We start from the raw sequence: 55941 nt of genomic DNA on the forward strand, positions 1-55941 counted from the left end.
CGGGTGCCGGCCCAGTGCGCCGCCTCCGCCTCGGCGGGGGAGTCGAACACCCTCACCCCGACCGTGGCGCCCTCGTCGACCAGCGCCGGGTACGCGGTGACCGCGTAACCCGCGCGGACCTGCTCGATGGTCCGGGGCAGTGTGCCGATGCTCCACTCGCGCAGCCCGGTGCGGGCCACCTCCGGCGCGGCGGCCGCCACCACCTGGCGTACCTCCTGGCGAAGTTGGCGTTGCAGGGCCGGCAGGTCCTTGCCCTCGGCGACCGGCTTCTCGTCGTCGCCGAGGACCCGGAACGTCACCCGCAGGTGCGCCGGGAGCTTGCCCGGCTCCCACGCGTCGCGGGGCACTGTCACTCCGGTCATCCGGCGCAGTTGCCGGGTGAGCGCGTCCAGCAGCGACTCCTCGCCGGGAGTGATCGCCGCCAGGGCCGCCCGTGCGTAGTCCGGCACCGGGACGAAGTTGCGGCGGATCGCCTTGGGCAGCGACCGCATCAGCGCGATCACCGTCTCCTCGCGCAGCCCCGGCACCTGCCAGTCGAAGGTCTCCGCCGGCACCTGGTTGAGCAGCGGCAGCGGGATGTCCACTGTGACGCCGTCGTCCGGCGTGCCGGGCTCGAACCGGTAGGTCAGTGGCAGGCTCACCCCGTCGGCCTGCCACTCGTCCGGGTAGTCGTCCTCGTCCACCCCCGGTCGGCCGTCGTTGATCAGCAGGTCGCGGGTGAAGGTGAGCAGGTCGGGTTGCTCGCGGCGGGTCTTCTTCCACCAGCTGTCGAAGTGCCGGCCGGAGGACACGTCGGCCGGGATCCGCTGGTCGTAGAAGCCGAAGATGGTCTCGTCGTCGACCAGGATGTCCCGGCGTCGGGCCCGGCTCTCCAACTCCTCGATCTCGGCGAGCAGCCGCTTGTTGTCCGCCCAGAACTGGTGGTGGGTCTGCCAGTCGCCCTCGACGAGGGCGTGCCTGATGAACAGTTCCCGGCTCAGCGTCGGGTCGATCCGCCCAAAGTTGACAGTGCGGGAGCTGACCAGCGGGACGCCGTACAGGGTGACCTTCTCGTAGGCCATCACCGCGGCCTGCTTCTTCTCCCAGTGCGGTTCGCTGTAGCTGCGCTTGACCAGGTGTTGCGCCAGCGGCTCGACCCACTCCGGCTCGACCCGGCCGGCGATGCGCCCCCACAGCCGGGAGGTTTCCACCAACTCCGCGGCCATCACCCAGCGCGGCGGCTTCTTGAACAACGCCGACCCGGGGAAGATCCCGAACTTCGCGCCTCGCGCCCCCAGGTACTCGTGTTTCTGGGCGTCCTTCAGGCCGATGTGCGACAACAGGCCGGGCAGCAGCGACTGGTGCACCTTCGGGGTGTCGATCTCCTCCGGCAGGTCCGCGCCGCCCCGGCGGCCCCGGCCGGCGTCCGCGTCGTCCGAGCTGTCGCGCGCCGGCCGCCCACCACGCCGGTCGCCGTCGGACGGGGTACGCAGCACCTGGCGCAGTTGGCTGACGATGTCCTGCCACTCGCGGATGCGCAGGTAGTTCAGGTACTCCGCCTTGCACATCCGGCGGAAGGCGCTGGAGGACAGCTCCCGCTGCTGCTCACGCAGGTAGCGCCACAGGTTGAGGTACGCGACGAAGTCCGACTCCTTGTCGGCGAACCGGGCGTGCGCCTGGTCCGCCTGGGCCTGCTTCTCCGCCGGCCGCTCCCGCGGGTCCTGGATGGAGAGCGCCGCGGCGATCACCAGCACCTCGGTGGCGCAGCCGTTGCGTTCGCCCTCGACCACCATCCGGGCCAGGCGCGGGTCGACAGGCAACTGGGCCAGCCGCCGGCCGAGCGCGGTGAGCCGCTTCTCCGGGTCGGCCTCGGTCGGGTTCAACGCGCCCAGCTCGTGCAGCAGGTTGACGCCGTCGGTGATGTTGCGCTTGTCCGGTGGGTCGATGAACGGGAACGCGGCGAGGTCGCCGAGCCCGATCGCGGTCATCTGGAGGATGACCGACGCCAGATTGGTCCGCAGGATCTCCGGGTCGGTGAACTCGGGCCGGGAGAGGAAGTCCTGCTCGTCGTAGAGGCGGATGCAGATGCCGTCCGAGGTACGGCCGCACCGGCCCTTGCGCTGGTTGGCCGACGCCTGGGAGACCGGCTCGATCGGCAGCCGCTGCACCTTGAGCCGACTGGAGTAGCGGGAGATGCGGGCGGTGCCCGGGTCCACCACGTACTTGATGCCGGGCACTGTCAGCGAGGTCTCCGCGACGTTGGTGGCGAGCACCACCCGGCGTGAGGAGTGCGCGGCGAAGACCCGGTGCTGCTCGGCGCTGGACAGCCGCGCGTACAACGGCAGGATCTCGGTGCCGAGGAGCGAGCGCTTCGTCTGCACCAGCTTGCCCAGCGCGTCGGCGGTGTCCCGGATCTCCCGCTCACCGCTGAGGAAGACCAGGATGTCGCCGGGGCCCTCGGCGGCCAACTCCTCGACGGCATCGCCGATCGCCTGAATCTGGTCGCGGACGGTCTCCTCGTCGCCGTCGCCGTCCTCCTCGCCCTCGGCGAGCTCGACGAGGGGCCGGTAGCGCACCTCCACCGGGTAGGTACGCCCCGAGACCTCGACCACCGGGGCGGGCACGCCGTCGGGCTCGTCGGCAGTGGGTGGCCCGGCGAAGTGCCGGGCGAACCGGTCGGTCTCGATGGTCGCCGAGGTGATGATCACCTTGAGGTCGGGTCGTCGGGGCAACAGCTCCCGCAGGTACCCGAGGATGAAGTCGATGTTGAGGCTGCGCTCGTGTGCCTCGTCGATGATCAGCGTGTCGTACTGGCGCAGCATCCGGTCGGTCTGCAACTCGGCCAGCAGGATGCCGTCTGTCATCAGCTTCACCAGGCTGCGCTCGCTGACCTGGTCGGTGAAGCGCACCTTGTAGCCGACCACGTCACCCAACTCGGTGCCCAGCTCGTCGGCGATCCGGTCGGCCACCGTCCGGGCGGCCAACCGCCGGGGCTGGGTGTGCCCGATCAGGCCGTGCACCCCGCGCCCCAACTCCAGGCAGATCTTCGGAATCTGGGTGGTCTTGCCGGAGCCGGTCTCGCCCGCCACGATCACCACCTGGTGATCGCGGATCGCAGCGGCGATGTCGTCCTTGCGCTCACTGACCGGCAGACCCACCGGGTACGTGATCACGGGCACCGCCGCCTGCCGGGCGGCGAGCCGCTGCTCGGCCCGGACCAGGTCGGCGGTGATCTCGGTCAGCGCCGCCTCCCGACGCTGCGGGTCGCGCAGCTTGCGGGCACCGTCCAGTCGCCGCTGGAGCCGGCGCTGGTCGCGGAACATCAGAGGTGTGAGGCGGCGGTGCAGCTCGCGAACGGGGTCGGACGCGACGGAGGCGGTTGGATTCTGCATGTCGTGCCCAAGGATAGGCAGCCCGGCGGCGCAGCGCCCGTGGGTTACCGAGCGGCCGGCTCTCCGACGGCCACCTCCGGTCCCTTGACGGTCACGAGCGGGCCCTAGAGTTGGCGGCCGACGTCGAGCGCTGGGGGAGCCGGATGGAGATGCGCGACACCGACCGCGCGTTGGTGCAGGCCGCCACTGCGGTCTCCAAGCTGCGCTGCCGCAGCCCGCACCACACTGTCGCGTCGGCGGCCCGGACCGCGGACGGGCGGGTCTTCACCGGCGTGAACGTGCAGCACGCCACCGGAGGGGTCTGCGCCGAACTCGTCGTGATCGGCACGGCCGCCACGCAGGGCGTCACCGCGCTGGAGACGATGGTCACTGTCGCCGACCGTGGCCGCGAGGTCGTCGCGCCCTGTGACCGGTGTCGGCAGGTGCTGCGGGACCACTTCCCGGACCTGCGGGTGGTCGTCGGCCCGCTGGACGCCCCGCGGGTGGTCCCGATCGGGGAGTTGCCCGCGGAGGCCGGCAGCGGCTCGGCCGGCTGACCGGGCCCGGGTCAGTCCCCGGAGGCCGCCTCCAGCATCGACTGCGGCACCGGCACGCTCTCGAACCGCAGGGTGCCCTCCGGAAGCAGCCACGACGTGACCCGCGCGACCAGGCGACCGGCCCGCACGGCGGGGTCGTTGGCGAACAGCGCGCGTGCCTCGTCCGGGGCGATGGACAGCACCACGAAGCCCCGCAGCTGTTCGTCGTCGGGATGCAGGAACGGCCCGGCCGCGAGGACGAGGCCCTGCTGCACGAGGCCCGCCTGGTGGGCCAGGTGGGCGTCCCGCAACCTGTCGATCGCGTCCTGCGGCAGCTCCGGCGGATCCGACGGTCGGGTCAGCAGGACGACCGTGTGCTGGTCGAATCGCATGTCCACACCCTATGACGTGAATGTCCCTCTTATGGGTGTCATCTGCCATCTGTCCGCCCTGTGGTCGTCCGCGAATCTCATTCTCATATCGAGGTTCGAAGCGACTGGGAGGTGCGGCATGGTCACCAGACGTCGGCTGCTCGCGGCCGGTGCCACCGGCGGCGCGGCGGCGCTGATCCCAGCGGGCTGGGCGGCCTCGGGCCGGGCCCTCGCCGCGGTCGCGCCGCTGGACGTCCGGGACATCCCGAAGTACGTCACGCCGCTGCGGATCCCCCCGGCCATGCCGACGGTGGTCACCGATCCGGAGCGCGACACGTACGAGATCGCGGTGCGACAGTTCCGCCAGCAGATCCTGCCGCCGTCCTGGCCGCGCACCACGGTGTGGGGTTACGGCTCCACCGCCCACCCCGGCAGCTTCGGCTACCCGGCGCCCACCATCATGGCGCGGGTCGGCCGCCCGGTACGGGTGACCTGGGTCAACCAACTCGTCGACGACCGGGGCGACTACCTGCCGCACCTGCTGCCGGTGGACCCCACCCTGCACTGGGCGAACCCGGCCGGTGGCATCGAGCACCGGGACCACCACGGGCAGTGGGACGGCAGCCCGCGGGGCTATCGCGGCCCGGTGCCCCAGGTGGTGCATCTGCACGGCGGGCACAGCACGCAGGAGAGCGACGGACACTCCGAGGCGTGGTACCTGCCGGTGGCCCGTGACCTGCCGCCCGACTTCGCCGTGTCCGGCAGCGCGTACCGGGAGTTCCGGTCCCGGTTCGCCGAGCGGTCCGGCCTGCGCTGGGCGCCGGGCTCGGCCACCTTCGAGTACGCGAACGACCAGCGGTCGTGCACCCTCTGGTACCACGATCACGCGCTCGGGCTCACCCGGGAGAACGTCTACGCCGGGCCGGCCGGGTTCTACCTGCTCGGTGGTGGGGACGAGTTGCCGGAGGGAGTGCTGCCCGGCCCGGCGCCGACCCGCGACGATGCGCCGAACGCCTCCTACCACGACATTCCGCTGATGATCCAGGACCGCAGCTTCACCGCCGACGGTGAGCTGCGCTATCCGTCGAGGTACTCCGGCGGCGGCGACGGGCCACCGACCTGGGTGCCCGGGTTCTCCGGCTCCACGATCGTCGTCAACGGCCGCACCTGGCCCTCGTTGACGGTCCAGCGTCGGCGCTACCGTTTCCGGCTGCTCAACGGCTGCAACAGCCGGTTCCTGCTGCTCAGCGTTGCCGCCCACGCCACGGCGCGGCCGGCCCGGCCGGTGTTGCCGGTCTGGCAGATCGGCAGCGACGGCGGTCTCCTGCCCGAGCCGGTGCCGCACGAGCGGGTGATCCTCGGCCCGGCCCAGCGTGTCGACGCGATCGTCGACTTCACCGACGTGCCGGCCGGCACCGAGCTGTACCTGGTCAACGAGGGGCCGGACGGGATGTACGGCGGCGGTCGGCCCGGGGTGGACTTCGACCCCGCCGACCCGCACACCACCGGGCAGGTGCTGCGCTTCGTGGTCACCGAGGCGGCCGGCGCGGATTCGAGCGTGCCACCGGAGCAGTTACGGCTGCCGTCACACCCGCGCCTCGGCCAGGCCCAGCGGGTACGCCGACTGTCGCTCAACGAGCGGATGTCCGGCGGGTCGATGATCATGCTGCTCGGCGTCCTCGACGAGCGCGGCCGAGGGCTGCCGTTGCGCTGGAGCGACCCGGTGACCGAGCAGCCGTCGCTCGGCGACACCGAGGTGTGGGAGGTGCGCAACTTCACCCGGCACGTGCACCCGGTCCACCTGCACCAGGTCCAGTTCGAGCTGCTCGGCCGGGGACACTCGGGGCGGTCGCTGCCGGGCCCGGGGGACCGGGGGTGGTTGGACACGGTGCTCGCGTACCCGTGGGAGGTGACCCGCATCAAGGCGCGCTTCGACCTGCCGGGTCGCTTCGCCTGGCACTGCCACCTGCTGGAGCACGAGGACAACGAGATGATGCGGCCACTCAACGTCCTGCCGCGCGGCGGCGCGGCGACCGGGGACGGCGGCTCGCCTGACGTGCCGGAGTCGCCACGGGGCGTGCCGGAGGTGCCGGTTACGGCATCGACCGACGCCGGTTAGGCGCGTTTTCGCAGGTCGGCTAAGGTTAGGCGAACCTAAGCCCGATCGTGCAGGAGATTCGTGACCGCCCTCGCCAGCCGGCCGACCCGTAGTCGGGCCAGCACCCGCACCGGGCGTCGGGTGACAGTCACCGTCGGGGCCGCGCTGGTGCTGCTGCTCACCGTGCTGGCCAGCTTCGCGCTCGGCAGCCGACAACTCGGCGTCGACCAGGTCTGGCACGCGCTCGTCGCTCCGGACGGCAGCGATGCCAGCACCATCGTCCGGGAGCTGCGGATGCCCCGGACCGCGCTCGGTCTCGCTGTCGGGCTCGCGCTCGCCGTGGCCGGGGTGCTGTTCCAGGCGCTCACCCGCAACCCCCTCGCGGAGCCGCGCATCCTCGGCATCAGCGCGGGCGCGTCGTTCGGGGTGGTGCTCGCGATCTCCGTCTTCGGCGTCGGCACGCTCGCCGGGTACGTCTGGTTCGGTATCGCCGGGGCCCTGATCGCCGGGCTGCTGGTCTTCGCCATCGCCACCCGCGCCCGCGAGGGCGCCAGCCCGGTCACCCTCGCGCTGGTCGGCGCGGCGCTCGACGCCAGCCTGGCCTCCGGGGTGTACGCGCTGCTCAGCATCGACGCCCGCACCTTCGAGGAGTACCGCTTCTGGGTGGTCGGCGGGCTGGCCGGACGGGACCTGTCGGTCGCCGCGCAGGTGCTGCCGTTCGTCCTCGTCGGGTTGGTGCTCGCCGCCCTGGTGGCGCGGGGCCTGGACGCGCTGGCCCTCGGCGACGACGTGGCCCGTGGCCTCGGCCACCGGATCGGCCTGGTCCGCCTCGGTGGTGGCCTCGCCGCCGTGCTGCTGACCGGTGCCGCGGTGGCCGCCGCCGGACCTGTCGCGTTCGTCGGGCTGGCCGTGCCGCACCTGGCCCGCGCCCTGGTCGGCGCCGACCACCGCTGGACCCTCGCCGTCTCCGCCCTGCTCGGCCCGGCGCTGCTGCTCGCCGCCGACATCGCCGGTCGGCTCGTCGCTCCGCCCGGCGAAATCCCGGCCGGGATCGTCACCGCGCTGATCGGCGCGCCACTGCTGGCCGTGCTGGTCCGCCGCGCCCGGGTGGTGACAGCGTGACCACCACCCAGCGCCCCCCGGACCCCACCGACCCGCCCCGCCCGTCAAGCCCGGTCGGGCTCGCCGAGCCGGCCGGGCAGGCCCGGCTTGCGGGGCGGTCGCTGCTGCGGATCGGCCCGGTCAGCCTGCTGATCCGCCGACGCGCGGTGCTGGTGGCCGCCGTGCTGACCGTGCTGCTCCTGCTGGCCGTCGTGCTCAGTCTCTCGCTGGGCACCCCGTACGTCGCCCCGGCCGACGTGCTGCGTGCCCTCTCCGGAGCCGGCACCCCGTACGACCTCGTGGTCTTTGACCTGCGGCTGCCTCGGGTCGTGCTGGCGGCCGTGGCCGGCGCCGCCTTCGGCGTGGCCGGCACGCTGATCCAGAGCGTGGCCCGCAACCCGCTCGCCAGCCCGGACGTCATCGGCATCACCCAGGGCGCCGGCCTCGCCGCGACAGTGGCCCTGACCACCGGAATGGCCGCGGTGCTGGTGGCGCCCACCGCGCTGGTGGGCGGGCTGCTCGCGGCGGTGCTGCTGTTCGCCCTCGGTGCCCGGCACGGGCTGGCCGCGCAGCGTTTCGTGCTCGCCGGGGTGGCTGTCGCGTTCGGCTTCCGGGCGCTCACCGAGGTGGTCATGCTCACCGCCGACCCGATCGACGGGCTGCGCGCCCAGATCTGGCTGATCGGTACCCTGGCCGGCAAGGGCTGGACCGAGGCCGCCTGGATCGCCGGCACACTGCTGGTGCTGCTGCCGGTGCTGGCCTGGGCCGGCTGGGCGCTGAACAGCACCGCCCTGGACGACGACACCGCCCGGGGAGTCGGGCTGCGTCCGGTGGCCCGCCGGGTCGGCCTCGCCGGCACCGGCGTGGTCGTCGCCGCGATGGTCACCGCCCAGGTCGGCGCCGTCGACTTCGTTGCGCTGGTCGCCCCGCAGGTGGCCCGTCGCCTGGTACGCGCCGAACGACCACCGCTGGTCTGCGCGGCGCTGCTCGGCGCCCTTCTGCTGGTGCTGGCCGACCTGGCCGGCCGGCGCCTGTTCGCACCCACCCAGCTACCCGCCGGTGTGCTGACCGCCGCGATCGGCGGCCCGTACCTGATCTTCCTGCTGCTGCGCGGCCGGCGGCGGTCGTCGTGACGCCTCAAGGAGTCGTGTGATGCTCTCCACCCGCGACCTGGTCGCCGGCTACGACGAGCGGACCGTGCTCGACGGGCTCGACCTCGACCTGCCCACCGACGCCTTCACGGTGATCGTCGGACCCAACGCGTGCGGCAAGTCCACCCTGCTGCGCACGATGGCCCGGCTGCTCACCCCCCGCCGAGGCACCGTGCTGCTGGACGGCACCGCCATCCGCGAACTGCCGACCCGGGAGGTCGCCCGCCGCCTCGGCGTCCTGCCGCAGAGCCCGCTGGTGCCCGAGGGCGTCACTGTGGCGGACCTGGTCGGGCGCGGCCGACAGCCCTACCAGCGGTGGTGGCGGCAGTGGTCGTCGGAGGACGGTGCCGCGGTGGACCAGGCGATGGCCCTCGCCGACGTCACCGACCTGGCCGACCGACCGGTGGACAGCCTCTCCGGCGGTCAGCGGCAACGGGTGTGGATCGCCATGACACTGGCCCAGGACACCGACGCCCTGCTGCTGGACGAGCCGACCACCTTCCTCGACCTGGCTCACCAGGTGGAGGTGCTGGATCTCCTGCACCGGCTGCGCTCCGAGCGTGGCCGCACCGTGGTGGCCGTGCTGCACGACCTGAACCAGGCCGCCCGCTACGCCGACCACCTGGTCGCCATGCGCGCCGGCGCAGTGGTCGCCGCCGGCCCGCCCCGGGAGATCCTCACCGCCGACCTGGTCCGCGACGTCTTCGGGCTGGCCTGCGTGGTCGTGCCCTGCCCGGTGACGGGCGCACCCCTGGTGGTGCCCGCCTACACCGGAGGCAACGCTCCGGCCCCCGCTGTCGCGGGTGACCCGGTCGACGCGTCCGCCGGCGCGAAGGACCCCGATCCGTCGACGGCATCCGTACCGGACGCCCGACCCTCCACCGGCGACGCGGCCAACCCGCTCGCCGGCTCGCACCCCTCGAAAGGACTCTGATGCGTCGTCTCGTCGCAGCTCTCGCCGCGGCCGTCGCCCTCGGCGCCGGCCTCACCGCCTGCGGTGAGAGCGACCCGGTCGCCGGCTCCACCACCGGGGAGACCCGGGAGATCACCCACGCCATGGGCACCACCAAGGTCCCGGCCGAGCCCAAGCGCGTCGTCGTGCTCGACACCGACAAGATCGATACGGCGCTCTCGCTGGGCATCACGCCCGTCGGCGCGGCCACCGCCGGTGAGGCGAAGAGCTGGCCCACGTACTTCGGCGCGGACAAGCTCGCCGGCATCAAGGAGGTCGGGGTGCTCACCGAGCCCGACCTGGAGGCGATCAACGCGCTGAAGCCGGACCTCATCCTCGGCAGCAAGTTCCGCCAGGAGAAGTTCTACGACGAGCTGGCCGCCATCGCGCCGACCGTGTTCACCGACAAGGTGGGCATCACCTGGAAGGACAACCTCCTCCTGGACGGCAGGGCGCTCGGCCGCGAGCAGCAGGCAAAGGATCTGCTCGCCACCTACGAGAAGCGGGCCAAGGACTTCGGCGCGACGCTCGGCGACGCCGCTGCGCGCAAGGTCTCCATCGTGCGGTTCCTGCCCGGCAACATCCGGGTGTACGGGCCGGACTCGTTCTCCGGCATCGTCATCGGCGACACCGGCCTGGGCCGCCCCGAGCGGCAGCTGCTCGCCAACAAGGCGGACAAGCGCTTCGACCTGGTCAGCCCCGAGCGGATCAACGAGGTCGACGGTGACGTCATCTTCGTGACCGCGTACGGCGACAAGGCCGCCGCCGAGCAGACCAAGGTCTCCGGCGGGACGCTGTGGAAGGGCCTCGGCGCGGTCAAGGCCGGCAAGGCGTACCCGGTCTCCGACGAGGTCTGGATGACCGGCATCGGCGTCGGCGCCGCCAACAAGATCCTCGACGACCTGACCAAGTACCTCCCCGCCGCCTGACCCTCAGCGCACCCGCACACCCGCGCGAGGCGTGCGCTCGCGGGCGCTGGCTCATGATCGTGCTCGATCCAGGATGTAGTGGCCTCCCCGTCTAGGGAGGCCACTACATCCATGTTCGAGGGCGATCATCGTCACCGGGGGGAGTTCGAGCGTGCCCGTAGGGCGGCCCGGACCTCGGCGAGGAACCCGTCAAAGTCGTCTCGGAGGCGCTTGGCGGTCAGGTGCAGCACGATCCAGTCGCCGCCGAGCAGTCGGTTGAGGCGTTGGCGGTCCCGGTGGAACTGCTCAGGATCGTCGTGCCAGAGTCCGTCGTACTCCACCGCGACCTTGAACTGCGGCCAGGCCAGGTCCAGACGGGCCACGAATCGGCCCTGCTCGGCCACGACCCACTGCGTCTCCGGCCTCGGCAGGCCGGCGAGCACCAACCCGACCCGGGTGCGGGACTCCTGAGGGGACTCCGCGCCCGCGTCGGCTAGGTCGACCGCGCGTAGCAGCGATCGCCAGCCGCGTCGACCGGCCCGGCTCAGCGCGTACTCGCGCAGGGCTGGCGTGGTCGTCAGCCGGTTGGCCAGCATGGCGTCGATGACGACCACCGCCTCGATCACATCGAGCCAACGGGCCAGGTCCCAGCAGGTACGCGCTGGGCTGGTCACCCTGACCCCGGCCCGGTCCACGGTGTCGCCGGAGTCGATCTCTCCGTGGTGGACCCGGATGCCGGCGGTCGGGCCGATCCGGGTGGCGGTGGGAACGAGGACGTCGACCGGCTCGCTCGCGCTCGTCTTCGCGCATCCGTAAAGGCCGGCCGCAGCGCGCCCTGCAATGGCCGCACCGGGCGGGACCAGCCAACGTCCGACGGCGGTGCATCTGATCGTGTGGGTGACTGCGATCTGGGCATCGGCGTAGACGTCGCGGAAGAGCGGTCGCCACGCCGAGCTGCGTAGCTCGTTGCGGGTCAGGAGGCCTCGCGAGACGGCGGTCGAGCCACGGAAGACCCGGCCCCGCAACTGCGGCGGCCGACGAAGAGCTTTCGGCATGGGGCTCAGATTGGCCGAACCTCTTCGCGTCACGCTGCCCCTGTGGATAACCACAGTCAACAGACGAGCGCCGATGCGCGTCGTTATCCCCATGATCGCGCTCGAACATGGATGTAGTGGCCTCCCGAGAAGCGGAGGTCACTACATCCTGGATCGAGCGCGATCTTGCCAGGCTGGCGCACGGAGCGCGTCGGTCTCAGGCGGACGTGGGTCGCGGGAGCGGGTGGGGTGCGTGGGTGGGACGTGGACGTCGGGGGTGGATCAGGCGGCGGTGGACCAGATGGCGCGGAAGGCGGCGGCTTCGCCGGAGAGCCATCGTTCGATCTGGTCGGGCTTGGCGTCGGTGGGCATGCGGTGGGCCAGGCCGCGGCGGACGTCGACCAGGACCGGCTCGGCGTGCGGGAGCACCGCGTCCATGTGTCGGGCCATCAGGTGCAGGGTGGCGAGCACCGATTCCTCACTCGGTGGGGCCTCGTCGAAGTGCAGGCGGACCGCTTCGGCGCGGCCGTCGGCGTGGCGTACCCCGAAGTGGGGGTTGATCTTGACGGGCAGGTCGCCCAGCATGGCCAGGGCGTCGCGGGTCTGGGCGAGATCGACGGCGGCCGGCTCGCCGAGGGAGCGCAGCCAGGTCGTGGCGCCGGGGACGAGCGCCTGGTAGAGCGGGCGCCAACGTGGCTTGACGATGTCGGCCACCCCGGCCAGGTGGGTGCCGCCGGTGTGGAAGGCGATGTCGGCCTTGAGTGCCTTGACGAACTGGCCGTGCGGGTTGAAGCCGGACCGGCTGGCGCGCTGCTTGCGCAGCCCTCCCACGAAGGTCGCCTTGGTGGGGCCGGTGCGGTCGACGTAGCGGGTGAAACCGAGCAGTGTCGCGTAGGGGGTGAGGGGCGTGGAGGCGGGCGCGGTCACGGGCGTCCTCCCAGGTCAGGATCTTGATTAGTACATACATTCTAATCGACAGGTCTGACATTGCCCAGCAAAGTTGAGGGCATCACCGCCTCCTGCCAACCAGGCGATTTGCCCGTATCCGGTCCAGCCGAGGGTGACCAGTTCACGGGACGTTGGCCAACGGCGTGGCAGCGATCGCCGCCCAGCCGATGACAGCCGATCGGAGCGCCACGAGTCATCCGGACGGCGGGCGGACCCTCTTGTCAGCGTCGTGATCCGCCCAGGCGAATTGCCGTCTGTGAATCACGGCATCCATCCTTGCCGCAGCCGGCACGGAAGCGGTTGGGTCAGTGGCATGGCTCGCATCGCCTACAACAACCACGACGCGGCAGCGTTCGAGGCCACCCGTCACTTGTCCGACCAGGCACTCGCCGGCTGGCGTGAAGCGGTGACCCGCCACCTCGACCCTCAGCCCGGCACGCGCCTGCTCGACCTCGGCGCGGGCACCGGCGCGTGGGCGCAGACCTTCACCGACTGGTACGACGGCATCGACGTTGTCGCCGTCGAGCCGGCCGAGGCCATGCGAGCCCGCTGCCTGCACCCTCAGGTCCTGGCCGGAGATGCCGCCAACGTTCCGCTGGCGGCCGGAAGCGTCGACGCGGCCTGGCTGTCCACCGTCATCCACCATGTGCCGGACCTGACCGCTGCCGCACGTGAGCTGCGCCGCGTGCTGCGTCCCGGCGGGCCGGTGCTGATCCGCTCCGCCTTCGCTGGCCGCCACCACGCAATCACGCTGTTCCGCTTCTTTCCCGAGGCCATCCGCGTGTTGAACACCTACCCCAGCGTGCACGACGTCGAAGCGGCTTTCGCCGCCGCTGGCTTCACGACGATCTAACTGGAACAGGTCCCGCAGACCACGGCACCGTCGCTTCGTGACGTCGCGGCCACCATGCGCCGGGAAGCACACACGCCCCTACAACTGATCACCTACAACGAGTACGCCGCCGGTCTGGCTCGACTCCACCTCGCCGCTCAAACCGAATCCGGCCCCGTCATCGACGCGCTCGACCTGCTCGTTCTTCGATAGAACGCCGTCCTCAGCGGCCAATCCAAGATCCTGACGTCCGGCGGCTTGTCTTTCGGGGAAGCTGGCTGATCGGAGGGACAGCCCGCCCGCGGCCGGTCGCTCCCGTTACTCGCGTTCGCGATGGCGCAAACTTTGTCCTAGTTGTGGCGTTATTGTGCGTTGTGGTCATCGGTGAGGCGTCCAGGGTCGTCATCCCTGGCAGGGGTACGGCGGCGCGCGCCGCCCAGTCCGCCGACCCCGCAGATGGCCGGGACCGCTACCTGGACCTGCTGCGGACGCTCGCCCTGGTCCGCGTCGTGCTCTTCCACGTCACCGGTTGGGTCTGGTTGAGCCTGCTGGTGCCGGCGATGGGTCTGATGTTCGGCATCGCCGGTTCGTTGATGGCGGCGTCACTCGACCGGCACAGTCCGACGGCCGTACGCCGGCGGCTGCGCCGCCTGCTGCTGCCGTACTGGGCGTTCGGCGCGATCGCACTGGTGGTGCTCTCCGTCGGGTGGCGTCCGCTGCCCAGTGGCGTGGCCGGCTGGGCTGAACTGCTCTGGTGGGTGCTACCCCTGCGGGTGCCACCGGTGGGTGGACAGTCCTGGGCCTGGGTGTTCCACATCGGGCTCTGGTACGTCGTCACCTATCTGTGGCTGGTGCTGCTCTCGCCGGTGCTGCTGTGGCTGTTCCGCCGCTGGCCGTGGCCCAGCATCGGCGTCGCCACCGCGCTGCCGGTCGGGATGCATCTCGGCGGTGTGCACGCCGGCTACTTCGTCGCCGCCTACCTGTCCTGCTGGCTGCTGGGCTTCGCCCACCATGATCGGCTGCTGCACCGCGTCCCGTGGCGCTGGTACGGCTGCCTCGTGGCCGGCCTCGCCGGGGTGGGCGGCACCTGGGTGGTGGCCGCCATGGTGACCGGTCGGGCCGTCGACCTCAACCACATCGCGGGTGGCACCACACTGTGGTCGATGGCGCTCGTCGCCGTGCTGCTCAGAGTGCAGCCCCGGCCGGTCGGCCGGGGGCCGCTGGGTGCCGTGCTCCGGGTGGTCAACGCCCGGGCGGTCACCATCTACCTGTGGCACATCCCGGCCAGCCTCGGGATGTTCCTGCTGCTCGCGCCGGTGCTCCCGTACAACTCGGTGGCCTCCATCGCGCTGCGACTGGCCGGGGTGTGCCTACTGGCCGCCGGGGCGGTGCTGCTGTTCGGCTGGATCGAGGACGTGGCCGCCCGGCGTACCCCGGCGCTGTTGGGCCCTCGGCCGGGCAACGCCGGTCGGCACCGCGCCGATCGACACCTCAGAGCTGGCCGACGTCGGTGATCCGCACGACCGCCGCGCCGACCTCGTCCGAGGCCACCAGGTCGATCTCGGCGCTGATGCCCCAGTCGTGGTCGCCGTCCGGGTCGTCGAAGATCTGCCGTACGGTCCACCGCTCCCGGCCCTGCTCGATCATGAGCAGTGCCGGACCGCGGGCGTCCGGACCGACCCCGATCGAGTCGTACGACTGGAAGTACGGCGCCAGGGCGTCGGCCCACGCGTCGTAGTCCCAGCCGTCCTCGGCGTCCAACTCGGCGAGCAGGTCCCAGCGGCGTAGCGCGGCCAACTCGACGCGCCGGAACAGCGCGTTGCGCACCAGCACCCGGAACGCCCGCGCGTTGCGGGTCACCGCCGGCGGCCGATCGGTCAGGGCGGCGTGCGCCTGAGCGACCTCGGCCACGTCGGACGGGTTGCGCAGCCGTTCCCACTCGTCGATGAGGCTGGAGTCGACCTGGCGGACCAGCTCGCCCAACCACTCGATGAGGTCGATCAGCTCCTCGGTCTTGGCGTCCTCGGGCACGGTCTGGCGCAGCGTCTTGTACGCGTCGGCCAGATAGCGCAGGACGAGACCTTCCGAGCGGGTCAGCCCGTAGAACTGCACGTACTCGGTGAAGGTCATGGCCCGCTCGTACATGTCGCGGACGACGGCCTTGGGGGAGAGTTGGTGGTCGGCGACCCACGGCTGGCTCTGCCGGTACATCTCGTACGCGGCTTCCAGCAGCTCGGCGAGGGGCTTCGGGTGGGTCACCTCGTCGAGCAGTTCGAGGCGGGCCTCGTACTCGATGCCCTCTGCCTTCATCGCGGCGACCGCCTCGCCGCGTGCCTTGAACTGCTGCGCGGAGAGGATCTGCCGCGGGTCGTCGAGGATCGACTCGATGACGCTCAGCACGTCGAGCGCGTACGACGGGGACTCGGCGTCGAGCAGCTCGATGGTGGCCAGCGCGAGGGGGGAGAGCGGCTGGTTGAGGGCGAAGTCGAGCTGGAGGTCGACGGTGAGCCGGACCCGGCGGCCGGTCTCCTCCGGCTCGGGCAGCTCCTCGACCACCTCGCCAGCGCGCAGCGCGCGGTAGATGGCGATCGCCCGGCGGATGTGCCGGCGCTGGGCGGCGGGCTCCTCGTGGTTGTCGGTGAGCAGGTGCCGCATCGCGGCGAACGCGTCCCCGGGGCGGCTGATCACGTTGAGCAGCATCGAGTGGCTGACCTGGAAGCTGGAGGTCAGCGGCTCCGGCTCGGCGTCGACCAGCCGGTCGAAGGTGGGCTGGCCCCAGCCGATCGAGCCCTCCGGCGGCTTCTTGCGGACCACCTTGCGTCGCTTCTTCGGGTCGTCGCCGGCCTTGGCGAGGGCCTTCTCGTTGTCGATGACGTGCTCGGGGGCCTGCACCACGACCCGGCCGATGGTGTCGTAGCCGGCTCGCCCGGCCCGCCCGGCGATCTGGTGGAACTCCCGGTTCTTCAACAGCCGGGTACGAACCCCGTCGTACTTGGACAGGCCGGTGAACAGCACGGTGCGGATCGGCACGTTGATGCCGACGCCGAGGGTGTCGGTGCCGCAGATGACCTTCAGCAGGCCGGCCTGGGCGAGGGTCTCCACCAGGCGGCGGTACTTGGGCAGCATGCCGGCGTGGTGCACGCCGATGCCGTGCCGGACCAGCCGGGACAGCGTCTTGCCGAAGCCGGCGGTGAACCGGAAACCGCCGATCGCCTCCGCGATCATGTCCTTCTCGGCGCGGGTGCAGACGTTGACGCTGGTCAGCGCCTGGGCGCGTTCCAGCGCGGCGGCCTGGGTGAAGTGCACGACGTACACCGGGGCCTGCTTGGTCTCCAGCAGTTCCTCGAGCGTCTCGTGCAGCGGCGTCATCGCGTACGAGAAGATGAGCGGGACCGGCCGCTCCGCCGTGCGCACGACGGCGGTGGGTCGCCCGGTGCGCCGGGTCAGGTCGTCGACGAAGCGGGTGGTGTCTCCGAGCGTGGCCGACATCAGGATGAACTGGGCCTGCGGCAGTTCGATGATCGGCACCTGCCACGCCCAGCCTCGGTCGGGCTCGGCGTAGAAGTGGAACTCATCCATGATCACCTGGCCGACGTCGGCCTTGGTGCCCTCGCGCAGCGCCAGGTTCGCCAGGATCTCCGCGGTGCAGCAGATGATCGGGGCGTCGGCGTTGACACTGGCGTCGCCGGTGAGCATGCCGACGTTCTCGGCACCGAAGACCTCGCAGAGCGCGAAGAACTTCTCCGACACCAACGCCTTGATCGGCGCGGTGTAGAAGGTCGTCCGGCTGTCGGCGAGGGCCGCGAAGTGCGCGGCGATCGCCACCAGGCTCTTACCCGAGCCGGTGGGCGTGTTCATGATCAGGTTGGCACCGGAGACGATCTCGATGACCGCCTCTTCCTGATGGGGGTAGAGGTCGAGGCCGCGCTCCTTCGCCCAGCCGGCGAACGCGTCGAAGAGGGTGTCGGGGTCGGCGCTTGTCGGCAGCGCGGCGGTGAGCGTCATAGCCTGTCCATGGTGCCTGGATCATGCCCCGGTACGCCAACCCGGTCCGCACCGGACCCTCGTCCGGGCATCCCGAACGCCCCGCCGCGTTCCGGTTCGGGCGTTTTGTCGGTCACCGTCGGCGGTACAACAGGTCGGCGACCGGCCGACCGGCAGTGATCGCCCGACGTTCGAACTTCGTCACCGGTCGGTGCGCCGGCCGTGGCGCGAAGCCGCCGTACGCGTCGACCAGCTCCGGGTCCGCGTCGAGGGTCACCCGCATCGCCTCGGCGTACTCGGCCCAGTCGGTAGCGCAGTGCAGCAACCCGCCGGGGCGCAGCCGGGACCGCAGCAGCGCCACGTGCGTCGGCTGGATGATCCGCCGCTTGTGGTGGCGGGACTTCGGCCACGGGTCCGGGAAGAAGACGTGCACGGCGTCCAACACACCCTCGGGCAAGCCGTTGACCAGGGACAACGCGTCGCCCTCCGCCACCCGTACGTTGCGCAGGCCACCGCGCTCCACCAGGTGCAGCAGGTTGGCGATTCCCGGCGTGTGCACCTCGACCGCCAGATAATCTCGATCCGGGTCGGCGGCAGCCATCGCAGCGGTGGTGTCGCCCATGCCCGAGCCGATCTCCAGCACCACGGGCGCCCGGCGACCGAACAGGTCGGCCAGGTCGACGGGCAGCACAGGCCCGTCCGGCACATCCAGGCCGTACGCGGGCCAGAGCCGGCTCAGCGCGTCGGTCTGCCGGTCGCTCATCCGACCCCGGCGGGGGTGGAACGTGCGGATCGTCCGGCTCGCGGGCGGGACGGCGGGGTCATGGTCGATGGCGGTCACAGCGAAACGAGCGTACGCGACGCCGCCAGCGGATCGGATGTGATGTGCGACCGGAAATGAGAGGATCCAACTGGTACGGCAGGTCGGGTGATCCGCTGCCCGGCCGGGCCGCACGGCGTCGAGAGGGGGCATCGTGACAGTGACCCGCGGCGTCGTGACGCTGTCGCTGGTGACCGTGCTGGCCGGCCCCCTGCTCGCCGCCGCGCCCGCCCTCGCCGCGCCCGAGCGGGCGGTTGCCGTCGCGCCAGCGCCGCAGCCCGGAGGGCCGCCCGGCGGAGCTCCCCAACCGACTCCGGCGGTGGACATCTTCGTCGAGGTGAGCCCCAGCACGGTGCAGCCCGGTTACCTGGTCGGCATCCGGGCCAGTTGTCGGGACAACTCGGTGGGCGCCACCGTGGTCTCCGACGCCTTCGGGGCGGTAGGCGTGCAGCCGCAGCGTGGGGTGCTCACCGCCGCGCCGATGGTCCGCGAGCGCACCCGCCCCGGCAACTACCGGGTCAAGCTGGAGTGCCGCGACGGCGAGACCGCCTCGACGATGCTCCAGGTGGTCAAGAAGGTCCCCGTCCAGCCGAGTCGGGGTCCGGCGACCGGGTTCGGTGGAAGCAGCGGCGGGATCACCGGCAAGCTGCTGCTGCCCGGCGGCGCGGCACTGATCATCACCGGGCTGGTCCTCGCCGTGATGGCGCTGCGTCGTCCCCGAGCCGCCATGCGTCGCTGAGGCTGCCATGACGATTTTCCGCCCCACGCCGCCGCCGGCCGGTTCACGCCCGCCGTCGCCTGGTCGTCCCGCCTCGCCGCCGGCCGCTGCCCGCCAGCCGTTCGCCGGCCGCCCCGCCTCGCCACCCGATGACGTCCGGCTGCCATTGGACGACGGTTGGCCGGGCTCCGACCATCCGTCAGGTCCCGAGCGCTCGTCGCGGCCCCAGCGCCCGCCAGCCCCCGACCGCCCGTCGGTGGCCGCGCGTCCGCCGACCGCCGTCGCCCCCCGGCGTAGTCGGCCGTCCGGGCGCAGCCCCTGGTCCATACCGTTGGCCGTGGTGTTGGTGTTGGCCGGCGTCTTCGCCACCGGGGCGGGGCTGGGCCGTTCGGTCGGCCCGTTCGACCTGGCCCCGACCGGCGGTGACCGACCGGCCCGCAGTGAGTCGGTCGGGCTGTCGGCCAGTCGCCCGGTGCGCCTCTCGGTGCCGGCGATCAAGGTGACCGCGCCGGTGGCGCCCGTCGGGCAGGCGCGGGACGGCTCGATCGCCGTACCGCCGTTGGAACGGCACAACGAGACCGGCTGGTACGACCGGGGGCCCACGCCCGGTGAGCCTGGCCCTGCGGTGATCGTCGGGCACGTGGACACGAAGAGCGGCCCGTCGGTCTTCTACGACCTGGGCAAGCTCAAGCCGGGCGACCTGATCGAGGTCGCCCGTGCGGACCGGTCGACGGTGATCTTCAAGGTCGACACCGTGGAGCACTTCCCGAAGGACCAGTTGCCCGCCGAGCGCATCTACGGCCACGACGGCCCCGCCGGGCTGCGGTTGATCACCTGCGGCGGCCAGTTCATCGGTGGACGCACCGGCTACGCCGACAACGTGATCGCCTTTGCCACCCTCCAGTCCTCCCGCAAGCCCTGAGACGCCCCGGCCAGGGCCGCACGCCCGTGGGGCCCTGCCGTGCCGCACGCCCGTGCGCGCCGCCGTGCCGCCTGTTCGAGCGGCCACCTGTTCGTGGAACGGTTGATCGACTCGAGATCATTGAAGTCGGGGTGTCGGACCGGCCCGGACACCCCGGTTTCGCTGAACCCGAGTGGATCAAGCCGACGGCGGAGCCCACAGATCAGGCTGGCAGGGCGACTGGTGGCCGACTACCGCTCGGTCTGCCTCGACGCTATCAACGGCGACAGCCGGTCCGGCGCGGCTTGACTTCAACCAGCATTCAGGTCCTAGCGTCGCTGACACGGGGTACGGAAGCGGATCCGAAGCACTGGACCGCGGCTGATTGGAGACATACGTGCGGGCGATCCAGGTTTCTGAGTACGGGGGTCCAGAGGTTCTGAACCTGGTGGACCTGCCCGATCCGCAAGCCGGGGAGGGAGAGGTCATCGTTCGGGCCGAGGCCGTGGACACGATCTACCTTGAGACTCAGATCCGCGGTGGCTGGGGTGAGATGTTCGGTGTCACCCCGCCGTACGTACCGGGCGGTGCTGCGGCGGGAACGGTGGTCTCCACCGGTCCGGGCGTCTCTGCGTCCTGGCTTGGCCGCCAGGTCGTTGCGGGTGCCGGCACGCGGGGTTCATACGCTGAACTGGTTCGGGCGAGCGTCGACCGGCTGGTGCCGGTCCCCGACGGACTGAGCCTGCGGGAAGCGGCTGCTCTCGCACACGACGGCGTGACCGCCATGGGCATCATCGGCGGTGTCGGCGTCAAGCCGGGCGACCGGGTCCTGATCCTGGGGGCCGCGGGCGGCATGGGAACGCTGCTCGTCCAGCTCGCACACCGTGTCGGCGCGCAGGTCGTGGGAGCGGCCCGTGGCGCGGACAAGCTCACACTCGTACGACGGCTCGGTGCCGACGCTGTCGTCGACTACGCGGGTGACGGATGGACCGACGCGGTACGCGAAGCGCTTGGCGGTCTGTCTGTCGATGTGCTGCTGGACGGTGTCGGGGGAAAACTCGGCAGCGACGCCTTTCATCTGGTGGCCGACGGCGGGCGGGTCTCGGCCCATGGGGCGGCGAGTGGCGAGTTCGCCACGATGGATCTGTCGAGTTCGCGGGCGCGCGGCATCGATCTGTACGGCATTGCTGACGTTCAGTTCGAGGCGCCGGAGATGGTGCAGCTCGCGGGCAGGGCCCTGACCGAGGCGGCCCAGGGGCGGATACGCCCGGTGATCGCACGCGAGTATCCGCTATCTTCCGCGGCTGAAGCTCACCGCGCGATCGAGGCGCGCTCGATCCCGGGCAAGGCCCTCCTCATTCCGTGAGACGTGGCCGTCGCTCAGGGCTGGGGGACGTGCAGCGCCACCTCGAACTCCAGCAGGCTGGCACCGGTGGAGACCGGGGGACGGGGCTTGTCGCCGGGTGCGGCGGCGTGTGCGGCGCGCGACGGGCCGGCGGCCCACGCCTGGAACGCTTCTTCGCTCTCCCACTTCGTGTAGACGAAGTAGCGGGTCTCGCCGGCCACCGGGCGGAGGAGTTCGAAGCCGAGGAAGCCGGGGGAGTTCTCCACAGCTCCGGCCCGCGCCGCGAACCGCTTCTCCAACTCCGCGCCGCCGCCGGGCGGGACGTCGATTGCGTTGATCTTCACGACTGCCATCTGCCCACCCTAGCCAAACTCAGAACGTCTCGACCGCTGGGACCAGGTCCACGTCGACCACGATCGGGGCGTGGTCGGAGGGGCCCTTGCCCTTGCGGGCCTCCCGGTCCACGTACGCGGAGCGGACCGCTCGGGCGAACGGCGCGGACGCGTACACCAGGTCGATTCTCATGCCCTTGTTCTGGTGGAACATGCCGGCCCGGTAGTCCCAGTAGGTGTAGGGGTGTGGGCCCTTCATCGGAGTGGGCACGACGTCGCTGAGGCCCAGGTCGCGCAGCGCCGCGAGGGCTGCCCGCTCGGCCGGGGTGACGTGCGTGGAGTGGGTGAAGACCGCCGGGTCCCAGACGTCGGCGTCGGTCGGGGCGACGTTGAAGTCGCCGCAGACCGCCAGCGGCAGCCCGCCGGCCAGCTCGGCGTCCAGCGCGTCGCGTAGCGCCGCGAACCAGGCCAACTTGTACGCGTAGTGCGGGTCTTCCGGCGTCCGGCCGTTGGGCACGTACACCGACCAGACCCGCACCCCGTCGCAGGTGGCCGAGATGGCCCGGGCCTCGGGCTCGGGGAAGCCGGGCTCGTCGGCGAACCCGACCCGGACGTCGTCCAGCCCGACCCGGGACAGGATGGCCACCCCGTTCCACCGGCCGTCGCTGTGGCTGGCCACGGTGTAGCCCAGCGCGCCGACCTCGGCGACCGGGAAGGCGCCGTCGGGGCATTTCGTCTCCTGGAGGCAGACGACGTCCGGCCCGGTGTCGGCCAGCCACTCCAGCAGCCGGGGTAGGCGGGCCTTCACCGAGTTGACGTTCCAGGTCGCCAGGCGCATGCCCCCAGCCTGCCGCATTCGCCGCCGCGACGCCGGGTCAGCCGGCCGGGGTGTCGCCGGGACGGGTCTGTTCGGCCAGGAACCGTTCCAGTTCGGCGCCGAGTTCGTCGGCGGTGGGCAGTGGGCCGGCATCGGGGGCGAGCAGGCTCTTCTCGCCCCGGCCTCGGGCGAACGCGTCGTACTGCTCCTCCAGGGCCTGGACCAGGGCCGCGGCGTCCTCGGTCTGTGCGACCTGCCTGTCGATCTCCACCCGGACCACCTCGGCGGCCGAGCGCAGCCCGTCGCCGGGCAGCAGCAGCCCGGTGCTGCGCGACACGGAGGTGAGCAGCACCTCGGCGGCCGCCGGGTATTCGGTCTGCGCCACGTAGTGCGGCACGTGGGCGGCGAAGCCCAGCGCGTCGCGGCCCTGTTCGCCGAGGCGGAACTCGAGTAGGTGACCGACGCTGCCGGGCACCTGGACGCGTTGCAACCACGGCTCGTAGCTGGCGATCAGCTCGGGGCGGGTGGCGTGCGCTGTCACCCCGGTCGGCCGGGTGTGCGGGACCGCCATCGGGATCGAGTTGAGCCCCACTGTGAGCCGGACGTCCAGCCGGGCGGCGAGCCCGGCCACGGCGGCCACGAAACGCTCCCACTGGAGGTCCGGTTCGGGGCCGGTGAGCAGCAGGAACGGGGTCTCGTCGTCGTCCTGCAGCAGGTGCAGCTCCAGCTTGGGCGCGTCGACGCTCTCCCAGTGGTCCTCGACGAAGGTCATCACCGGTCGTCGCGACCGGTAGTCGAAGAGCTGGTCGACGTCGAACGTGGCGATCGGCCGACCCTCCAGCGAGGTGAGCAGCTGCTCACGCGCCAGTCGGCTGGCGTTTCCGGCGTCCACGAACCCGGTGAGGGCCTGGATGAGGACCGGCTGCCCGAGGTCGGGCAGATCGTCGGTGAGCTGGTAGAGCTCGTGTGGGTCGAGCACCGGTGCGGACCTCCCTGAAATGTGCGTGCGGGGTGCCGTCGCGACGGAGGGCACCCGTTCGGGCAACGTACCCGCCATCCTGGCGCATTCCTTCGTCGGGCGATCCGTTGGCCGGGTGGTGGGCGTGACCGGACTAATCGTCTGTTTACGCCACCAGGCCGAGCCTCGTGGCCGATCGGCCGAGGGGTGGTTCGGCCCAAAGGCCGAGTTTGTCGATCATGTCGTTCTCAGGGGTGGAATGTTCGCTCCCGTCCTGGCCCGTGCCGGTCCGAGTGCGGCGCCAGCTTCATCCGGTACGCGAGGTCCGTTCCCCGGGCGGGTCACCCCGCCCGGGTCGTCCACCAGTACCGCTCCGATCTGTGTCGAGCGCCACGTGATCACCGTGCGTGATCGGGGTTTCCACCTGCCTAGCCTCGGTTGATGCGTGACGACGGCACCCTCGACGACCCGTACGCCCCGAGCAGCCCCACTGCCGATACGGAGGATGGCACCTCAACCGAACGGACAACCGCCGCGACCCGGCTCCGGGCGTACGCCCGGGACCTGACCGGTCGACGCCGGGCACAGCTGGCGCTGGCCACCGGTGTGGTGTGCTGCCTCGGTCTGACCGCCGTCGTCCAGGTTCGTAACGAGGACGCCGACGCGGCGACGCGCAGTGGATCGCTCTCCAGCTCCGAGCTGGCGCAGCGCGCCGAGCAGCAGCGCGCCTCCCGTTCCCTCGACCGCACGGTCGCCCCGAGCGCCTCCGCCGCCGCCCAGTCCGCCGCGGCGAGCCCCGCCGATCCGGACACCAGCGCGCCGGCCCGCAAGGTCGCCCCGGCTCGCCCGACCGACCCCGCGCCCGTCGCCGGGCTGGACGAGGACCAGATGGAGAACGCCGAGGCGATCGTCCGTGCCGGCCGCAAGATGGGGGTGCCGCGCCGGGGTCTGGTGATCGCGGTGGCCACCGCCATGCAGGAGAGCAACCTCTACAACGTGGCCAGTGGCGTGCTGCCCGAGTCGCAGGACTATCCGCACCAGGGCGTCGGCTGGGACCACGACTCGGTCGGGTTGTTCCAGCAGCGTTCCAGCAGCGGCTGGGGCCCGGTGGGGCAGCTGATGGACCCCGAGTTCGCCACCCGGCAGTTCCTCAGCGCGCTGGAGCAGGTGCCCGGCTGGCAGCGGATGCGGCTCACCGACGCCGCCCAGGCGGTGCAGGTCTCCGCGTACCCCGAGCACTACCAGCAGCACGAGTGGCGGGCCACCCGGGTCGTTGACGCCATCGTGCCGGCGGGGCGGTAACCTACCGCCCACTATGGACGGTCAGGGTTGAGGCTGTCGCATCCCGGGTACATGTGTTGCAGGTTCGAGGTACACATGACTACGGGACCATCGACAGGAGGACGCCATGTCACTGATGCAGCGGATCACCACGTTCCTGAGATCGCCGAAGGGGCAGCAGTTGGTCGAGCGAGGTCGTCGGGAGATGGCCAAGCCGGGCAACCAGCAGAAGCTGAAGGGGTTGGCGGCCCGGCTGTCCAACCGCCGCCGCTGACCGTTCCATCGGCCGCCCTGTCCACCGTTTCCACCCCTGGGGAGACCTGGTGACCGACACCCCGCCCGTCGACGGTCAGCCCGTCGTCCCTACTCCGCAGCCGTCCGTCGACCTGCCGGCCGGGCCGGTGAACGCCCCCGAGGGTCCGCCGGCCCGGCTCTGGGACCGGATGCGTGACGACCCGCAGTACGCGCCGGAGCACCTTGCCCTGGAGGCAGTGCGCCGCCTGGGGCCGGAAGCCGCGCAGTGGGCAGCCCGGGCCCGGGCCGAGCAGCCCGGCGTCTCCGCCGATGCCCTGGCCGACCAGGCGGCCCGCAAGTTCGTCAACCTGGCCCGGCTGTCCGGCGCGGTCTCCGGCGCGGCCGGGCTGCCCGGCGCCGTGATCGACGTGGGCGTGCTGGCCTGGACCCAGGCGCGGATGGCCCTGCACATCGCCGCCGCGTACGGCGTCGACCCCCTGCACAGCGACCGGGCCACCGACCTGTTGGTTCTCCAGCGGGTGCACAAGGTCGCCGCGAGCGCCAGGCTGGCGCTCGGCGTGGCCGCCGGGCGGGAGCGCGCCGACGCGCTCTTCGGCCTGGGCGGCCAGCGTCCGCTGGGTCGGGTCATGCTGCAACTCGGCGTCCGGCTGGCCCAGATGGCCGGCGTCCGGGCCGCGAAACGGATGGTCGCCAAGATCGTGCCCGGTGCGGCGATCGTGCTCGGCACCTGGGCCAACTCGTCGGCCACAAAGGATCTCGCCCAGCGGTCCCGGGCTCTCTACGGCTCCCACGGCAACGGCGTCCCGGAGCCGCGCCAACCCTGACGGGCCGTCCGGGGTCGTCAGCTGGCCAGGCCGGAGGAGCGCCAGGTCACCTCGGCGATCCGGCCCTGGCCGGTGGCGTTGGGGTGGAACCAGTCCAGCGGGTTGAGCAGGTCCAGGGTGAACCGGACCTTGTGCAATGCGCCGCCGTCGTGCCGGCACCGTGATCCGTACGCCCGGCAGGCCGCCTTCAACTCGGCGTTGTAGGCGTCGATCCGGTCCCGGACGGCGGCCCGGCGCGCCCGGTCGGCGGGCGCGGTCGAGGTCGCCTCGGCGAGCAGGGCCGGGCAGATGCCCCGCCGCCACGCGCGGGTGGCCCGTTCGTCGTCGTGCCCGACCTCCCAGAGCCGGTACAGGTCGGGGATGCTCACCACCAGCACCCGGGCCTTGGGCCGGCCGGTCCGCAGGACCCGCAGCCCTTTGTCGACGTCGGCCCGGAACTGCGCCACCGGTGTCATCGCGTCCACCCCGCCCCGACAGACGTCGTTGGCGCCGATCAGCACCGTGACGTAGTCGGCGCGGTCGCGTACCGCCGCCTGGGCCTGACCGACGAGGGCGTCCGCGCGAGCACCGGGACGGGCATGGTTGTACGTCCGGCCGCGGATCGCCGAATTCTGTTCGAGCAGCCGCCGGTAGTGGCTCTGCACCCGCAGCCCGTCCCCGGTCGACCAGGAGTTGCGCTCGCAGGAGGTGAGCACCAGGCAGGAAGCGAAACCGGTGCTGATCGAGTCGCCGAGAGCGGCGATGCCGCCGGGCCCGGTCGACGGCCTGGCGCTCGTGGTGGGGCGGGGTTCCGCGGAGTTGCCGCCCTCGCAGGCCAGTGCGACCAGCGCCGCGAGACAGGCCAGTGCGGCGACCCAGCGTCGTGGCATGACGTCTCCCGTTCCCGCAGCACAGAGCGACAGCGCGGTAACTCTATGCGCAGGATGCGGTTGGCCGGGAAGTTGCTGTCGGGTATGCGGCAGAGTGCCGACGCGGAAGCCGTAGAGGTGCTATGCGTCCCGCCACGGTGCCCGTTGACCGTGCAGCCACCAGTGCAACGCCCGGGTGATCCGAGGCAGCACCAGATAGGTCATCAGCGGGGTCAGGCAGAGCGTCATCAGCAACACCCGGGCCGCCAGCGGCACCGCGTCGAGGAAGCGGCTCGTCAGCAGGGTGGCGGTCAGGCTCAGGGGGAAGAACGCCAGCCAGATGGTCACCGCCTGCTTCCAGCGGGGCGGCGACGGGGGCGGGGCCAACTCCACCGGGTCCACCGAGTGCTCCAGCGGCCTGTCGAACCAGCCCTCGATCCCGGTACGCCGCTCCACCCGGGTGTGCTCGACGATGCCCTGCGCCGAGCTGAGCCACCAGTGCCGCTGCGGCGACTCCTCCCACCGACGCAGCGTCTCGGCGTCGGCGAAGCGGTAGAGCATGTGCCACTCCGGCGAACCGGGCCCGCTCTGCACCCAGCCGGCGCCGAGAAACCCGGGGAACGCCTCGGCCAGCGCCGTGCCGGCCCGCATCCAGGCCACCATCTCGCTGGCCCGGCCGGGATCGACGCGGCGGGCGATGGAGACGGTCACCGGCACGGCGAGGGTCATTGACATGCGCCCATCCTGCGGTCGACGAGGGCCGCGGCGCGAACGGATGTGCCGGAGCACACCGGCCGGTGCGGGTGTGCAGGCGCGCGGCAGCAGGTTAATCCGGCCGATCGGGGGTAGCTCCCTGAGCATGACGAGATCGCAGCCCCGGCGCGCCCGCGGCACGGTCGGCCATGCCAACAGCGCATTGAACCTTCGGCTCACCCTCGCCAGCTTCGGGTTGGTCATCATGGTGCTCTTCGCGGTGCTGGCGTTCTGGGCCGGCATCGCCTGGCTCGGCGTACTCTGCGCGATCTTCGCCGTGGTCGCCGTGGTCGACCTGGTCGTGATCCAGCGCCGCCGCGCCGCCCGCCGCCGCGAGGAGCCGGGCGTACGACACTCGTTGTTCGAGTGACAGGAGGACGGAATGCCCCACATCGCCACCACCAACCCCGCCACCGGACAGGTGCTCAAGACCTATGAGGCGATGTCCACCGAGCAACTCGACGACGCCATCGAGCGCACCGACCTCGCATTCCACCAGCTGCGGGCGACGACAGTCGACCAGCGCGCCCAGTGGATGAACGCCGCGGCCGACCTGCTGGACGCCGAGCGCGACGAGATCGCCCGGATCATGACCACGGAGATGGGCAAGACGTACGTCGCGGCGCAGGCCGAGGTGACCAAGTGCGCCACCGCGGCCCGCTTCTACGCCGACAGGGCCCCCGCGTTCCTCGCCGACGAGCCCGCCGACGCCGACGCCGTGAAGGCCACCCGGGCGTTCGTCCGCTACCAGCCGATCGGCGTGGTGCTCGCGGTGATGCCGTGGAACTTCCCGCTCTGGCAGGTGATGCGCTTCGCCGCCCCGGCGCTGATGGCCGGCAACACCGGCCTGCTCAAGCACGCCTCGAACGTGCCGCAGACCGCGCTGCTGCTGGAGGACGTGTTCCGGCGAGCAGGCTTTCCCGAGGGAGCCTTCACCGCAGTGCTGGTCGACTCGGAGGCCGTCGACCACATCCTCAGCGACCCGCGGGTACGCGCCGCGACGCTCACCGGCAGCGAGCCCGCCGGCCGGTCCATCGCGCAGATCGCCGGACGGGAGCTCAAGAAGACCGTCCTCGAACTCGGCGGCAGCGACCCCTTCGTGGTGATGCCCTCGGCCGACGTGGACCGGGCCGCCGAGGTCGCCACCACCGCCCGCTGCCAGAACAACGGCCAGTCCTGCATCGCCGCGAAGCGGTTCATCGTGCACACCGACGTGTTCGACGCCTTCGCCGAGAAGTTCGCCGCCAACATGGCCGCGCTGCGCGTCGGCGACCCGATGGACCCGAACACCGACGTCGGGCCGCTGGCCAGCGAGCGTGGCCGCGACGAGGTGCACGCCCAGGTCAGCGACGCGGTCGACAACGGGGCGACAGTGCTCTGCGGCGGCGAGCGGCCGAACGGCGACGGCTGGTTCTACCCGCCGACAGTGGTCACCGACCTCACCCCACAGATGCGGATGTGGTCCGAGGAGGTCTTCGGCCCGGTCGCCGGCCTGTTCCGGGTCTCGTCGTACGAGGAGGCGATCGAGGTCGCCAACGGCACCAGCTTCGGACTCGGCTCGAACGCCTGGACCCGGGACCCGGCCGAGCAGGAGCGCTTCGCCACCGACCTGGAGGCCGGCAACGTCTTCATCAACGGGATGACCACCTCCTACCCCGAGTTGCCGTTCGGCGGTGTGAAGAACTCCGGGTACGGGCGGGAGCTCTCGGCGCTGGGCATGCGGGAGTTCTGCAACACCAAGACGGTCTGGGTCGGCGAGGGCGCCGCCTCGGCCGGCGCGGGAGCACACGCGGAATAGGGCACGCATCAGCCGACGCGGACGTGGGTAGGAGGTGTGCCCATGACGTCGTTCGGCTTTCACGCCTCGCATGAGCAGATCGGTCCGCGCGCCCTCCTGGAGGCGGTGATGCACGCCGAGCGGGCGGGCTTCGACGCCGCCATGTGCTCCGACCACTTCTCCCCGTGGAGCTCCCGGCAGGGCGAGTCCGGCTTCGCCTGGTCCTGGCTGGGCTCGGCGTTGCAGGCCACCGGCATGCCGTTCGGCGTGGTCAACGCGCCCGGCCAGCGGTACCACCCGGCGATCATCGCGCAGGCCATCGGCACCCTCGGCGCGATGTACCCAGGCCGGTTCTGGGCGGCCCTGGGCACCGGCGAGGCCAGCAACGAGCACATCACCGGTGACCCGTGGCCCCGCAAGGACGTGCGCGCCGCCCGGCTGCGGGAGTGCGTCGACGTGATCCGGGCCCTGCTGGCCGGCGAGGAGGTCAGCCACGACGGTCTGGTCCGGGTGGACCGCGCCAAGCTGTGGACCCGCCCCGAGCAGCCGCCCGCGCTGGTCGGCGCCGCCGTCAGCGTGGCCACCGCCCGCTGGTGCGCCGAATGGGCGGACGGGCTGATCACCGTGAACGCCCCGGTGGAGCACCTGCGCGAGATGATCGACGCGTACCGGGACGCGGGCGGGCGGGGGCCGCTGCACCTCCAGGTGCACGTCTCCTGGGCGCCCGAGCAGGCCCAGGCCGAGGCGCTCGCGTACGACCAGTGGCGCAGCAACGTCTTCACCCCGCCGGTCTGCTGGGACCTGGAGACCGTCGAACACTTCGACGTGGTCTCCGCCGACGTGCCGGCCCAGCGGGTCGCCGAGGTGGTGAACGTGTCGGCGGACCTGGGTCGGCACGTCGGCTGGCTGGAGGAGTACGTGGAACTGGGCTTCGACCAGATCGCCCTGCACCACGTCGGGCAGGAGCAGCGCGGCTTCATCGACGCGTTCGGCGCGGAGGTGCTGCCGAAGTTGCGCCCGGGCGGCTGATCGAGGCCGGCACCGGCGTACCCCTAGGCTCCTACCCCATGGAAAGCCTGTTTCCGGTCGTCGTCTTCCTGGCGATCGCCACCCTGGGCGCCGCGTTGGCCCGCCGGCTCGGCCTGCTCGCGCCGATCGTGCTGGTCGTCCTCGGCCTGGCGCTCTCGTTCGTGCCGGGCTTCCCGCAGGTGCACCTCGAGCCGGAGTTGGTGCTGGTCGGCATCCTGCCGCCGCTGCTCTACGTGGCCGCGCTGGAGACCTCGGTGCCGGCGTTCAAAAACAACATCCGGCCGATCCTGCTGCTCGCGGTCGGCCTGGTGTTGTTCACCGCGTTCGTGGTCGGGTTGGTGCTGCACCTGCTGTTGCCGCAGCTGCCGCTCGCGATCTGCCTCGCCCTCGGCGCGGTGGTCGCCCCACCGGACGCCGTGGCCGCCACGGCCGTCGCCCGTCGGGTCGGGCTGCCCCGCCAGGTCGTCACCATTCTGGAGGGCGAGAGCCTGGTCAACGACGCGACAGCGCTCGTGCTGCTGCGGGTCGCGACGATGGCCACCGTCGGCTCGGCCGTCGGCGCCGACAAGATCGCCATCGAGGTGCTGCGGTCCACCGGCGGCGGCATCCTGATCGGGGCGCTCGGGGCGCTGGTGTTCGGCTTCCTGCATCGGCGGATCACCGACCCGCTGCTGGACAACGCGCTGTCGTTGATCATTCCGTTCGCTGTGGTGTTCACCGCCGAACACCTGCACGCCTCCGGTGTGGTCGCCGTTGTCGTCACCGGCCTGGTGCTCGGGCACAAGCTGCCCCAGCTGCTGTCGGCGGCGTCCCGGTTGCAGATCGGCGCGTTCTGGCGGCTGGTTCGTTTCCTGCTGGAGGGCCTGGTCTTCCTCCTGGTCGGGCTGCAACTGCGGGAGGTGTTGCACGACCTCGACGAGCCGATCGGCTCGCTCATCCTGATCACCCTCGCGGTGCTCGCCACCGTCTTCCTGACCCGGTTCGTCTGGCTCTTCCCGGCCACCTACCTGGCCCGGTTGGTCCCCCGGGTGCGCCGCCGTGACGCCCGGCCGTCACCGAAGTTCCCGATCATCATCGGCTGGGCCGGCATGCGGGGCGTGGTGACCCTGGCCGCCGCGCTGGCCCTGCCGCTGACCCTGGCCGACGACAAGCCGTACCCCAGGGCGTTGTTGATCTGGTTGGCCTTCGCCGTGATCGTTTTCACCCTGGTCGGCCAGGGCGCCACCCTGCCGCTGGTCGCCCGCCGGTTGAAGCTGCCACCGGACGACGCGGTGCAGGACGCGCTCTCCGCGGCCGCCGTGCAGCAGCAGGCCAGCAAGGCCGCTCAGGACCGCCTCGACGAGTTGGCCGACGGCGCACCGGATGCGGTGGTGGACCGGCTACGCCGAGCGGTGGCGGACCGCACCAACATGGCGTGGGAACGACTCGGCGGCAACGAGCGGGAGACCCCGTCGCAGGCGTACGGTCGGCTGCGGCAGGAGATGATCGACGCCGAGCGGGACGTGTTCCGGGCGGCCCGCGACTCCGGTCGGATTCCTGAGGAAGTGTTGGTGCAGGCCTACCGTGACCTGGACCTGGAAGAGTCGTTGCTGCGAGAGGTTGAGAAGTGAGCTGTCAGCACCTGACCGAGGCCGGTGCCGCCGAGCCGCGTACCCCCGACGAGTGCGCGGACTGCGTCGCCATCGGCGACACCTACTGGGTGCACCTGCGCACCTGCCTGAGCTGCGGGCAGGTCGGCTGCTGTGACTCGTCGCCGAACCAGCACGCGAGCAAGCACTTCGCGTCCACCGGCCACCCGGTGATCCGCTCGGCGCAGCCGGGCGAGGCCTGGCGCTGGTGCTTCGTCGACGAGGAGATCGGCTGACCGTCGGCCGTCGGCCGACGGCCGGCACGGTGGGCGGGGGGTCGTCGTCAGGCCGGGTTCAGCGGCTGATGACGTCGACGAGACGTTCGGTGGCGAGGCACGAGACGAGGCAGCGTTCCTTCGCGTCACCGCTCAGCCGGGCGGTCCAGTCGGTGAGGCCGCCGTCGCCGAGCTCCAGGCTGCCGTTCAGGACGGTGACCCGCAGGGCGCAGCCCGTGTAGTAGCCGCGACCGCGAGACCGCTCCGGTTCGTCCACGAGCGGCACCACACCTGCGTCGAGTGCCGGTCGGACCGTGTCGGCCAGCCGCTCCCGGACGGTCTCGTTGTCGAACGTGGTGACGTGCAGTTGAGGCGCGGCGGCCGGTGCCAGCTCGGCGAGGACGGTCTGCCAGTAGGTGAGGTGCCGGACCAGCAGCCGGGCCTGCGTGTCGCCCGAGCCGGTGTCCCGGGCGCTGGACACCAGGGCGAAGAGCCGGAAGTGCGCCGACGCGGCGCTGCCGAAATCCTGCGCCCGCAACACCCGGTGGGCGGCGGCCAGGTGCACCTCGCTCTGTCGACGGCGACGTACGGCCGCCTCGATGGCGAGGGCGTTTGTGGGATCGCTCAGCACCTCGCTGGCGCGCATCGTGGTGACGATCCTGTTCTGGCTGACCGGTGCGACAGCCGAGCAGGAGCCGACCGGTACGACCGGCGACAGTTCCACCCCGGCGACGTCGGCGGGCAGCAGTTGCCACATGCGGGCCTCCACCCGCGCGAGCGCGCGCGGGTCGGCGCGGGCCGGGCGGACGAAGCGGTCCTCGCGCCACCGTCGTACCACTTCGGACGGGCGCGCTGTCGCCGCCCGGTCGCGGGCCACGCTCAACAGCAGACTGCGCAGGTCCGCGCCGGAAAGCCCGGACAATGCGCCGCGGGACCCGGGCGGCATCGCCGCCCACACCCGACGCTCCGCGCCAGTCAGATCACCACCGGCCAGATCACCACCGGCCAGATCACCACCGGCCGCTCCACCGCCAGCCAGATCGTCGTCAACCAGACCGCTGCCATCCATGGCGTCACCATGGCTCACTCGGCGGCGTCCGATCCACCGGTTTTGCCGCGTGCCGTGATTCGTCCACGTCATCAGCTCGACAGCGCCGGCCGCAGACACCCTGCCGGCGTGCCCCGAACTGTCCTGCGGAGCGCCACACCGCCACCGCTGTGCAGGCCACACATCAAGTGATCATCCAAGCCCGCCGGCTGCGCGTACCCCCGCCTATGCTTCACCGACAATGTGAGCGTCGACGGGGGACGGACATGATTGACACTGTCATCTTCGATGTCGGTGGGACGATTCTCGACGAGTCCCACGAGTTCGCTGCATGGGCCGACTGGCTCGGCGTGCCCCGGCACACCTTCTCGGCGGTCTTCGGTGCGGTGATCGCCCGGGGTCTGGACTATCAGGAGACGTTCCGGGTCTTCCGGCCCGACTTCGATCTCGCCATCGAGCTGGAGCGTCGGGCGGCGGCCGGCCAGCCGGAGTCGTTCGTCGAGGAGGACCTCTACCCGGACGCGCGGGGATGCCTGAAGTCCTTGAAGGACCAGGGCCTGTGCGTGGGCCTGGCCGGTAACCAGCCGGCTCACGCGGAGGCGACCCTGCGCGATCTCGAGCTTCCGGTGGACGTGATCGGTACGTCGCACGGGTGGGGTGTGGCGAAGCCGTCACCGGTGTTCTTCGAGCGGGTCGTCGCCGCGGGCGGTGGTGTCGCGTCGTCGATCCTGTACGTCGGCGACCGGCCCGACAACGACGTGCGCCCGGCCCTGGAGGCGGGCATGAAGACGTGCCTGATCCGACGCGGTCCGTGGGGGCACATCCTCGATGCCTCCATGGTGGCCGAGCGGTGCCTGTTCCGGATCGACTCGCTCGACGAACTCCCGAGCCTGGTGGCCGAGCACAACGCCGCCGGCCATTGACCCGCCGGCCCTGAGCACAACGCGGCCGGCGGTTGACCCGCCGGCCGCGCGAGACGTGCGGTCCTGGTGGCCGCCCTTCCCCGGGCGGCCACCAGGACGTCGGTCAGCTCAGCGAGCAGGCTGCCCCGTTGACGGTCACCAGGCCGGGGCTTGGGTTGGCGCCCCCGGTGGTCGTCGCGTTGAAGCCGAACATCACTGAGCCACCCGGTGCGATCTTGGCGTTGTGCGACTCGTTGCGCGCGGTCACGGTCGCGCCGGACTGAGTGACCTTCGCCAGCCACGCCTCGCGTACGCGCTGGTCGCCGGTGAACGCGAAGCGCACGCTCCAGCCGTTGACGGCGGTGGTGCCCGTGTTCTGGATGGTCAGCTGCCCGGTGAACCCGGTGCCGCCCTGCCAGGCGCCGTAGTTGGTGTAGCGCGCCGTGCAGGTGGTGGCCGGCACCGCGCCGGCGTCACCCTGGTCGGCCAGGAACGAGGCGATCCAGGTCAGCGCCGAGTTCCAGTTGATCGCCACCTCGTTTGTCGAGTACGAGTTGATGTCGTCGACGTAGCAGAACATCGGCTCGCAGCCGGCCAGCAACTGTGCCACGAACGGGTCCTGCAGGGCCGCGTTCGGGCCACCGGCGAGGGAGCCGGCGGGCGGTCGGGGAAGGCTCGGGTCGAGCTGGTGGCCGAAGATCCGGCTGTGCTGGTTCTCCGCGGCGTGCTCTCCCCACCCGGTGACGTAGGAGATGTTCAGGGCGTTGCGACCGAGGATGTAGTCCATCGCCTGCACGGCCCCGTCACGGTAGGCGACGTTGCGGGTCAGGTCGAAGGCCGTGGCCAGCACCACCGCGTTGTTGATGACGTTGCTGTTGCCGCCCCAGAAGTAGCTGTTGGCGTCTCCGGGCATCGGCAGCCCGTACGCCTGCCGGCGCAGCTCGGCGAGGTACGTGTCGGCGGCGGCGGTGACCGAGGCGCGGACCCGGGCCAGATCGGTGGCGGGCAGTCCGTTCGGCACGGTGGCCAGGTCGAGGCGGCCCAGCGCGGCCACGCTCTGCCAGCCGAAGCCCCGGGCGTCGAACACGTTACCGGTGTGGTGCGGTGAGGCGGTCAGGTCGGCCAGGTAGTTCTGCGCCCCGGTGGTCAGGTACAGCTCGGCCGCCGCCCAGTAGAACTCGTCGGTGACGTTGCTGTCGTCGTACGCGCCGCCGCCGGTGCCGTCGGTCGGGCTGGCGTACACCGCCGGGTGGGCCTTGGCCGCGGCGTAGGCGGTCTTCGCGGCAGTGCCGCAGCGGGTCGCGAACGCCGCGTCGTAGGGGGCGAAGAGTCGGGCGCACTGGGCCGCGGTGGCGGCCATGTTGAGGGTGGCCGCGGTCGACGGCGGGTGCAGCTCGCGAGGCTGCGGGTCGTCCTGCGGGGACAGCGGCAGCCCGGTCCAGTTCTGATCGTGGATCTTGTGGTGGACCATGCCGGCGAGCGGCTTGCCGGCGGGCACCTGCATGCGCAGCAGGAACTCCAGCTCCCAGCGGGCCTCGTCGAGGATGTCCGGCACGGCGTTGCCGCGCTCCGGCACCCGCAGTGTGCTGTCGGCGAGTTCGGCGCCGCCGTTGGCGGTGGCCGCCGTCTTGGTCCGCTCGAAGGTGTTCAACAACTGGTAGGTGGCGATGCCGCCGTTGACCACGTACTTGCCGTGGTCGCCGGCGTCGTACCAGCCGCCGCGCACGTCCAGGGAGTAGTCGCAGACACCCGGCTGGCAGGGCACGTTGGTGTCGCCCTGGTTGGGTGCGACGCCGAGGTGGCCGGCGGGCCGGGCGTACTCGTCGCCGATCAGGTCACCGTCGATGGCGATGCCGCTGCGCTGGGCGTAGAAGAACTGCAACGAGTCGGAGCGCAGCTGGTCGTAGAGGGCGCCGGAGATGTCGAACGGGTGGCTGGTCTCCCCGTCGACGCTGAGCGTGAGCCCGGTGCCAGGGGTGCGGTAGCTGGAGAAGTCGACAGTCTGCACGTTCTGCCCGGAGGCGGCGTCGACGCCGCGAGCGGTGGTGGTGCCACTGGCCACGACGGTTCCGGTGGCGTTGCGCAGCTGCCAGGGCAGCGCCGTGGTGGCCTCGGTGACGACAGTGGCGTTCTTCGGGCCACCGGGCAGGTAGCCGACCTGGTTGACGCGCACCCGTGGCCCGGTGTCCGGCACGTACGGCTCGGGCGGCTCGCCGCCGCGCAGCGAGACGTCGTCCAGGCAGATGGTCTGCGCCTGGGCGGCGCCACCGACCTGGAAGATCAGTTGAGCGTTGGAGTTGTCGTCCGGGACGGTGAAGGTCTGCTCGACCCGCTGGAGGGTGCCGGTGGCGGCGGCGTCCACTGCCGCGTACGTGGTGTACGGGGCGCTGCCGAGTTGCAACACGGCCTTGACCGCGGCGCCGGGAGTGGCGGAGACCGCGAAGCCGAGGGTGTATTCGGCGCCGGCGATCAGCGGCACGCCGTCCTGGCCGATGCCGGCGTCCCACGGGTTGGCCAGCCCGCCCGCGACAGTGGTGCAGAGCTGGCCGTCGGTGACTGCCAGCGCGCCGGTGCCGAAGGAGAACCAGGGGCTCACGCCCTCGCTGAAGTCGCCGTTGTCGATCTGCTCGGGGGCGTCCGGTGGTGGGTCGGCGTGGGCCGCGCCGGCGCCCGCGCCGGTGAGGGCCAGGGTGGTCGCCGCAGCCAGTAGGAGGCGGCGTCGGGATGGCGTCACGGGAGTCCTTCCGGGACGGGAAGTGGGACAGTGGTGGTGGCAAGGAGCTGGGAAGACGCTGGGAGCGCTCCCAGGTGTCTGCTCGATGTTTCCAGTGCCAGCACGCCCTGTCAATTGATCTGGTTGGATGGGTTTCGGCATCCGACGTGGGCGGCCAGCCCGAGCGGCGCCCCCGACGCGCCGCCCTCCGGACGTGAGATTGGCCGCGCCACGCGCCGTCGTCCTGATCTCCTAGAGACAACTGCGCCCTTCGCCTGGCAGGCTGCCACCCATGACCCTGAAGCTGCGTTCCGTGGGAACGAGCGACCGTGGGCTGATCCGCAGCGGAAACCAGGACGCCCTGCACGCCGGCACCTGGCTCGTCGCCGTCGCCGACGGCATGGGCGGAATGGCCGCCGGCGACCTGGCCAGCGCCCTCACCATCGACGCGGTCGCCCCGCTGGACCTCGAGACACCCGAGGACGCCCTGGTGGCCGCGCTCGAGGGCGGCATCGCGCTGGCCACCTCCCGGATCCGACAGGCGGTCGCCGAGGATCCCGAGCGCCAGGGCATGGGCACCACGCTGACCGCCCTGCTCTTCGCCCGTACCGGCAGCTGTCTGGCGCTCGCGCACGTCGGCGACTCCCGGGCCTACCTGTTCCGCGAGGGCGTGCTCAAGCAGGTCACCCGGGACGACACCTTCGTCCAGATGCTTGTGGATCAGGGCGTGATCACCGCCGACCAGGCCAGCAGCCACCCGCGCCGGGCCGTGGTCACCCAGGCGTTGCAGGGTGAGGAGGTCTCCCCGTCGTACGCGACGATGGTGCCCCGGGCCGGCGACCGGTGGCTGCTCTGCAGCGACGGCCTCTCCAACGTGGTTCGCCCGGACACCCTCACCGAGGTGCTCAGCGGCTATCCGGACCGGGACGCCTGCGCCGCCAAGCTGATCGACCTGGCCCTGCACGCCGGCGCGCCGGACAACGTCACAGTCGTGGTGGCCGACGTCGTCGAGGAGTAGACCGCCGCTCAGCGCCGACGCGGCGTGGCGTGCCGGGTGGGTTTGGCCGTTCCCGGATCCTCCGGCCACGGGTGCCGGGGATAGCGCCCGCGCAGCTCGGAGCGGACCTGCGGATAGCCGGTACGCCAGAACGACGCCAGGTCGGCGGTGACCGCCACCGGCCGGCCGGCGGGGGAGAGCAGGTGCAGCAGCACCGGCACCCGACCGTCGGCGATGCGGGGGGCCGCCGGCCAGCCGAACGTCTCCTGGAGCTTCACGGCGAGCACCGGCGCGGCGGGGTCACCGTAGTCCAGCCGGATTCGAGAACCACTCGGCACCTCGATCCGCTCCGGAGCCAGCTCGTCGAGGCGTGCGGCCTGCGCCCAGGGCAGCAGCCGACGCAGCGCCGACGGTACGTCCACTCGCGCCAGGTCGGTCCGGCGTCGCGCGGCGGCCAGCTCCGGGCCCAGCCAGGTCGGCGCGGCGTCGAGCAACGAGTCGTCGCCAACCTCCGGCCACGGCTCGCCCAGGTGGTGCCGGAGGAACGCGAGCCGCTCGCGCAGCGCCCGAGCCGCCGGCGTCCAGGGCAACAGCCCCAGCCCGTCCTGGCGTAGGCCGGTCAGCAGCGCGGCGGCCACCTCCGCCCGGTCCGGCCGGTCCAGGCGCCGCTGGACCAGCTCGATCGCGCCCAGCCGGGTCACCTCCCGGGCCACCACGTCCCCGTCCGACCAGCCGACCTCGCGGCCGGTGCGCAGCAGCGGACCGGCCGCCTCCCGGGCCGTCGCCTCGTCCACCGGGGAGGCCCGGCGGATGCGGGCCGACGGCGCGCCGGGCGTGCGGTCCGCGACCGCCACCGCCAGCCAGTCGGACCCGGCCAGCCCCGAGCCGGCGGCCAGCTCCGCGGCGGTCCCGCCGGTCATCAGGTACGCCGAGCCGCCCGGCCGCCGCACCCGGGCCAACCGTTCCGGGTACGCCAGACCGACGAGCAGCCCGGCGGCGAGATCGTCGCTCAGTCCACCCGGGCCGGTGCGGCCGGTGGCGTCGGCGCGGCCCTTCGGCGGGGCGTCGGCAGGCAGCGCGGCCCGCAGCCGGCGTACCTCGGTGCGCCAACGGGCGGTCGCGCCCGCGTCCACGCCGGTGCGCAGCCGACGCCAACCGGCGACCAGATCGTCACCGGGGCCGGCGGCGCCCTCATCGGCGAGCAGGGCGACCACCTCGGCGGCCCGGTCGGCGCCGACCCGGCCGGCGCCGTCGAGCAGCGCCCGGGCCAGTCGTGGGTGCGCCCCGGCCGCGGCGATCGACCGCCCCCGCGTCGTGATCCGACCGTCGACGTCGACAGCGCCCAGGGTTTCCAGGGTGTCCCGGGCCACCGTCATCGCGGCGGCCGGCGGCGCGTCGGGCAACGCGAGCCCTACACCGTCCGGTCGGCCCCAGGCGGCCAGCTCCAACGCGAAGCCGGTCAGGTCGGCGGTGGCGATCTCCGGCTCGGCGCGGGCGGGCAGCCGCTCGTGGGTCGCCGCCGACCAGCAGCGGTAGACGTACCCGGGGGCCTCCCGGCCGGCCCGGCCGGCGCGCTGCGTGGCGGCGGCGCGGGAGACCGGCACGGTGACCAGCGCGCCCAGCCCACGGGCCAGGTCGATCCGGGGCACCCGGGACAACCCGGCGTCCACCACGATCCGCACACCCGGGACGGTCAGACTGGTCTCAGCCAGCGCGGTGGCCAGCACCACCCGCCGTCGGTCCCCGCGACGCAGCGCGGCGTCCTGCTCGGCGCCGCGTTGACGGCCGTGCAGCGGCAGCAGCGCGACAGCGTCCCGCAGGTCGGCCAGCCGGCCGGTGACCGCGGCGATCTCGCCGGCCCCGGGCAGGAAGACGAGCACGTCGCCGTCGTGCTCGCGCAGCGCCCGCCGGACGGTGGCGGCCACGTGGTCGAGCAGGGCCCGGTCCACCGGCCCGGCCCCGGGCGGGGCGATCGGGCGCGCCGGGGGCACCCAGATCCGTTCAACCGGGTGCAACGCCGAGTCGGCCCGCACCACAGGTGCCGGAGTGGGCCCGCCCAGCAGCGCGGCGAACCGGTCGGTGTCCGGCGTCGCCGACATCGCCAGCAGCCACAGGTCCGGCCGGAGGGTGGCGCGCGCCTCCACTGTGAAGGCCAGCGCGAGGTCGGCGTCGAGTTGGCGTTCGTGGCACTCGTCGAGCAGCACGGCACCCGTGCCGGGCAGCTCCGGGTCGTGGTGCAGCCGGCGGACCAGCAGGCCGGTGGTGACCACCTCGATCCGGGTGGCCGGGCTGACCCGGCGCTCGCCACGTACCGCGTAGCCGACCCGCTCACCGACCCGTTCGCCGAGCAGCTCGGCCATGCGCCGGGCAGCGGCACGGGCCGCCACCCGACGGGGTTGGGCGATCACCACCCGACCGGTCACCCGGTCGGCCACGGCCAGCGGCGCGAGGGTGGTCTTGCCGGTGCCCGGTGGAGCCACGAGCACACCGGCGCCGGCCGCGTCGAGTGCCGCGACCAGCGCCGGCAGCACCGGGCGGACCGGCAGGTCAAGGGTTACGTCGGAGAGCACGGCCCAGTCTCGCACCGGGACGGGTGCGTCAGGAGCGACGGACCTCGCCGACGCCGAGCACGAAGGCCCGCCAGGCCGTCGCGCCGAAGGCGAGCACCGGGCCGGAGCGGTCCTTGCTGTCCCGGACGGCGACCTGACCCGCGACTGTCGCGACCTCCACGCAGTTGCCGTTGCCGCTGCTGCGCGTGCTGGTGCGCCAGTCCGCTCGGGTCAGGTCGTACGCCGTCATCCGCGGTACCTCTCGTCTGCGTCGGCGTGCCGCAGAAGCGGTCACGCAAAGTTACGAGAAGCATGCTCAAGACGGGTCAACGACGCCGCCGGATCGAGCGCCATCCGGCACAGCTCCTCGTGCAGAAGGCTATACCCGAGCACATGATCGGCTTCTTCCAGAGCCAGCCCCATCGTGAGGTTATCCAGGTAAACCACTGACGCGTCGGCGGCATCGGCGAAGTTGAGGATCACGTACGGGGTGCTCATCGCGGGATGCCCGCCAGCGGTGAAGGGCAGTACCTGGATTGTCACGTTGGGTAGCTGCGCGATCCGGCTCATGTGGACCAGTTGCTCGGCCATCACCGCGGTGCCGCCGACCGGGCGCAGGAGCACCGCCTCGTTGAGGATCACCGACAGAGCGACCGGGTCCTCGCGGCGCAGCACCTCCTGCCGGCGCAGCCGGGCGGCGACCTTGCGCTCCAGGCCGTCCTCGCCGGCGGTGCGCCGGAAGATCTCCCGGGCGTACGCCTCGGTCTGCAGCAGTCCGGGCACCGACTCGGCCTCGTACGTGCGCAGCGCCGCCGCCTCGGCCTCCAGCCCGACGTAGAACTCGAACCACTCGGGGAGCACGTCGCTGTAGTTCTGCCACCAGCCGCGCTGCTGTGCCCCCCGGGCGATCTCGATCAGCGCCTCGGCATCCGAACCGGTCACCTGGTACAGCGCGAGAGCGGCCCGGACGTCGCGCGGTTTGATGCCGATCTGCGCCGTCTCGATCCGGGAGAGGTTGCTCTTCGACATGTCGAGCTGACGGGCGGCCACATCGAGGGTCATGCCCGCACGTTCCCGTAGCTGGCGGAGCTCCCGGGCGATGCGGCGACGCCGCACGGTCGGGCTGGCGGCGGGTCGGACGGTGGGGGTGGCGGTCACCGTCCGAGTCTGCCACGACAAGATCCGCAGGTCGCAGATGCACGGAGTGCAACTTTCAAATCTGGGAGTTGCGTTGCAGTAGCTGTCGGTGCATCCTTTCCCGGTTGCGAACACTGTGGACACGCCTGTCGGGAGGATCGTTGCTCATCGCCGACGAGTTTTTCCTGATCGCCCACAACGACAGTCGTGGTAAGGCGAAACTGCACCCTGCGGCGACCGGGCTCGGGCTGGCCGGCGGGCTCCTCGGCGAGCTGATCCTCTACGGACACATAACAGTCGTGGCCGGCCAGGTCACCGTCATCGACAGGCGTCCGCCGGCCGACGCCCTGGCGCACACGGTGCTGGACCAGTTGATCGGCGAGTCCCAACACCGGGAGCTGCGCACCTGGCTCAGTTTCCTGGCACAGAGCGCCACGGCGTCGGTGGGAGAACGGCTCGCCCGCGCCGGGGTGCTGCGCCGCCAGGAGAGCCGCCGACTGCTGCGTACCACGGTCAGCTACCTGCCGATCGACCTCAACGCGGTGGCCTGGCCGGCCACCCGCCTCCGGGCCCTGCTGGATCGGCCGGAACCACCGGGCGTGCCGGACGCCCTGCTGCTCGGCCTGGTCGTGGCCGCCGGGCTGACCCGCGAGGTGCTGTGGAGCGCCGGCCCTCGGGCGCACCACCGGCTGAACGTCCTCATCCCCGCGCTGCCGGCCCCGCTCAAGGAACTCGTCGGGCACACCGAGGCCGCCGTCGGCGCCGCCGTGCTGCGCGGCATCCCCTGATCCCCCTCCGGTAACCCCCAACCCTCCCCTCGACGATCGGAGTAGTCGTATGCCCCCGACATCGACAGTCGAACGACCCAGCAACGTCTCCGAAGCCCTGGCCCGAGGTCGCCTCGGCATCCCGTCGGTCATCTTCTTCGTCCTCTCCGCCGCCGCGCCGTTGACAGTGGTGGCAGGCGTCGTCACCACCGGCTACGGCGTCATCGGGGTGACCGGAATCCCGCTGGCCTTCCTGCTGATCGCCGCGGTCCTCGCCCTCTTCTCGGTGGGCTACGTGGCGATGTCCCGCCGGGTGGAGAACGCGGGCGCCTTCTACGCCTACATCTCCCGGGGGCTCGGCCGACCGGCCGGCGTCGGCGCGGCCTGGGTCGCGCTGATCGCGTACAACGCGCTCCAGGTCGGGCTGTACGGCACCATCGGTGCGGCGGCCGAGCCGGTGCTCGACCGGCTCTTCGGCGGGCACCCGCACTGGGCCGTCGTGGCCCTGGTGGCGTGGGCGTTGGTCGGCGTACTGGGCCTGCTCCGGGTCGACCTCAACGGCAAGGTCCTGGCCGCGTTGCTGGTCGCCGAGGTCGTGGTCGTCCTCGTCTTCGACCTGGGGCAGCTGGGCAACCCGGCCGACGGTCAGGTCAGCTTCGCCTCGTTCTCGCCGGACAACCTCTTCGTGTCGGGCCTCGGCGCGGTGCTGGTGCTGGCCGTCCTCGGCTTCGTCGGCTTCGAGTCGGCGGTGGTCTTCAGCGAGGAGAGCAAGGACCCGAAGCGGACGGTGCCGCTGGCCACCTACCTCTCGGTGGCGATCATCGCCGGGCTGTACGCGCTGTCCTCCTGGACCATGACGGTCGCCGTCGGGCAGGACAAGATCGTGGCCGAGGCCGGCGCGCAGGGCGTCGAGCTGATCTTCAACCTGGCCGGCGCGCAGCTCGGCGACACGATGGTCACCATCGGGCAGGTGCTCTTCCTGACCTCGGTGCTCGCCGCGATGATCTCGTTCCACAACACCACTGCCCGGTACACCTTCGCGCTCGGTCGGGAGCGGGTGCTGCCGGCGGTGTTCGGGAAGACCTCGGCCCGTACCGGGGCGCCGCGGGCAGCCTCGGTGGCGCAGAGCGTCCTCGGGCTGCTCGTCATCGCGCTGTACGCGGTCAACGGCTGGGAGCCGGTGGTGAAGCTGTTCTTCTGGGTCGGCACCACCGGTGGCTTCGGCGTCCTGCTGCTGATCGCCACCACCTCGGTGGCGGTGATCGCCTACTTCGCCCGCTCCGCCAGCGGCGAGAACCTCTGGCGACGGGCCATCGCCCCCGGCCTGGCCACCATCGCGCTCTTCGTGATCATCTGGTTGGCCGTGTCGAACTTCGCCAACCTGCTCGGCGTCGCGCCGGACTCGACGCTGCGCTGGGCGCTGCCGGCCGCGTACCCGGTGGCCGCTCTGCTGGGCATCGGCTGGGCCCTGCTGCTGCGCAGCAGCCGCCCGGACACGTACGCCCGGATCGGCCTGGGCGCGGCGAGCGCCGCGGCCGCCGTCAAGCCAGAGGCTCCGGCCGTGGAGGTGACCCGATGAGCGTGGTCATCGAGCAACTCGGGCCGGAGGAGACCACCCTCGTGGCTGCTCGGATCGCCGAGGCGTTCACCGTCCTGGAGGTGACGTACTGGCTGGTCCCCGACGCGAGCAAGCGGGAGGCCGTGCTGGCCGGGGACTTCGAGATCCTGGTCGAGCACGCGATGCGGCACGGCATGGTCCACGCCACCGAGGACCGGGCCTCGGTGGCGGTCTGGTTTCCGTCCGTCGGTGAGCCGGCGCCGCCGCCGGCGGAGTACGACGCCCGACTGGCCGCCGCCTGCGGCGAGTGGACCGACCGGTTCCAGCACCTCGACGAGCTGTTTGCGGCGCACCACCCACACCCGGACCACCACCACCTCGCCTTCCTGGCGACCCGGCCCGACCGGCAGGGGCAGGGGTTGGGGAGCGCGCTGATGCGCCACCACCACGCCTGGCTGGACGCCAACGGGATGCCGGCGTACCTGGAAGCGAGCAGCCCGCGCGGCCGGGACCTCTACGCGAAGCACGGCTATCTGGCGGGCGAGCCGTTCCGGGTGCCCGACGGCACGCCGTTCTGGCCGATGTGGCGGGAGCCGGTCGGGCACTGAGCCGGTCGGGCACTGAGCCGGTCGGGCACCGAGTTGGTCAGGTCGACGTGACCAGCACGTCCTGTGGTCGCGCTGTCACGCTCACGTGACAGCGCGGACAGAGCGGAGGGCCGGGTCCTTGGGACCCGGCCCTCCACTCGTCAAAGGGTCAGTAGGTGCCGTCGAGCTGGCCGCGCAGCTTGGTCAGCGCCCGGGTCAGCAGCCGCGAGACGTGCATCTGCGAGACACCGATCTGGTCGGCGATCTGCGACTGGGTCAGGTTGCCGTAGAAGCGCAGCGTGAGGATCTTCTGCTCGCGCTCGTCGAGGGTGGCCAGCGCCGGGCCGAGGGCGACCCGCAGCTCCGCCAGCTCGAACTCGGTGTCCTCGCCGCCGAGCATGTCGCCAAGCTCGGTGGCGCGCTCGCCGTCACCGGTCGGGGTGGACAGCGACACCGCGTTGTACGCGCGGGCGCCTTCCAGGCCTTCCAGCACCTCTTCCTCGGTGAGCTTGAGGTGCGCGGCGATGTCGGCGACCGTCGGCGAGCGGCCGAGGGTCTGCAGGAGCGAGCTGTTGGCGTCGGAGATGGCCAGCCGCAGCTCCTGGAGCCGGCGGGGCACCCGGATGTCCCAGGTGCGGTCCCGGAAGTGCCGCTTGAGCTCGCCGATGATGGTGGGGATCGCGTAACCGGCGAAGTCGACACCGCGCTCGGGGTCGAACTTGTCGATGGCCTTGATCAGGCCGATCGCGGCGGTCTGCGCCAGGTCGTCGTTCGGCTCGCCGCGCCCGCTGTAGCGGTGGGCCAGGTGGTTGGCGAGCGGCAGCCAGGCCTCGATCGCCCGGTCCCGCAGGGCGGCGCGCGACGGGTGGTTGGCGGGCAGCGCCGCCATCGCGTTGAGCAGGTCGGCAGCGCTGTCGGTGAGAGCGCGCGGGTCGAGCTTGGTGGTGGTCTTGACGGCGGCGCTCGGCTGCTCGGTGATCGTTGGCGCGGTCATGGGTGGTCCTCCCTGCACCTCGTCCGCGGACAAAAAGGTGTGACGCTTTGGTTTAGCTTCCAATAGGCCGTTCGGGAGTCACCTTAACCTGATCGGCTCCCGGAAATCTAGCCGAAAGGTTGATGTACTTAAGGTGTGTCCAGTGACAAAACGGGCAAACGGTGCGGAAGTTAGGGTGCTTGTGAGGATCCTTACCCGTTGTTCCGGCTGTCGACCGCTGACCGGCCCGTCGATCGGCCCACGGGTCACGTCGGCCGGTCAACAGGAAACCCGACAAGTCGCCGGGAGTGTCGGCTATCCGTCCTTGTCCCGCTGGTGGGACCGGCCGTAGCGTCGCGTGTACACACCCGGTTCGGAGGCACCGTGCTCGATCCAGCCGCTCCCCAGCTTGTCGTGAACAGTCGCACCCTCTACTTCAGCTGGCTGCCGGCCGATCCTGACGCGGTCGCCGCGCTGGTCCCTCCGGGGCTCTGCCCCCGCCCCGACCGGCAGGTCTTCCTCAACCAGTACGTCGTCGACGACGAGACGCAGACCTCCGGCTTCGGCGCCTACTCGCTGACCTACCTCGGCGTCTCGCTGCTGGGCGTCGACGCGCCCGGCGGCCTCAACGCCGGCGGCTGGTGGACCCACTACGTGGCCTCCAGCCGGAGGGTCCGTGAGTACGCCGTCGCTCGCGGCGCCCCGGTGCTCGCCGGGCGCACCCACATCGACGTGACCGGCGAGGAACTGCTCTCCGAGACGGAGATCGACGGCACGCCGTTGATCCGGGCCCGGTGTCGGGTGGGGGAGACCGGGCACGCGATCAGCAGTGGGCACCACCGCTACTTCACCCGGCGCAACGGTCAGCTGGTCAGCTCGGCCTACCCGTTCGTCGCCGAGCCGGTCGCCCCGTTCGAGATCGAGTCGGTGGAGTTCCTCCAGCCCGGCCACCCGATGTACGCGCTGCGCCCGGACAACCCACTGACCATCGGCTTCGGCTACTACTCACCACGCTCGTCGTTCGCCTACCCGGGCGGGCTGCACGTGCACGCGGTGGCCGCGCCGGAGCCGGCCCGACCGTTTCACCAGGTGCCGGCCAGCCTCGCCCGCAGTGGCCTGCCGTCCGGGTCGTAGACCAGCCGGTACACCGGCAGCGCCCAGGCCCGCGTGTACCACGGCAGCCGCTCGGGGCGGTGCGGGCGCAGCCGCCCTGGTGGGCGTTCGCCGACCTGGCCGTCGTCGTACCACCCTTGTAGCGCGTCGGCGGCGGCCGTGACGGCCGCGACGGCGTCCGCCGGGTCGAGCAGGTCGGCGTCGTCCGCGCCGTCCGGGTCACGGTCCAGGTGCTCGCGCCACAACCGCAGTCGCAGGTCCCGGGCGAAGCTGCGCGCGCCGTCACCCCGCCCGGCCGGGTCGGTGGGCTCCCGCTGGTCCGGTGTCTCGTCGAGCACCGCGCAGGACAACTCGCTGTCGTGCGTCCAGGACCGCCGGTTGAAATTGTCGCTGCCCACGCTGGCCCAGACGTCGTCGATCACGCAGACCTTGGCGTGCACGTAGACCGGGTCACCGGCGTGGTTCTCCACGTCGAACACGTGCACCCGGTCCGGTGCGGCCCGCTCACACAGTGACAGCGCCTGCTCGCGCCCCACCATGTTCGGCGGCAACGCCAGCTTGCCGTCCACGTCCGGGTGGCGGGGGACGACGGCGACCAGGTGCAGGTCCGGATTGTCCCGCAGCGCGTGCGCGAACAGGTCCGCGACCTCGGCCGACCAGAGGTACTGATCCTCCAGGTAGATCAGCCGGCGGGCCCGGCGTACCGCCTTGGTGTAACCCCGGGCCACGGTCCGCTCCCCGTCCGGTGCGAACGAGTAGCGCGGACGGACGGCGGGGTAGGTGCGCAGCACCTGGATCTGGTGCGGACCACAGGCCGGCGGATCGGCCGGTTGCTCGGGCAGCGGGTCGGGGCGCAGATCCGAGCCGCGCAGCCGGTCCCGCAGGTAGGCCATCGGGTTCTCCGAGTCCAGCGGCATCGGGTCGGTCCAGCGTTCCCGGAACAGGGTGTCCAACGCGCCGACCACCGGACCGCGCACCGCGAGCTGTACGTCGTGCCAGGGCGGATTGGGTCCGTACCGGGGGGACATCTGCACCGGCTGCGGATCGCCGTGGTGCGCGGCGTCGTCGCGGCGGCTGTGGCACAGGTCGATCCCGCCGGCGAAGGCGACGTCCCGCTCGGGTGCGTCCAGGTGCCGCAGCACCACGAGCTTCTGGTGGTGCGAGCCGCCGCGCCGGACCCGTTGGTCCAGAAGTACCTCGCCACCGGCGGCCGAGATCGTCTCGCTGAGGTCGCGGTTCTCCGCCTCGCTGTACGCCAGCACGTCGAGGTGCGAGCGCCAGATCAACCCCTTGACCACCACACCGCGCTGCGCGGCCTGCGCGAAGAGCTGGGCCACTGTCGGACCGTCCGGTCGCAGCCGCTGGTCCGGGTCACCCCGCCAGTCGGTGAAGAACAGGTGGTCGCCGGCGCCCAGGGCCTCGACCTCGTCGACCAGTCGGTCGAAGTACGCCGCACCGTGAATCAACGGCTCGGCGAGGTTTCCCGTGGTCCACACGGGTATGCCAGACACCGGGTTGGCGCGTTCCTCAGCAGTGAGGAACCAGTCCTGCAACGGCACCGTCCAGCCCCCTGGAGGTCGGCAACGTCCTCACCGTAGGACCCCCGACGCGGGTCCGCACGTCAGGCCGCCGTAGCGGTGACCTGGCCAACGCCATCGACAGCGACGCGACAACAGCCGAGGAGGCCACACCATGCCCCGCGACACGACGAATCCCGTGACCGAGAACCGCGAGCCGGCGGTGGAGAGCGAGCGGGGCGCGCTGGTAGCGGTGTTGGTGATGGTGATTCTGGGCGTTGCCGGGATATTTGCGGTCTCCTGAGGTGGCGCCGACGCCGCCGGGCTGAACCGGAGGCGTCGGCGCCGACCTCAGCGGTCGACGGTGGTCAGGGCCGGGTGCCCTGGCCGCCGGTGTGCGGGAGCCGCTCGGTGGGGATGACGCCGAGGCGGCCGGCCTGGAAGTCCTCGAACGCCTTTAGCAGTTCGTCCCGGGTGTTCATCACGAACGGGCCGTACTGTGCCACCGGCTCCCGGATCGGCTGACCACCCATGATGTAGAGGTCCAGTGCCGGCGTGTTGCTGTCCTGCGAGGTGTCGGCGCTGAACCGCAGCGCGTCACCCGGGCCGTGCACAGCGAGCTGGCCGGTACGCACCGGCCGCCGGTCGGTGCCGACCGTGCCGCGACCGCCCAGCACGTACACCAGGGCGTTGAAGTCGGGCCGCCAGGGCAGGTCGACCTGCGCGCCCGGCTGCACTGTGACGTGCGTGATGGTGATCGGGGTGAAGGTCGAACCCGGGCCGCGGTGCCCGGCGACCTCGCCGGCGATGACCCGGATCAGCGCGCCGCCGTCGGGCGTGGTGAGCAGCGCTGACTCTCGACCCCGGATGTCCTGGTAGCGGGGCGGGTTCATCTTGGCCGAGCGGGGCAGGTTGACCCACAGTTGGGTGCCGTGGAAGAGCCCGCCGCTCACCACCAGGTGCTCCGGCGGTGCCTCGATGTGCAGCAGGCCGCTGCCCGCCGTCATCCACTGGGTGTCGCCGTCGGTGATGGTGCCGCCACCGCCGTTGGAGTCCTGGTGGTCGAAGACGCCGTCGATGATGTACGTGACGGTCTCGAAGCCGCGGTGCGGGTGCCACGGGGTGCCCTTGGGCTCGCCCGGCGCGTAGTCGACCTCGCCCATCTGGTCGAGGTGGATGAACGGGTCCAGGTCGGTGGTCGACACCCCGGCGAAGGCGCGACGGACCGGGAAGCCCTCACCCTCGAAGCCGCTGGGCGCCGTGGTCACCGTGCGGACCGGACGGATCGTGGTGGCCTCGTCGAGCTGGGGCAGGCGGGGAAGGACGAGAACGTTGTCGACGGTGATCGCGGGCATGTCGAGGCTCCTAGCGTGAGGCGGGGGTGGTCGAGCTGGCCCGCGATGCCCGCAGGCGCTCGCCGAGCCGGTCGAAGACCCGGGTGAGGCAGGCGACCTCGGCATCGTCGAGGTCGTCCATGAGATGGGTACGCACCGACGCCAGATGGTGGGGTGCGGCTTCTCGCAGGGCGAGCAGCCCGGCGGCGGTGAGGACCGCCTCGCTGCCGCGCCGGTCGTCCGGGCAGGGCTCCTTGCTGACCAGGCCACGACGCTGCATGGAGGAGACCTGATAGGTGAGGCGGCTGGGCGAGAAGATCAGCCGGCTGGCCAGCTCGCCCATCCGTAGCCGCTGCCCGGGTGCCTCGGAGAGCAGGACCAGCACGTGGTAGTCGGCGAAGCTGAGATCGCTGGCGACCCGCAGATCCTCTTCCAACTGCGTGTAGAGACGCTGGCTGGCCTCGATGTAGGCGCGCCAGGCGGCCTCTCGGGTGCTGTCCAGGCTCTCGGTCATGCCCATGACGGTAGCACTCTTTCAAATTTGAATAACATCGTTTGAGCGTTACTTGGCTCACTTCCACGGGTGCTGACCGTCAGTTCATGCAGCTTTGAAATAAAGCCGCGTGAAACGAGCGGCGCCCAGGCCGTCGGTTGTGCCAGACTCCGGCCTCGTGGAACACGTGGAACTCTCCGCCGCCGACCTGTTGCTGCGCCCATGGCGGGACGAGGACGCCCCGGCGGTGCGCGACGCCCTCCGGGACCCGGCGATCGCCCAGTGGAACCCGCAGGCTGGCGGCCCGATCGACGACGAGGTCGCACTGCTCTGGGTGCGTCGCCGGGCCGACTGGTCCACCGGCGGCCACGCCTCGATGGCGGTCACCGCGGCGGCCGACGGCGAACTGCTCGGCTCGGTGTCGCTTCATCACATCCAGCACGACGAAGCGTCCATCGGCTACTGGACGGTGCCCGCGGCGCGGGGGCGTGGGGTGGCGGTGCGCGCCGTCGTCCGGCTCACCGAGTGGGCGTTCGCGGATCTCGGGCTGCACCGGGTGGAGTTGTGTCACGCGGCGGCCAATCCGGCGTCCTGCCGGGTCGCCGAGCGTGCCGGCTACCCGCCCGAGGGCACCCTGCGCGAGTCGTACCGCTACGGCGACGGCCGCCGCTACGACGAGCACCTGCACGCCCGCCTGGCCACCGACCGCTGACCGCAGGCGGGCCGGGTCCGAACTCGCTTCAGCCCCGGCCGCGCCGTTCGCCTCGACCCGTCACTCGGTGACCTTGCGGAGGAACGTCGCGAGGGCGCTCCTGACGCGGTCGATCCTCTCCGGCAGGGGCAGCGGCTCGGGCGCGGGAGGCCCGGCGTGCTTCCTGCCCCGCAGGTACAGCGAGCAGGCCAGGTCGGAGCAGAGGTAGGTGCCCACGGAGTCGCCCTGCCGCCCGCTCGGGCCGGCCTTGGGGGCGGTCATCAACGAGACGCCTCCGCCCAGGTGTGTGGTCAGGCAGAACGAGCACATGCTGTGCCGCACGCGCCCCGTCTGGTGCGTCGCGGCCCGCAGCACCACCCCGGCCAGCTTGCCGTCAATCTCGGCGACCAGGTAGGCCCGCTGCGGCGCGGACGGGTCCCGCCAGCCGAGGAAGTCGAGGTCGTCCCACGGACGCATTTCAAGATCGTTAGGTACGGTCAGCCGCTTCGCCTCGCCTCGACTGCAATTGACGAAGGACGCGCGGATGACGGATTCGGTTAGGACCAACATAGGTAGTAGCCTAGCTCTCCTAGGCAAGTGATAATTGGGGATAGGTTGGGAGTGCTGCATGGCACGTGCCGGGGTGACCGCCGAACGTCTGACGCTGGCCGCGGCCGAGCTGGCCGACGAGGTGGGCCTGGAGAACGTCACAGTCGCCGCCCTCGCACGCCACTTCGGGGTGAAGGACGCCAGCCTGTACTTCCACCTCAAGAACGCGCACGAACTACGGGTGAGAATGGCCCTGCTGGCGCTGGCGGAGCTGGCCGACCGGGTCGCCGCCGCGCTCGCCGGCCGGGCCGGCAAGGACGCGCTCGTCGCGTTCGCCAACGCGTACCGCGACTACGCGCGAGAGCACCCGGGCCGATACGCGGCCATGCAGATCGACCTCGACCCGGAGACGGCCGCCACGAGCGCGGGCGTCCGGCACGCCGAGATGACCCGGGCGATCCTGCGCGGCTACCAGCTCTCCGAGCCGGACCAGACCGACGCGGTGCGGATGATGCACAGCACGTTCCACGGGTTCGTCAGCCTGGAGAAGACCGGCGGCTTCCGGCACACCCCGCGCCCCACCGACGACTCCTGGTCGCGCACCCTGGACGCCCTCGACGCCGTCCTCACCAACTGGCCGTCGCGCTGACGGCCGAGCGGGCGGGCGGGTGCGTGACCCGGGCGGTCACCGCCCCGCGTCGGGGGTGACCGGGCGGCGCTGCGCGGTCCGCTGCCGGAGCAGGACGAATCCGAGGCCGGCCAGGAACCAGGTGGCGAGGATGGCGAGGGGTGCCACGGTGTGGGCGCCGTCGAAGTAGCCGAAGTTGTTGACGGCCCGTACGGCCGCGCCCGGTGGGAGCTTCGCCGAGATCGCCTGCGCCCAGTCCGGCAGCAGGTCGACCCCGATCGTCGCTCCGCTCGTCGCGTTGCCGATTGTCGTGAGAGTGAGGACGGCCAGGGCGATTCCGGCCGGGCCGAGCCAGGCGCCCAGGGCCTTCGTCGTGAAGGCGCTGGCGGCGGAGAGAAGGATGAGCGAGAGCGCGAGCAGCGGGAACGGGGCCGTGAGTGACCCGTAGATCGGGCCGGCGACGGTTGCCGCGATCACACCGATCACGACGGCGAAGCCGCCCATCGCGTAGAGCCGGTGGCGCAGCCGCACCTTCGCGGTCGCCGCGGTGAGCCCCTGCGCGAGGACGAACGACGAGAGGGTGACGCCGAACACCACGTAGAAGGCGGACAGCCCGCGACTGTCGTAGGTCGCCAGCGGCACGATGTCGTTCTCCTGGACGGTCGCCCCAGCCTTGCTGGCGAGACCGGCCGCGAGCTGACGCGCGGCGCCGCTCTCGCTGAACCCGCTCGCGCCGGCGTAGTCGAGTGTCAGCGTGGTGGGGGAGGTCGCGCCGAGTACGGCGACCGCGTCGCCGTGTCGTACCAGGGCCTCGCCGTCCGCGACGCTCCCGACCTCGGTGACGGCCACGGAGTCGCCGAATCCGACCTGTGCGGTGTTCGCCAGTTGCTGGCTGACCACGGCGATCGGCAGGTGGCTCGGCTGCGGGCTTCGTTGCAGTCCGACATAGACCGCTATGAACGCCGTGCCGATGATCAGCCCGGTGATCACGAGCGTTGTCCAGGCCCGGCGCTGGGTGACGACGGGTGGTGCCCCGTCGGTACGTGGTTCGGATGGCGATGTCATGGGCGCTTCCTCGGGTAGTGTGGTTTGAATGTCCAACCAAACGAACCGTAGCACCGACGGTTTGAAAACCAAACCAGAGCGGGACTCTCTCGCTGTGGCGCTCGACGCAGTCAACGACAGGTGGTCGCTGCACATCGTGCGGGCGCTCGCATTCGGCGCTTCGCGGTACACCGAGATCCTCCGGGCCGTCGGTGCACCACGGGACGTCCTCGCCGCCCGACTGCGCAAACTGACCGAGACCGGCATCCTTCGGGCTCGTGACGCCGAGAGTGGCAAGGTGGCGGGCTACGAACTCACCCAGAAGGGCAAGGACCTCGGGCAGGTGATCCTCGTGCTCAAGCGCTGGGGCGACACCTACAGCGAGGACGACGTGCCCAGGGTCGATTTCATCCACGACGTCTGCGGCCAGGTCTTCGTCGCTGACGTGCGCTGCCAGGCGTGTGGCAAACCCGCCCGGTCCGGCGAGTTCTCATTCGATCAGGAGTCCCCGGGATGCTGAGCGATCTGGAGTTGGCCGACTGGCGGGAGCGGGTGGCCCGGCTGTACCTGTCCGACGTCGACCTGGTCGGCTTCCGGGCCGGCCGCGACGAGCTCTTCGCCAACCACCCGCAGAGCCCGATCCCGGTGGCGGAGCGACCCGACTTCGCCGGGGTGCGCTACTTCCCGCCCAACCCCGAAGCCGTTGTCGAAGCGCCCCTGCGCTCGGCCAGCGGTGAGCTGCGCATCGACACCGGGGGCACGGACGGGGTGGTCGGGTACCGGCGGGTCGCGGTGGCCGAGACGCCGTGGGGGCCGCTGACCCTGTGGTGGATCGAGGCGTACGGGGGCGGGCTGTTCGTTCCGCTGCGCGACGGCACCTGCGGGCGGGACAGCTACGGGGGAGGGCGGTACCTCACCGACACGGTGAAGGGCACCTTCGGCCGGGGCGTCGAGTTGCTGCCCGGTGACCGGGTCCGGCTGGACGCCAACTACCTCTACAACCCGAGCTGCGCGTACGACGACCGCTGGGCCTGCCCGCTCGCGCCGCCGGAGAACCGGGTCGACGTGCCGCTGCGGGCCGGCGAGCTGGCGTACCACGACTGAACGACGAAGCGGCCGTCCCGGTGTGTGCCGGGACGGCCGATCGAACGTCGCTCAACGGGCGTTCGTCGCCGAGCTGGGCATCTGCATCCGACCGAGGAGCTGTCGCGCCTGGTCGGCGAGCTGCGCGTCGACGGTCACGGCGTACTGCCCGGCGCGCAGCGAGCTGGCCGAGGTGAAGTCGCGCTGCCCGCCCGTCATGGCGTGCGCCACCGCGCCGAAGACGGCACCCCAGATCGCGCCGATGACCAGCCCGACCAGGATCACCGCCAGCCAGTTGCCGACCGTGAAGATGCCGAACAACAGGCCGATGAAGAGCCCGAACCAGGCCCCGGTTCCGGCGCCGAGCAGCCCGGCTCGACCGGTGGTCATTCGCCCGAGCACCGTCTCCACCAGGGTGAGGTTGGTGCCGACGATGGCGCTGTGCTCCACCGGAAAGCGGTTGTCGGCCAGGTAGTCGACGACCCGCTGCGCGGTCGGATAGTCCGGGTACGAGCCGATCGTCACGGTCGGCGGCCCGCCCTCGGGCCCGTTGCCGTTCCCGCTCGGTGTCGACAGCCGGCCGGCCGGTCCGGATGGAAGCAGGTCGCCACCCTGTGTGCCGGGCCGCCAGTTGCCGGTCGGCCCCGAAGCTGACGTCATGAGCATCCCCCCTCGTCAGCTCCCCGGGTTCCCGCCCAGGCCGACCGGTAACGCGGTGTCCATCGCCGGGCAGGAGGGGAATGGGCGGCGACTGCCCGGGTAGCCAGCCAGGTGGAGAGCGGACAGATCAGCGACTACGGTTTCCTCGCCGACGGCCGCAGCGCGGCGCTGGTGGACGCCTCGGGCTCGGTCAACTGGTGGTGCCCGGGCCGCTTCGACGCCCCGTCGGTGTTCGGGCGGCTGCTCGACGACAACGCCGGGCACTGGTCCATCCAGCCCGAGGGCGACTACCGGGTCGAGCGCTCCTACCTCGAGGACACCCTGGTGTTGCGGACGGTCTTCCACACCGCGCACGGGGAGGTCGCGCTGACCGACGCGCTCGCCTTCGAGCCCGGCTCGCGCGGTCACGACATCGGTCTGCACTCGCCGCAGGTGCTGGTCCGTTTGGTGGAGGGCCTGTCCGGTTCGGTGCCGATGCGGGTGCACTACCGACCGCGTTTCGAGTACGGCCGCACCATCGCGTACCTGATCGAGCGGGAGGACATGCTGGAAGCCATCGCCGGGGCCGCCCGACTCACCCTGCGCGGCAGCGAGCGGTTGACCGCCGGGGACGGTGAGGCCACCGGGACGTTCACCGTCCGCGCCGGCACGAGACACACCTTCACCCTCGGGTACGCCCCGACCTACGACGCCCCGCTGCCCGAGGTGCCGGACGCCGATCGGACCATCGCCGACACCGTCGCCGGCTGGCGTTCCTGGTCGACCGGACACCCCTACGACGGGCTCTACCCCGAGGAGGTGCGACGCAGCCGGCTGGTGGTGCAGGGCATGACGTACCGGCCCAGCGGAGCGGTGGTGGCCTCGGTGACCACCTCACTACCGGAGAAACTCGGCGGGGACCGCAACTACGACTACCGCTACGTCTGGGTGCGCGACTTCAGCCTGACCCTGCGGGCGCTGTGGCGGACGGCGTGCCTGGACGAGGTGCAGCGGCAGTTCGCCTGGTTGGGCCGGGCGATGGGCCGCATCGACGACAGGCCGGTGCCCATCATGTACGGGGTGCTGGGGGAGCGGGACCTCACCGAGCACCGCCTGGAACAGCTCGCCGGCTACCGCGACAGCCCACCCGTGGTGATCGGCAACGACGCGTGGCAGCAGCGGCAGACCGACATCTTCGGCGAGGCGATGGATGCCGCCTGGTTGATGCGCGACAAGCTGGAGCCGCTGGACCCGGAGGTGCAGCACGTGCTCCGGGTGCTCGCCGACCAGGCCGAGCGGGACTGGGAGTTGCCCGACGCGGGCATGTGGGAGGAGCGCGGCGTCCAGCACCACCACGTGTCCTCGAAGGTGCAGTGCTGGGTCGCCCTGGATCGGGCGGTCCGCTTCGGTGACAGGCTCGGCGAGCCGCAGGACGTGGCCCGCTGGGCGGCCGCCCGCGACGCGGTGCGCGCGGAGGTGTTCGAGCGGGGCTGGAACGAGCGGCTCCAGTCGTACACCGGAAGTTTCGAATCCGACGGCCTGGACGCCTCGGTGCTGGTGATGCCGCTGGTCGGGTTCCTGCGGGCCGACGACCCGCGAATGCGCTCGACGATCCGGGCGGTGGAGCAGCGGCTCTCCCACGACGGCCTGCTGCGGCGCTGGGACGGTGACCCGGCGGGTTTTGTGATCTGCTCGTTCTGGCTGGTGTGCTGCCTGGCGTTGGCCGGTGAGCGGGACCGGGCGCACGAGTTGTTCCGAGGGCTGGCGGAACGGGTCAACGACCTCGGCCTGTTCGCCGAGCAGATCGACCCGCTGACCGGGGAGCAGTTGGGTAACTTCCCGCAGGCGTTCTC

Annotated in this window: 52 protein-coding genes and 1 pseudogene (2 of these 53 only partly in view); 30 read left to right on the top strand and 23 right to left on the bottom strand. The window is 71.6% G+C overall.

Annotated elements, in window-relative coordinates:
• A protein-coding gene (gene hrpA, locus ACFYPG_RS19255) for an ATP-dependent RNA helicase HrpA (protein ID WP_387353174.1) crosses the window boundary here: on the bottom strand, window positions 1-3371 show its 5' portion. The gene continues 694 nt to the left of window position 1, outside the view; the window shows 3371 of its 4065 coding nt (coding positions 1-3371); its start codon is at window positions 3369-3371; its stop codon lies beyond the left edge, outside the window.
• Between the two features lie 143 nt (window positions 3372-3514).
• Between hrpA and ACFYPG_RS19260 the strand changes: the two genes are divergently transcribed.
• Window positions 3515-3907, top strand: coding sequence for a cytidine deaminase family protein (locus ACFYPG_RS19260; RefSeq protein WP_387353176.1), 393 nt, complete (start codon window positions 3515-3517; stop codon window positions 3905-3907).
• Window positions 3908-3918: 11 nt separating this feature from the next.
• Here ACFYPG_RS19260 and ACFYPG_RS19265 read toward each other — a convergent pair whose 3' ends face one another.
• The gene (locus ACFYPG_RS19265; RefSeq protein ID WP_091402189.1) at window positions 3919-4278 is read right to left on the bottom strand and encodes a YciI family protein; all 360 of its coding nucleotides are present in this window, start codon (window positions 4276-4278) and stop codon (window positions 3919-3921) included.
• Window positions 4279-4396: 118 nt separating this feature from the next.
• Here ACFYPG_RS19265 and ACFYPG_RS19270 point away from each other — a divergent pair, with 118 nt between their 5' ends.
• Genes ACFYPG_RS19270 through ACFYPG_RS19290 form a run of 5 tightly spaced genes read left to right on the top strand, consistent with a single transcriptional unit; the run spans window position 4397 to window position 10488 of the window.
• Window positions 4397-6376, top strand: coding sequence for a multicopper oxidase family protein (locus ACFYPG_RS19270; RefSeq protein ID WP_387353178.1), 1980 nt, complete (start codon window positions 4397-4399; stop codon window positions 6374-6376).
• Window positions 6377-6436: 60 nt separating this feature from the next.
• Window positions 6437-7477 carry an iron ABC transporter permease gene (locus ACFYPG_RS19275; protein WP_355007169.1) on the top strand — a complete coding sequence of 347 codons (1041 nt, stop codon included), beginning with the start codon at window positions 6437-6439 and terminating at the stop codon, window positions 7475-7477.
• Entirely contained in the window at window positions 7474-8589 is a 1116-nt protein-coding gene (locus ACFYPG_RS19280; protein WP_355007170.1) for an iron ABC transporter permease, read from the top strand. Before ACFYPG_RS19275 ends, ACFYPG_RS19280 begins: the two co-directional genes overlap by 4 nt.
• A 19-nt stretch (window positions 8590-8608) precedes the next feature.
• The gene (locus tag ACFYPG_RS19285) at window positions 8609-9541 is read left to right on the top strand and encodes an ABC transporter ATP-binding protein (RefSeq protein ID WP_387353180.1); all 933 of its coding nucleotides are present in this window, start codon (window positions 8609-8611) and stop codon (window positions 9539-9541) included.
• Window positions 9541-10488, top strand: a complete 948-nt coding sequence (locus ACFYPG_RS19290) for an iron-siderophore ABC transporter substrate-binding protein (RefSeq protein ID WP_355007172.1) — start codon at window positions 9541-9543, stop codon at window positions 10486-10488. The genes ACFYPG_RS19285 and ACFYPG_RS19290 overlap by 1 nt, the downstream gene beginning before the upstream one ends.
• A 131-nt stretch (window positions 10489-10619) precedes the next feature.
• Here the strand turns inward: ACFYPG_RS19290 and ACFYPG_RS19295 are convergent, their stop codons facing one another.
• Both ACFYPG_RS19295 and ACFYPG_RS19300 read right to left on the bottom strand, forming a co-directional pair.
• The gene (locus ACFYPG_RS19295; RefSeq protein ID WP_387353182.1) at window positions 10620-11522 is read right to left on the bottom strand and encodes an endonuclease domain-containing protein; all 903 of its coding nucleotides are present in this window, start codon (window positions 11520-11522) and stop codon (window positions 10620-10622) included.
• Window positions 11523-11783: 261 nt separating this feature from the next.
• Window positions 11784-12428, bottom strand: coding sequence for a hypothetical protein (locus ACFYPG_RS19300; protein ID WP_355007174.1), 645 nt, complete (start codon window positions 12426-12428; stop codon window positions 11784-11786).
• A 334-nt stretch (window positions 12429-12762) separates the two neighbouring features.
• Between ACFYPG_RS19300 and ACFYPG_RS19305 the strand changes: the two are divergent.
• A pseudogene (locus ACFYPG_RS19305) lies at window positions 12763-13494 on the top strand (class I SAM-dependent methyltransferase).
• Window positions 13495-13655: 161 nt separating this feature from the next.
• The gene (locus ACFYPG_RS19310; protein ID WP_387353184.1) at window positions 13656-14795 is read left to right on the top strand and encodes an acyltransferase; all 1140 of its coding nucleotides are present in this window, start codon (window positions 13656-13658) and stop codon (window positions 14793-14795) included.
• Here ACFYPG_RS19310 and ACFYPG_RS19315 read toward each other — a convergent pair.
• Both ACFYPG_RS19315 and trmB read right to left on the bottom strand, forming a co-directional pair.
• On the bottom strand, window positions 14773-17286 hold the full coding sequence (locus ACFYPG_RS19315; RefSeq protein WP_387353186.1) for a DEAD/DEAH box helicase: 2514 nt from the start codon (window positions 17284-17286) through the stop codon (window positions 14773-14775). The two genes, ACFYPG_RS19310 and ACFYPG_RS19315, sit on opposite strands and share 23 nt — an antisense overlap.
• Window positions 17287-17398: 112 nt before the next feature.
• Window positions 17399-18028 (bottom strand): tRNA (guanosine(46)-N7)-methyltransferase TrmB, encoded by a 630-nt coding sequence (gene trmB / locus ACFYPG_RS19320; RefSeq protein WP_387353449.1) that lies wholly within the window; start codon window positions 18026-18028, stop codon window positions 17399-17401.
• A gap of 208 nt (window positions 18029-18236) precedes the next feature.
• Between trmB and ACFYPG_RS19325 the strand changes: the two genes are divergently transcribed.
• From ACFYPG_RS19325 to ACFYPG_RS19335, 3 genes are all read left to right on the top strand, one after another.
• Window positions 18237-18824, top strand: coding sequence for a hypothetical protein (locus ACFYPG_RS19325; RefSeq protein WP_387353451.1), 588 nt, complete (start codon window positions 18237-18239; stop codon window positions 18822-18824).
• 235 nt (window positions 18825-19059) lie between these two features.
• Complete coding sequence (locus ACFYPG_RS19330) at window positions 19060-19725, top strand: class F sortase (protein ID WP_387353188.1); 666 nt, start codon at window positions 19060-19062, stop codon at window positions 19723-19725.
• Between the two features lie 376 nt (window positions 19726-20101).
• Complete coding sequence (locus tag ACFYPG_RS19335) at window positions 20102-21070, top strand: zinc-binding dehydrogenase (protein WP_387353190.1); 969 nt, start codon at window positions 20102-20104, stop codon at window positions 21068-21070.
• A gap of 14 nt (window positions 21071-21084) precedes the next feature.
• Here ACFYPG_RS19335 and ACFYPG_RS19340 read toward each other — a convergent pair whose 3' ends face one another.
• The 3 genes from ACFYPG_RS19340 to ACFYPG_RS19350 are packed head-to-tail and all read right to left on the bottom strand — an operon-like array spanning window position 21085 to window position 23177.
• A complete protein-coding gene (locus ACFYPG_RS19340; RefSeq protein ID WP_145784112.1) occupies window positions 21085-21402 on the bottom strand; it encodes an antibiotic biosynthesis monooxygenase in 318 nt (105 codons plus the stop codon).
• Between the two features lie 19 nt (window positions 21403-21421).
• Window positions 21422-22219 (bottom strand): exodeoxyribonuclease III, encoded by a 798-nt coding sequence (locus tag ACFYPG_RS19345; protein ID WP_355007181.1) that lies wholly within the window; start codon window positions 22217-22219, stop codon window positions 21422-21424.
• 37 nt (window positions 22220-22256) lie between these two features.
• On the bottom strand, window positions 22257-23177 hold the full coding sequence (locus ACFYPG_RS19350; RefSeq protein ID WP_387353191.1) for a proteasome assembly chaperone family protein: 921 nt from the start codon (window positions 23175-23177) through the stop codon (window positions 22257-22259).
• A 420-nt stretch (window positions 23178-23597) separates the two neighbouring features.
• Between ACFYPG_RS19350 and ACFYPG_RS19355 the strand changes: the two genes are divergently transcribed.
• The 3 genes from ACFYPG_RS19355 (at window position 23598) to ACFYPG_RS19365 (ending at window position 25516) form a co-directional block, all read left to right on the top strand.
• Complete coding sequence (locus tag ACFYPG_RS19355; RefSeq protein ID WP_387353193.1) at window positions 23598-24458, top strand: peptidase M23; 861 nt, start codon at window positions 23598-23600, stop codon at window positions 24456-24458.
• A gap of 106 nt (window positions 24459-24564) precedes the next feature.
• Complete coding sequence (locus ACFYPG_RS19360) at window positions 24565-24711, top strand: hypothetical protein (RefSeq protein ID WP_167457721.1); 147 nt, start codon at window positions 24565-24567, stop codon at window positions 24709-24711.
• Window positions 24712-24760: 49 nt separating this feature from the next.
• Window positions 24761-25516: an EcsC family protein gene (locus ACFYPG_RS19365; protein ID WP_355007184.1), complete on the top strand. Its 756-nt coding sequence runs from the start codon at window positions 24761-24763 to the stop codon at window positions 25514-25516.
• A gap of 17 nt (window positions 25517-25533) precedes the next feature.
• Here ACFYPG_RS19365 and ACFYPG_RS19370 read toward each other — a convergent pair whose 3' ends face one another.
• Both ACFYPG_RS19370 and ACFYPG_RS19375 read right to left on the bottom strand, forming a co-directional pair.
• On the bottom strand, window positions 25534-26385 hold the full coding sequence (locus tag ACFYPG_RS19370) for a GDSL-type esterase/lipase family protein (protein WP_387353195.1): 852 nt from the start codon (window positions 26383-26385) through the stop codon (window positions 25534-25536).
• A 120-nt stretch (window positions 26386-26505) separates the two neighbouring features.
• Window positions 26506-27099, bottom strand: coding sequence for an antibiotic biosynthesis monooxygenase (locus tag ACFYPG_RS19375; RefSeq protein WP_355007186.1), 594 nt, complete (start codon window positions 27097-27099; stop codon window positions 26506-26508).
• A 124-nt stretch (window positions 27100-27223) separates the two neighbouring features.
• On the opposite strand from ACFYPG_RS19375, the gene ACFYPG_RS19380 reads away from it, so the two are divergent.
• From ACFYPG_RS19380 to ACFYPG_RS19400, 5 genes are read left to right on the top strand one after another with little or no spacing between them, the layout of a single operon-like run.
• Entirely contained in the window at window positions 27224-27487 is a 264-nt protein-coding gene (locus tag ACFYPG_RS19380; protein WP_091401582.1) for a DUF6343 family protein, read from the top strand.
• A 12-nt stretch (window positions 27488-27499) separates the two neighbouring features.
• Entirely contained in the window at window positions 27500-28915 is a 1416-nt protein-coding gene (locus ACFYPG_RS19385) for an NADP-dependent succinic semialdehyde dehydrogenase (RefSeq protein ID WP_387353196.1), read from the top strand.
• Between the two features lie 42 nt (window positions 28916-28957).
• On the top strand, window positions 28958-29923 hold the full coding sequence (locus ACFYPG_RS19390; protein ID WP_387353198.1) for a TIGR03885 family FMN-dependent LLM class oxidoreductase: 966 nt from the start codon (window positions 28958-28960) through the stop codon (window positions 29921-29923).
• 38 nt (window positions 29924-29961) lie between these two features.
• Window positions 29962-31533: a Na+/H+ antiporter gene (locus tag ACFYPG_RS19395; protein WP_355007189.1), complete on the top strand. Its 1572-nt coding sequence runs from the start codon at window positions 29962-29964 to the stop codon at window positions 31531-31533.
• Complete coding sequence (locus tag ACFYPG_RS19400; RefSeq protein WP_091401591.1) at window positions 31530-31787, top strand: UBP-type zinc finger domain-containing protein; 258 nt, start codon at window positions 31530-31532, stop codon at window positions 31785-31787. Before ACFYPG_RS19395 ends, ACFYPG_RS19400 begins: the two co-directional genes overlap by 4 nt.
• 58 nt (window positions 31788-31845) lie before the next feature.
• On the opposite strand, the gene ACFYPG_RS19405 is transcribed toward ACFYPG_RS19400, so the two are convergent.
• The gene (locus tag ACFYPG_RS19405) at window positions 31846-32835 is read right to left on the bottom strand and encodes a hypothetical protein (RefSeq protein WP_387353200.1); all 990 of its coding nucleotides are present in this window, start codon (window positions 32833-32835) and stop codon (window positions 31846-31848) included.
• 245 nt (window positions 32836-33080) lie between these two features.
• Between ACFYPG_RS19405 and ACFYPG_RS19410 the strand changes: the two genes are divergently transcribed.
• Window positions 33081-33737, top strand: a complete 657-nt coding sequence (locus ACFYPG_RS19410; protein WP_387353202.1) for an HAD family hydrolase — start codon at window positions 33081-33083, stop codon at window positions 33735-33737.
• A 103-nt stretch (window positions 33738-33840) separates the two neighbouring features.
• On the opposite strand, the gene ACFYPG_RS19415 is transcribed toward ACFYPG_RS19410, so the two are convergent.
• Window positions 33841-36450: a glycoside hydrolase family 9 protein gene (locus ACFYPG_RS19415; RefSeq protein ID WP_387353204.1), complete on the bottom strand. Its 2610-nt coding sequence runs from the start codon at window positions 36448-36450 to the stop codon at window positions 33841-33843.
• A gap of 271 nt (window positions 36451-36721) precedes the next feature.
• Here ACFYPG_RS19415 and ACFYPG_RS19420 point away from each other — a divergent pair, with 271 nt between their 5' ends.
• Window positions 36722-37447, top strand: a complete 726-nt coding sequence (locus tag ACFYPG_RS19420; protein WP_355007193.1) for a protein phosphatase 2C domain-containing protein — start codon at window positions 36722-36724, stop codon at window positions 37445-37447.
• Window positions 37448-37455: 8 nt separating this feature from the next.
• Here the strand turns inward: ACFYPG_RS19420 and hrpB are convergent, their stop codons facing one another.
• From hrpB to ACFYPG_RS19435, 3 genes are read right to left on the bottom strand one after another with little or no spacing between them, the layout of a single operon-like run.
• Window positions 37456-39996, bottom strand: a complete 2541-nt coding sequence (hrpB, locus tag ACFYPG_RS19425) for an ATP-dependent helicase HrpB (protein WP_387353206.1) — start codon at window positions 39994-39996, stop codon at window positions 37456-37458.
• 28 nt (window positions 39997-40024) lie between these two features.
• Window positions 40025-40225 (bottom strand): DUF397 domain-containing protein, encoded by a 201-nt coding sequence (locus ACFYPG_RS19430; protein ID WP_355007195.1) that lies wholly within the window; start codon window positions 40223-40225, stop codon window positions 40025-40027.
• 41 nt (window positions 40226-40266) lie between these two features.
• Window positions 40267-41091 (bottom strand): helix-turn-helix domain-containing protein, encoded by an 825-nt coding sequence (locus ACFYPG_RS19435; RefSeq protein WP_387353453.1) that lies wholly within the window; start codon window positions 41089-41091, stop codon window positions 40267-40269.
• A 182-nt stretch (window positions 41092-41273) separates the two neighbouring features.
• On the opposite strand from ACFYPG_RS19435, the gene ACFYPG_RS19440 reads away from it, so the two are divergent.
• The 3 genes from ACFYPG_RS19440 to ACFYPG_RS19450 are packed head-to-tail and all read left to right on the top strand — an operon-like array spanning window position 41274 to window position 44045.
• Window positions 41274-41900: a GPP34 family phosphoprotein gene (locus tag ACFYPG_RS19440; RefSeq protein WP_355007196.1), complete on the top strand. Its 627-nt coding sequence runs from the start codon at window positions 41274-41276 to the stop codon at window positions 41898-41900.
• Between the two features lie 49 nt (window positions 41901-41949).
• On the top strand, window positions 41950-43458 hold the full coding sequence (locus ACFYPG_RS19445) for an APC family permease (RefSeq protein WP_387353208.1): 1509 nt from the start codon (window positions 41950-41952) through the stop codon (window positions 43456-43458).
• On the top strand, window positions 43455-44045 hold the full coding sequence (locus ACFYPG_RS19450) for a GNAT family N-acetyltransferase (RefSeq protein WP_355007198.1): 591 nt from the start codon (window positions 43455-43457) through the stop codon (window positions 44043-44045). The genes ACFYPG_RS19445 and ACFYPG_RS19450 overlap by 4 nt, the downstream gene beginning before the upstream one ends.
• 148 nt (window positions 44046-44193) lie before the next feature.
• Here the strand turns inward: ACFYPG_RS19450 and ACFYPG_RS19455 are convergent, their stop codons facing one another.
• Complete coding sequence (locus ACFYPG_RS19455; protein ID WP_355007199.1) at window positions 44194-45018, bottom strand: SigB/SigF/SigG family RNA polymerase sigma factor; 825 nt, start codon at window positions 45016-45018, stop codon at window positions 44194-44196.
• Window positions 45019-45381: 363 nt separating this feature from the next.
• Here ACFYPG_RS19455 and ACFYPG_RS19460 point away from each other — a divergent pair, with 363 nt between their 5' ends.
• Window positions 45382-46131: a hypothetical protein gene (locus tag ACFYPG_RS19460; RefSeq protein ID WP_355007200.1), complete on the top strand. Its 750-nt coding sequence runs from the start codon at window positions 45382-45384 to the stop codon at window positions 46129-46131.
• Here the strand turns inward: ACFYPG_RS19460 and ACFYPG_RS19465 are convergent.
• From ACFYPG_RS19465 to ACFYPG_RS19475, 3 genes are all read right to left on the bottom strand, one after another.
• Window positions 46080-47669 carry a phospholipase D-like domain-containing protein gene (locus ACFYPG_RS19465; RefSeq protein WP_355007201.1) on the bottom strand — a complete coding sequence of 530 codons (1590 nt, stop codon included), beginning with the start codon at window positions 47667-47669 and terminating at the stop codon, window positions 46080-46082. The two genes, ACFYPG_RS19460 and ACFYPG_RS19465, sit on opposite strands and share 52 nt — an antisense overlap.
• Before the next feature lie 326 nt (window positions 47670-47995).
• The gene (locus ACFYPG_RS19470) at window positions 47996-48982 is read right to left on the bottom strand and encodes a pirin family protein (RefSeq protein WP_355007202.1); all 987 of its coding nucleotides are present in this window, start codon (window positions 48980-48982) and stop codon (window positions 47996-47998) included.
• A 10-nt stretch (window positions 48983-48992) separates the two neighbouring features.
• Window positions 48993-49475, bottom strand: coding sequence for a MarR family transcriptional regulator (locus tag ACFYPG_RS19475; RefSeq protein WP_355007203.1), 483 nt, complete (start codon window positions 49473-49475; stop codon window positions 48993-48995).
• A gap of 157 nt (window positions 49476-49632) precedes the next feature.
• Between ACFYPG_RS19475 and ACFYPG_RS19480 the strand changes: the two genes are divergently transcribed.
• Window positions 49633-50166: a GNAT family protein gene (locus tag ACFYPG_RS19480; RefSeq protein WP_355007204.1), complete on the top strand. Its 534-nt coding sequence runs from the start codon at window positions 49633-49635 to the stop codon at window positions 50164-50166.
• A 60-nt stretch (window positions 50167-50226) separates the two neighbouring features.
• Here the strand turns inward: ACFYPG_RS19480 and ACFYPG_RS19485 are convergent, their stop codons facing one another.
• Entirely contained in the window at window positions 50227-50775 is a 549-nt protein-coding gene (locus ACFYPG_RS19485) for an FBP domain-containing protein (protein ID WP_387353212.1), read from the bottom strand.
• Between ACFYPG_RS19485 and ACFYPG_RS19490 the strand changes: the two genes are divergently transcribed.
• Window positions 50774-51343 (top strand): TetR/AcrR family transcriptional regulator, encoded by a 570-nt coding sequence (locus tag ACFYPG_RS19490; RefSeq protein WP_387353214.1) that lies wholly within the window; start codon window positions 50774-50776, stop codon window positions 51341-51343. The genes ACFYPG_RS19485 and ACFYPG_RS19490 overlap by 2 nt on opposite strands.
• Window positions 51344-51379: 36 nt before the next feature.
• Here ACFYPG_RS19490 and ACFYPG_RS19495 read toward each other — a convergent pair whose 3' ends face one another.
• The gene (locus tag ACFYPG_RS19495; protein WP_387353215.1) at window positions 51380-52387 is read right to left on the bottom strand and encodes a hypothetical protein; all 1008 of its coding nucleotides are present in this window, start codon (window positions 52385-52387) and stop codon (window positions 51380-51382) included.
• 94 nt (window positions 52388-52481) lie between these two features.
• Here ACFYPG_RS19495 and ACFYPG_RS19500 point away from each other — a divergent pair, with 94 nt between their 5' ends.
• Both ACFYPG_RS19500 and ACFYPG_RS19505 read left to right on the top strand, forming a co-directional pair.
• A complete protein-coding gene (locus tag ACFYPG_RS19500; RefSeq protein WP_355007208.1) occupies window positions 52482-52886 on the top strand; it encodes a helix-turn-helix domain-containing protein in 405 nt (134 codons plus the stop codon).
• The gene (locus ACFYPG_RS19505) at window positions 52883-53470 is read left to right on the top strand and encodes a DUF1684 domain-containing protein (protein ID WP_387353455.1); all 588 of its coding nucleotides are present in this window, start codon (window positions 52883-52885) and stop codon (window positions 53468-53470) included. The genes ACFYPG_RS19500 and ACFYPG_RS19505 overlap by 4 nt, the downstream gene beginning before the upstream one ends.
• A gap of 51 nt (window positions 53471-53521) precedes the next feature.
• Here the strand turns inward: ACFYPG_RS19505 and ACFYPG_RS19510 are convergent, their stop codons facing one another.
• Complete coding sequence (locus ACFYPG_RS19510) at window positions 53522-54109, bottom strand: general stress protein (protein WP_387353217.1); 588 nt, start codon at window positions 54107-54109, stop codon at window positions 53522-53524.
• Between the two features lie 111 nt (window positions 54110-54220).
• Here ACFYPG_RS19510 and ACFYPG_RS19515 point away from each other — a divergent pair, with 111 nt between their 5' ends.
• Window positions 54221-55941 carry the 5' portion of a glycoside hydrolase family 15 protein gene (locus tag ACFYPG_RS19515; protein ID WP_387353218.1) on the top strand. It continues 109 nt past the right edge of the window, so 1721 of the gene's 1830 nt are visible here — the first part of the coding sequence; the start codon lies at window positions 54221-54223; its stop codon lies beyond the right edge, outside the window.

The sequence above is a fragment of the Micromonospora sp. NPDC005553 genome (genome assembly GCF_042871765.1).
Classification (GTDB): domain Bacteria; phylum Actinomycetota; class Actinomycetes; order Mycobacteriales; family Micromonosporaceae; genus Micromonospora.

Coding starts and splice junctions, on each gene's coding strand:
- ACFYPG_RS19395 (WP_355007189.1), top strand. CDS start 29,962: ATGGAAAGCCTGTTTCCGGTCGTCGTCTTCCTGGCGATCGCCACCCTG.
- ACFYPG_RS19315 (WP_387353186.1), bottom strand. CDS start 17,286: ATGACGCTCACCGCCGCGCTGCCGACAAGCGCCGACCCCGACACCCTC.
- ACFYPG_RS19445 (WP_387353208.1), top strand. CDS start 41,950: ATGCCCCCGACATCGACAGTCGAACGACCCAGCAACGTCTCCGAAGCC.
- ACFYPG_RS19345 (WP_355007181.1), bottom strand. CDS start 22,219: ATGCGCCTGGCGACCTGGAACGTCAACTCGGTGAAGGCCCGCCTACCC.
- ACFYPG_RS19390 (WP_387353198.1), top strand. CDS start 28,958: ATGACGTCGTTCGGCTTTCACGCCTCGCATGAGCAGATCGGTCCGCGC.
- ACFYPG_RS19265 (WP_091402189.1), bottom strand. CDS start 4,278: ATGCGATTCGACCAGCACACGGTCGTCCTGCTGACCCGACCGTCGGAT.
- ACFYPG_RS19455 (WP_355007199.1), bottom strand. CDS start 45,018: ATGACCGCGCCAACGATCACCGAGCAGCCGAGCGCCGCCGTCAAGACC.
- ACFYPG_RS19450 (WP_355007198.1), top strand. CDS start 43,455: ATGAGCGTGGTCATCGAGCAACTCGGGCCGGAGGAGACCACCCTCGTG.
- ACFYPG_RS19470 (WP_355007202.1), bottom strand. CDS start 48,982: ATGCCCGCGATCACCGTCGACAACGTTCTCGTCCTTCCCCGCCTGCCC.
- ACFYPG_RS19295 (WP_387353182.1), bottom strand. CDS start 11,522: ATGCCGAAAGCTCTTCGTCGGCCGCCGCAGTTGCGGGGCCGGGTCTTC.
- trmB (WP_387353449.1), bottom strand. CDS start 18,028: ATGAGCGACCGGCAGACCGACGCGCTGAGCCGGCTCTGGCCCGCGTAC.
- ACFYPG_RS19475 (WP_355007203.1), bottom strand. CDS start 49,475: ATGACCGAGAGCCTGGACAGCACCCGAGAGGCCGCCTGGCGCGCCTAC.
- ACFYPG_RS19285 (WP_387353180.1), top strand. CDS start 8,609: ATGCTCTCCACCCGCGACCTGGTCGCCGGCTACGACGAGCGGACCGTG.
- ACFYPG_RS19290 (WP_355007172.1), top strand. CDS start 9,541: ATGCGTCGTCTCGTCGCAGCTCTCGCCGCGGCCGTCGCCCTCGGCGCC.
- ACFYPG_RS19375 (WP_355007186.1), bottom strand. CDS start 27,099: ATGTCAATGACCCTCGCCGTGCCGGTGACCGTCTCCATCGCCCGCCGC.
- ACFYPG_RS19260 (WP_387353176.1), top strand. CDS start 3,515: ATGGAGATGCGCGACACCGACCGCGCGTTGGTGCAGGCCGCCACTGCG.
- ACFYPG_RS19495 (WP_387353215.1), bottom strand. CDS start 52,387: ATGACATCGCCATCCGAACCACGTACCGACGGGGCACCACCCGTCGTC.
- ACFYPG_RS19430 (WP_355007195.1), bottom strand. CDS start 40,225: ATGACGGCGTACGACCTGACCCGAGCGGACTGGCGCACCAGCACGCGC.
- ACFYPG_RS19355 (WP_387353193.1), top strand. CDS start 23,598: ATGCGTGACGACGGCACCCTCGACGACCCGTACGCCCCGAGCAGCCCC.
- ACFYPG_RS19485 (WP_387353212.1), bottom strand. CDS start 50,775: ATGCAGCACTCCCAACCTATCCCCAATTATCACTTGCCTAGGAGAGCT.
- ACFYPG_RS19370 (WP_387353195.1), bottom strand. CDS start 26,385: ATGCCACGACGCTGGGTCGCCGCACTGGCCTGTCTCGCGGCGCTGGTC.
- ACFYPG_RS19340 (WP_145784112.1), bottom strand. CDS start 21,402: ATGGCAGTCGTGAAGATCAACGCAATCGACGTCCCGCCCGGCGGCGGC.
- ACFYPG_RS19385 (WP_387353196.1), top strand. CDS start 27,500: ATGCCCCACATCGCCACCACCAACCCCGCCACCGGACAGGTGCTCAAG.
- ACFYPG_RS19490 (WP_387353214.1), top strand. CDS start 50,774: ATGGCACGTGCCGGGGTGACCGCCGAACGTCTGACGCTGGCCGCGGCC.
- ACFYPG_RS19360 (WP_167457721.1), top strand. CDS start 24,565: ATGTCACTGATGCAGCGGATCACCACGTTCCTGAGATCGCCGAAGGGG.
- ACFYPG_RS19405 (WP_387353200.1), bottom strand. CDS start 32,835: ATGGATGGCAGCGGTCTGGTTGACGACGATCTGGCTGGCGGTGGAGCG.
- ACFYPG_RS19380 (WP_091401582.1), top strand. CDS start 27,224: ATGACGAGATCGCAGCCCCGGCGCGCCCGCGGCACGGTCGGCCATGCC.
- ACFYPG_RS19510 (WP_387353217.1), bottom strand. CDS start 54,109: ATGACGTCAGCTTCGGGGCCGACCGGCAACTGGCGGCCCGGCACACAG.
- ACFYPG_RS19420 (WP_355007193.1), top strand. CDS start 36,722: ATGACCCTGAAGCTGCGTTCCGTGGGAACGAGCGACCGTGGGCTGATC.
- ACFYPG_RS19410 (WP_387353202.1), top strand. CDS start 33,081: ATGATTGACACTGTCATCTTCGATGTCGGTGGGACGATTCTCGACGAG.
- ACFYPG_RS19270 (WP_387353178.1), top strand. CDS start 4,397: ATGGTCACCAGACGTCGGCTGCTCGCGGCCGGTGCCACCGGCGGCGCG.